The sequence below is a fragment of the Geobacillus lituanicus genome (genome assembly GCF_050994965.1).
Classification (GTDB): domain Bacteria; phylum Bacillota; class Bacilli; order Bacillales; family Anoxybacillaceae; genus Geobacillus; species Geobacillus stearothermophilus.
Genome location: NZ_CP194773.1, coordinates 2717876 through 2775546 on the forward strand (window position 1 = coordinate 2717876; position 57671 = coordinate 2775546).

Consider the following 57671-nt stretch of genomic DNA (forward strand, 5'->3'; position numbering starts at 1 on the left):
CGAAAACTGTTCCAACCAGTCGACCGCTTCGCGAAGCCGATCGCCGTTGCGGACGATGCCGACAAACGTTGACAGCTGTTCGCGGAGCAACGCCCGCTCTGGCAGCCGTGGTACAATCAAACGACGCGGGCTGGATGAATCCGCTCGGTGCACCGTTTCCGGCCACGCTGCTTGACGGCGGATGGCGCAGGCCGCACGGAATCCAAAGACGATCGCTTCAAGCAACGAGTTGCTCGCGAGCCGATTGGCGCCGTGCACGCCGGTGCATGCCGCTTCCCCGACAGCGTATAAACCGGGTACGGTCGTCTGCCCCCACTCATTGACGACGATGCCGCCCATGACAAAGTGGGCGCCCGGCACGACCGGAAGCCGGCCGGCTTCCCAATCGATCCCATGCGCTTCGCACAGCGCGGCAATCGTGGGAAAGCGGCGGCGAAAATGGGGGACAGCGGAAATATTCAAATAGACGCAGCCGCCGCGGTCAATCTCGGCAGCGATGGCGCGCGCGACGATATCGCGCGGCGCCAAATCGCCAAGCGGATGGACGCCGTCCATCACGCGCCGCCCGTCTTCCGTCTCTAACACCGCTCCCTCGCCGCGCACCGCCTCCGATACAAGCCCGACCGCTTTTCCCATGGCGGCCAACATCGTCGGATGAAACTGGATGAACTCCATATCCGCCACCGCCGCACCGGCGCGATACGCCATGGCAATGCCGTCGCCTGTTGCCGTTGGCGCATTCGAAGTAAACGTGTACAACCCCGCGCAGCCGCCGGACGCCAATACGACAGCGGACGCACGCCAGACCGAAACACGGCCGTCTTCCCGCTTCGTTTTCACCCCGACGCAACGGCCGTCTTCGATCAACAAGTCAATCACTTGTTCCCCCTCGACGATCGGCACACGGTCATTCAGCTGCTGAAGCAAAAACGAAACGAGCGCCTTTCCGGTTTGGTCGCCGCCGGCATGCAAAATGCGGCGGAAGCTGTGCCCGCCCTCAAGACCGACAGAAATCCGGCCTGATTCGTCGAGATCAAACGCCATGCCGGCGTTCATCCATTCCTGCAGCCGCTCCGGCCCCTCGCGGACGATGAGCTCAACCATTCGTTCATCGTTATGGAGACAACCGGCGGTCATTGTATCGTGAAAATGGCTGCGCCAGCCATCCCCTTCCGCCAACGCCGCCGCCACCCCGCCTTGCGCCCGCCATGAGTTGCTGTCCGATCGGCCTTTCTTTGTGAAGATCATCACATTTTCATGCCGCGGCAAATAGTAAGCGACCGTTAACGCCGCCAGCCCGCTGCCGACAATCACAACGCCGCCTTCTCCCATGTTTGGACGCCCCTTTCTTTCCACCTGTCTTGACATCTATATTTACACATATTTAAACTAATGGCAAGAGGTTTGCTGAAAAAAATGAAGTGAGGCGGGAAACGATGATTTATTTGGACTATGCAGCGACTACACCGATGTGCCAAGAAGCCATTGCGGCCTACGCCGAAGCAGCAGCTGTTTATTTTGGCAACGAAAGCAGCCTGCATGACATCGGAACGAAAGCAAAACAACTGCTCACCTTATGCCGGCGCGAGTTGGCCGCCATGATCAACGGGGAAGCGGAAGGGGTGTATTTCACAAGCGGCGGCACGGAAGCGAACGTGCTCGCGGTCCGTTCGCTCGTCGCCGCCCGCCGGCAGAACGGAAATCATTTGATTACGACGGAAATCGAGCACGCCTCTCTCCATCATCTGTTCAAACAGTTGGAAACAGAGGGGTACCGTGTCACTTACTTGCCGGTCGACCGTTTTGGACGCATCCGTCTCGAAGATTTGGAGCGGGCGATCACGCCGCAGACGATTCTCGCTTCCATCCAGCACGCCAACTCGGAAATCGGCACCACCCAGCCGCTTGCCGACATCGGCCGCCTGCTGCGGGCGCGCGGCGTCCTTTTCCATAGCGATTGCGTCCAAACTTTTGCTAAAATACAGCTAGACGTCAAAGCCATGGCGATTGACAGCATCTCGGTGTCCGCCCATAAAGTGTACGGGCCGAAAGGCGTCGGAGCGGTGTATATCGATCCGCGCCGCCATTGGAGTCCGGTGTTTCGGGGAGCGACGCATGAATCCGGCTTTCGCCCGGGAACGGTCAACGTGCCGGGCATCGCCGCCTTCATCACAGCCGCAAAGCAGCTGTACGATCGGATGGAAAGCGAGCAAGCGCACTTCGAACGGCTGCGCCGTCGGCTGCTTGACGCCATCACCGTCAAACAGCTGCCGATCACGGTCGAAGGCCATCCCGACTACCGGCTCGCCCACATTGTCGGTTTGACCGTTAACGGGTTGGACGGGCAGCTGGTGATGCTCGAATGCAACCGCGCCGGCATCGCCATTTCCACCGGCAGCGCCTGCCAGGTTGGACAGCAGGCGCCGTCGCGGACGATGATCGCCGTCGGAAAAACGCCGGAAGAAGCGAAGCAGTTCGTCCGCATCTCCTTCGGCATGGCGACGACACAATCTGACATTGACGAACTCGTATCCACGCTCGAACAGATGATCTTGCCGCAAAAGGGGGGATGGACAGGATGAAGGAGGAAAAGAAAATCTTAGGGGAAGCAAGGCGCCAGCTCATTTTGCAGTGGCTGAAAGAAAGCGACACACCGCTTACCGGCGCCGAGTTGGCGGCGAAAACGAACGTCAGCCGCCAGGTGATCGTCCAAGACATTTCGCTGTTAAAGGCGCGCAACGAACCGATTATCGCGACAAGCCAAGGATATCTGTATTTAAAGCCGGCTGAGCCGGCCAAAACGTATACGCGAACGGTCGCCTGCTTCCATACGCCAGAACAGACGAAAGAAGAGTTGTATTTGCTCGTGGACTGCGGCGTGACGGTGAAAGACGTCAAAATCGAACATCCGGTCTACGGCGACTTGACCGCGTCGATCATGGTCAGCAACCGCCTGGAAGTGGACCAGTTTATCGCCAAAATCGAAGCGACGAAATCGTCGTATTTGCTTCAGTTGACGGATGGGACGCATTTGCATACGCTTGAGGCCGACTCACCGCTGAAACTGGATGCCGCCTGCCACGCTTTGAAACAAGCCGGCTTTTTAATTGAAGCCTAAACGGAAACCGCATGCACGTAAAGAAAAAAAACGCGGACAGGAACACACCGTTCGCGTTTTTCACCTGTTTTAGGCAAAATAATATGGATAACTGCCCAACAGCTGCACCGTGCAGCCGAGCGCTTCGATTTCGGCGATCGCTCCCGGAATGAGCACCTCGTCGAGCGGCGCGTCGATATCAATGATGAAAAAGTAGTTTCCGAGACCTGTTTTCGCCGGACGCGACTCAATTTTCGTCAAGTTGAGCCGCCGCCAGGCAAACGCCGACAGCACCTGATGGAGCGCGCCAGGATGGTCTTGCGGCAACATCACAACGACAGTCGTTTTGTCGCCGGCATAAAGCGGCGAGTTGGGCGAAAGCGGCTCATTCCGCCGGCTGACAACGATGAAGCGCGTATGGTTGTAGTCATAGTCGTGAATATTCTCTTGGACGATCACCAGCCCATATTCGTTGGCAGCGAGCCGGTTGGCGATCGCGGCCGCCGGCAAGTGGGGGTGTTCGCTCACAAATTTGGCGGCAGCGCTCGTCGATGTCATCGGCACTTGACTGGCGCCTTTGAGCACCGTATGTAAAAATTTGCGGCATTGGGCGATGGCGTGTGCGTGCGAGTACACCTCTTTCACTTCGCGCCAGTGTGGGGCATGATACGGGTGCACAAGCAAATGCTGCTCGATTGGGACGACAATTTCGCCGATGATCGGCAGCGGCTGTTCATGAATCAAATAATCGAGCGTTAAGTTGACCGACCCTTCCAATGCATTCTCAAGCGGCACAACGGCCGCCTTAATTTCCCCAGCGGCGGCGGCGTCGATGCAGTCGGGAATCGTATTGTACGGCTCGCGCGACTCCGACGGAAACAGCGCCGCGACCGCCGCTTCGGTAAACGTCGCCTTCGGTCCTAAATAGCCGATTTTCATTTCGTTTGCCTCTCCCTTGCTTTAATACACTCCTGAACCGACAATTTCCACTTTTTCGACAAATTCAAGCCTTCTCAACTTCCCCAACAGGTCATCGATGTCTTCATGCATATCGTTCGTACTGACGGAAAGCGTCACGTTCGCCCGCCCTTGCAGCGGGATCGTCTGGTGGATCGTCAACACGTTGCAACCGGCCGCCGCCACGACGCCAAGCAGCTGTGACAGCGTGCCCGAGCGGTCTTCCAAATGGAAAAACAACGTCACGATATTTTCTTTCGTCACCGCCTGAAACGGAAAAATGGCGTCGCGGTATTTGTAAAAGACGCCGCGGCTGATGTTCGCAAGTTGCGCCGCCTCGGCGACCGAGGCGGCTTTTTTCCGCTCAAGCAGCTGCTTAGCCAGCACGACTTTTTTCATCGCTTCCGGCAGGACATCTTCGCGCACCAAGTAAAATTTTTTCTCCACCGCACCTTCCCCCGCTTTTTACCGTTCATCCCAGTCGTCGACAAACTCAAACTCGTAATCGAGCAGCCGGACGGTGTCGCCGTCTTGCGCCCCGCGCTCGCGCAGCGCATCGTCCACCCCCATGGCCCGCAGCTGGCGGGCGAAGCGGCGCACCGATTCTTCACGCGAGAAATCGGTCATTTTCAACAGCTTTTCGATTTTATCGCCAGATAGAATAAACGCTCCGTCGCTGCCGCGGGTGATCGTAAACGGCGGCTTCTCTTTCTCATACTTATAGACGACGCGCTGCACAGCCGGCTCTTCCGGTTCATGGAGCGGGAACTCCGGCGTTGTTTCCAATAAATCCGCAATGGCAAACAAAAGCTCGCGCACCCCTTGCCTTGTCGCGGCTGAAATTGGAAAGACCGGCACCGCCTCGCCGACTTTCTCTTTGAAGCGGCGCAAGTTTTCTTCGGCACCTGGCATGTCCATTTTATTGGCGGCGACAATTTGCGGCCGTTCCGTCAAACGCAAGTTGTATTGCTTCAGCTCCTCGTTGATGACGACGTAATCGTCATACGGGTCGCGTCCTTCCACCGCCGCCATGTCGATGACATGGACGATGACGCGTGTCCGTTCAATATGGCGCAAAAACTGATGCCCAAGCCCCACTCCTTGATGGGCGCCTTCAATCAGCCCCGGCAAGTCGGCCATGACAAAGCTGCGGCCGTCTTCTGTTTCGACAACGCCTAGGTTGGGCACAAGCGTTGTAAAATGATATTCCGCGATTTTCGGCCGCGCGGCGGAAACAACCGACAGCAACGTCGATTTGCCGACGCTTGGGAAGCCAACAAGCCCGACATCGGCAAGCAGCTTCAATTCCAAAATGACGTTTCGCTCTTCGCCCGGTTCGCCGTTTTCGGCGATTTCCGGCGCCGGATTGGCCGCAGTCGCGAACCGGGTGTTGCCGCGCCCGCCGCGCCCGCCTCTGGCGACGACAAACCGCTGTCCGGCTTCCGTCAAATCGGCGAGCACCTCATTTGTATCGGCATCGATAACGACCGTCCCAGGCGGCACTTTGACGAGCAGGTCTTCCGCATTTTTCCCATGCTGGTTTTTCGACATGCCGTTTTCGCCACGCGGCGCTTTAAAATGGCGCTGGTAGCGAAAATCCATTAGCGTTCGCAGCCCTTCGTCCACGACGAAGACGACGTCGCCGCCCTTGCCGCCGTCCCCGCCGGCCGGACCGCCTTTCGGGACGTATTTTTCCCGGCGGAACGCGACCATGCCGTTGCCGCCGTCCCCGCCTTTTACATAAATTTTCACTTGATCGACAAACATGGCTGTTCCTCCGATTCGCTTCCATCATGACAAAATGAGTGTAGCTAATATTTATTATTGTATACAGAGCCAATTCAATGCTGTCAATATGTGCTTACCAATAAGGCGACCCGGAGCCGAGCGGCAGCTCGAGCTCCACCGTCAATTCGTCCGCCCCGACAGCAAACGACACGAGCCGAAGCGGTGCTGATGGCTCACAGCGCTCGAGGCAGGCGCGAATGGCATCACCATCCCGCCATGCGCCGCGGCCGTCAAAAAAGAGCCCCACCCGCCCATCCGCAATCTCAATCGTCACGCATAAATGGTTTTCCGCCTGCTCATCGGCCTGCGCCTCAAGCAGACCAAAAAACCGGCGGCACCATTCGCTCAATTGTTCGTCATACGGCGACAAATCAGCCTCGCCGCCGACAATTTCATACTCAAGAAAAATCGGGTGCGGCTCCCAGTTGTACGTCATCATCAGCTCAGCAAACCGTTCGGCCTTTAAGTTCGTTAACCGCGTTTCCTGCTGCGCGTCGCCGATAATGCCGTTGATGATTTCTTGCACCCGCTCCACTTTATTGAGCGCCAAATGGCCTTTAATGAGCTGGATTTTGTTCAGCCAGTCATGGCGGGCATGGCGCATCACTTCGACGACAGTCCATCGCTTTTCCATGCAACGCTCCCCTATTCAATGCAGCGCAGCTTCCCGCGCCGCCTGTTGTTTCCTTCTCCCTTTTTAGAGAGGACAGTTTACTTTTACTATAGCATTTTCTGACAGCGAACGGGAGCGGTTTTTCGAGGGGAAAAAGAAAAACTCTAACCGCCACGGTTAGAGTTTTTCGAAACAATATTACGCTTCTTGACTGACCGGATAGACGCTCACGCGTTTGCGGTCGCGGCCGAGCCGTTCAAAACGGACGATGCCGTCGATTTTGGCGTACAGCGTGTCATCGCCGCCACGGCCGACGTTCAAGCCCGGATGGACTTTCGTTCCGCGTTGGCGGTACAAAATCGAGCCGCCCGTGACGAATTGGCCGTCAGCGCGTTTCGCGCCAAGGCGTTTCGCGATCGAGTCGCGGCCGTTTTTCGTCGAACCGACCCCTTTTTTCGAAGCGAAAAATTGCAAATCGAGTCTCAGCATGGCAGTCACCTCCTGCTACTTCCATGTTACACGGATGAATTTTCCGTAATCGCGTTCGATCGTCTTCAGCGAGACGACCATCGCTTTGAGCAAAAGCTGCACTTTTTCTGCCGTCGCTGCTTCTTCCAGCTCCGGAAGCTCACAGCGAAGATAGCCGCCGTCTTGGCCGAGCGACACATTCGGGCGGACACCGGTGAGCTCCTCAATGGCGTTGATCGTGCCGAACGAAACCGCCGAAGCACCGGCGCATACAATGTCCTCTCCGCGTTTCGCAAAATGGGCATGCCCTTCCATCGTAAACGCGCGAATGCAACCGTCCGCCTCCCGTTCAATCGTGACGCGAATCATCTTATGCGTTGATTTTTTCGATCACGACTTTGGTGTACGGCTGACGGTGGCCTTGTTTGCGGCGATAGTTCTTTTTCGCTTTATATTTGAAGACGATGATTTTCTTTTGCCGGCCATGTTTTTGCACTTTCGCCGTCACGGTTGCGCCTTCGACCGTCGGGTTTCCGATTTTCACCGTTTCCCCGCCGATGAACAACACTTTGTCAAACGTGACCGTATCGCCTTCATTGGCATCCAATTTTTCAATGTAAATTTCTTGGCCTTCTTCCACCTTCAATTGTTTGCCGCCAGTTTCGATAATTGCGTACATGCATCGCACCTCCTTCATAATACTCAGACTCGCCAGCGTCAAGGCGGTTCCGGATGGAACGCTTCACAACCCGCGCTGAGCGGTTGTAGTACGGGTGCGTCTTTTTGCGACAGCCGCCCTCTTTTGTCCTTTCCGAAAGGGACAAAAAGTCTACAACGTCATTTATAGTAACATAGAAACAGCCCATCGTCAACCACTATTTTCCCCACAAAAGCCAACAAAAAAGCGGCGGTCGCCGCTTTAATAAATGAGTGCACCTAGCGGCGCGTCGGTCCGCTTTTCCGCAAAAAACGCATGCAGCAGCTCATTTTCATCGAGCGTCATCCGCTCGCCGCTCCCGCCAGTGACCACGATCGCATGCTTTTGTCCACGGTAAAAGCGGTGCAGCACGGCCGAGATGCGCTCCTCGGCGGAGGCGGTGATCGTCTGCAGCCTTGTATAGTCGCCTTTTTTTCCGTAATACCGTTCAAGCAAAAAGCGCATCACGATATACGGATGCTGCTTCCACTCCTGCCAGACGGCATGCGCCAAAAAAGTGGCGATCACCCACAACTCCAACTGGCGCGGCGCCGCGACGAGCAAAAGGATCACGCCGGCAACGAGCACCGCCGCTGAGATGGCGACCATATTCCGGTGCGCCTCACTGAACGGGCGGCGATACGAAAGCAGCAAAAACAACAGTTTGCCGCCATCAAGCGGCCAAACCGGCAGCAGGTTCAGCCCGAAAACAGCAACGTTATAACGAAAAAACAATTCCCAGCTCCCGTCATCCATCCAACCGGCCTTCCAGAAAAAAAACGCTGCGGCCCCGAGCCAAAGATGCTGCGCCGGCCCGGCGAGCGTCACGATCCACTCCTCGCGAAACGGCCGGTTTCCATGCTCTTCCACTTCCGCTACCCCGCCAAACGGCAGCAGCAAAATCCGTTTCACCCGCCACGAAAAAAACGCCGCGGCCGCCGCATGGCCGAGCTCATGAACAAGGACGATAAAAAACAGCAAACAAAGCTGCTTAAAATGGGCGGTCAGCACCGCCATGCCGCCGATCAGCCATAACAACGGATGAACGTGCAGTTTGCCAAGCAGCCCGATATACTTATTCAAAGGAGATCACCTGGATGGGGTCAATAAATTTATCTCCCTGCTTAATGGCAAAATAAAACAGCCCTTTTTGGTTATCCGTTTCGCTCGCTTGGACGGTGCCGATCTCTTTTCCCATTTCGACAAAATCGTATAGTTTCACCGATATCGTCCCTAAATGGCCATACCACGTCTCGCTGCCGTCGGCATGCTGAATGACGACTGTTTTCCCGAGATTCTCTTTCATGCCGGCAAAGGTGACGATCCCTTCTTTCATCGCTTCCACACTTTCGCCGTTTGCGGTTTCAATCATCACCCCTTGGCCGTTTTTTTCAAAGCTCTCCAGCACGCGGCCGGATGCGGGCACCGCGTATGATGAGGCAGTTTTTGTTTCTTGTTCTTTTTTCGGTGCAAAAAAGGCGAGCGGCTCGCCAAACGTTTGTTCATACCAAGCCGAGACAGCGGCGAACTGAAATTCCGTCTCCATCGTCCGAGCGACAAACTGCCGGGCCGGCTCGAGCGAAGCGGACGGATGTTTGAACAAAATGGCGGTGACGAGCACAAGGCAAGCGGCGATGAGCGTTTGAAAAAGAAACCACTCTTTGCGGAACAGCGGGTGCGGCCCCGATTCAAACGAATAGCGGTCGTACGTAACGACCGGCAGCCCGTACCGCTCTTCATCCGCCATCCCCCACTCCGGTTCCCTTCGTTCCCGCACCTGGTAACGGCGCTCTTTCCGCCGCTGTTCAATCCGTTTTTTCATCTCCCGAACGCGTCGGTCCATACGTCCCCCCTCCACCTTTCTAACAACGTTTGTACTAGTTTATGAGACAACCCGTTTGAATATGAGCAGGCGTTTTTCGCGGTGCTGAATCTGCCCATCGGTGCAGACGTGATCAGCCGCGGCGGCGAAAAATGATGGTTTGCGACTCAAAAGGCGGTGAAAAGCAGGCTTTTCGCACAGCTTGGCGGCGCTTGGCACAGACGAGGGGCAAAACAAAAAGGGCAATTTCCCTACCGGAATTGCCCTCATTCCTCTATTTCAGGCTAAATATTTTTCGAATCTTTGAGAACAACCCTTTCTCCTCTTCCTCAAGCGGCGGCAGCGGCACCGATTCGCCGAGGATGCGGCGGGCGATGTTGCGGTAAGCGATCGACGCCTTGCTGTTAGGGTCGAGCACGATCGGTTCGCCGCGGTTCGACGCTTTGATCACGTTTTCATCGTCGACGATAATGCCGAGCAGCTCGATCGACAAATGCATGACGATTTCATCGACATCGAGCATATCTCCGTTTTTCACCATATGGCTGCGAATGCGGTTGATGATCAAGCGCGGCGGCTTGACGTGCTCTTCCGCTTCAAGCAAGCCGATGATGCGGTCGGCGTCGCGGACGGCCGACACTTCCGGCGTCGTGACGACGATCGCCTCATCCGCGCCGGCGACGGCGTTGCGGTATCCTTGCTCAATGCCAGCCGGACAGTCGATGAGCACATAGTCGTATTCTTGCTTCAGCTGCTCGATCAGCTCTTTCATCTGCCCCGGATTGACCGCCGATTTATCGCTCGTTTGCGCAGCCGGCAGCAAATACAAGTGGTTCTCGAACCGCTTATCTTTGACAAGCGCCTTTTGCACGGTGCAGCGCCCTTCGACGACATCGACTAAGTCGTAAATAATGCGGTTTTCAAGCCCCAGCACAACATCAAGGTTGCGCAGCCCGATGTCCGTATCGACCAGGCACACCCGCTTCCCCAAAATGGCAAGGGCCGTCCCAAGGTTCGCGGTCGTCGTCGTTTTGCCGACGCCGCCTTTCCCGGAAGTGATGACGATCGCTTCTCCCACGGTCACATTCTCCTTTCTAAGCGCGTCAAATTCGGCCGCAAATGCATGAGCAGCTGCAAGCGGTCGACAACAATCTGGTTATGTTCATCAACATAAGCGCATTCCATTTCATTTCCTTCGTCCGTTTTGTAGTCGGGAGCGCGGTTCATCACATCGCCGATGCGCAGCTGCATCGGCTTCATCACCGACGCGGCGATGACAGCTTCTTTGTTCCCGCTATACCCAGCATGAGCAATGCCGCGCAAAGCGCCGAGGATGAAAATGTTCCCCCCGGCGATGACTGTTCCGCCAGGGTTGACGTCGCCGATCAGCAGCAAATCCCCTTCGACATGAAGCACTTGCCCGGAACGGACGATGCGCGGGACAGCCGAAATTTTCATTTTTTGCACCCATTCGAGCGCTTCCGCTTTCGATATGACATTGCTTTCGATTGAATCGACGACCAAGTTTTTGGAACGGCGGATGAGCGCGCGCAGCTCCTCTTCTTGTTCGGGCGTCAAGTAACGGTTCCCGACTTTGAGATGCACGGAGACGAGCGGACTGTTTGGCGCAACGCCGGCGCGTTTGATGAGCCGCTCTTCGATTTCTTTCAACAAGTCCTCGTACGAACAGCGGTCATCCAACTGCAGCGTCAGCCCGTCTTTCGTCCCTTTAATCGTCACGTACTGCTGCTTTTGCTTTGCCACAACGTTCACCCCAACGAATAATTCTACAAAACGGGCCGTTTTTCCTCTTTTATTCTTCCTGCTCCGACCGGCGAATTTTTGCCATCCACCGTTCAAGCGGGTGCAAAAAGACGAGCAAAAACACGGCGTTTAACAGCAGCGTTGGCCATAAGCGGCGCCCCCAAAAGACGGCAAACGGCCAATCCGTCCGTCCGATCAACAGCTGGATGCCGTACACATAACTGTCAAGCACCGCGACAGCCAACAACGACAACAAAAAAAGAACGAGCCAGTTCTGGTGAAACCATCTCATCACTTTGCCCGCTCCATAGGCGATGAGCGCATAGGCAAACGCGTAAACGCCGAGCAGCTCCGTATAGACGCAATCATACAGAAACCCGAAAACAACCCCGTATCCCATCGCCCGCGTTCCGCCGAAGTGCACAGCCATCAGCACCAAAAAAATGAGAAAAAAGCGGGGAACAAAAAAATACCGGATGTATACATCGCCTTTCGGCCATACATCAACCAAAATGCTTTCACTGACAAAACATAACACCGCAAGGAAAGGGAGACGCCACTTATTCACTTTGCCTCCTCCTCTTCTTGCAGTGTTGCATCGATCGTCCGTTTCACAATCATAACGTCGTCCACATCGTACAAGTTGGCAAACGGCTTGACATAGATGACTTGCGTCAGCCCGTACTGATCCGGTTTGACTTCCGTCACTTCACCGATCGGCAATCCCTTTGGAAACACGCCGCCGAGGCCGGAAGTCAATACTTTTTGCTTCTCCTTCACTTTGGCGTCAATTGGAATTTCGCCAAGGATCAGTTCGCGTCGTTTGCTGTCATATCCTTCAATTAAGCCGAATACATTTTCGTTTCCTTGGACATACGCGGAAATGCGGTTGTTTTGGTCAAGCGCGCTCAACAGCTGGACGGTGGATGTGAATTGGGAAGCATGCTGCACTTTGCCGACAAGTCCAGCCGGGGTAATGACGGCCATATCTTTTTTCACCCCGTGTTGCGCACCTTTGTTGACGATCACCGTCTCCCGCCAACGGTCTGGATTCCGTCCGATCACGGTCGCTTGAATGGGGATAAAATCGCGCAAACTCTCTTTTTTATCGAGAAGCGCCCGCAACCGTTCGTTTTCCTGGCGCAGCGACTCCACTTCGGCCTGCAGCGCCGCATACTCCTCAAGCCTCGCCTTCAGCAATTGATTTTCCTCATATGTATGGCGAAGGTCGCTCACATTTTCAAGGAAGCCCGCGACCACTTGCGCAGGCTTCCCGAACAGAAGCTGGACAAAACCAACCGTGTCTTTCACAAACTGCTCCGGCCACGTCAGTTGCTCGCGGCTGCGCAGCGAAAACCCGATCAACATGACGAGAATGACGATGCTGACAAGCAAAAAAATGAGACGCTTATTTCCGAAAAACTGTGGCATGCGTCACACCTTCTTACCGTCAGCGATGGTCTCTCGCCTTGTTTTTGAACAAGTCGATGTGGTCGAGCGCTTTCCCGGTGCCAATGGCCACGCAATCAAGCGGATTTTCGGCGACGATGACCGGCATGTCCGTCTCTTTGCTGATGACCTTGTCCAAGTTGCGCAACAAAGCGCCGCCGCCTGTCAGCACGATGCCGCGGTCCATAATGTCGGCCGCCAGCTCCGGCGGCGTTTTTTCAAGCGTGTTTTTCACGGATTCCACAATGGCATAAACCGTGTCGCGAAGCGCCTCAGCCACTTCTTCGGCGCTGATTTCGATCGTTTTTGGCAGCCCAGTGAGCAAGTCGCGGCCGCGAATTTCCATGTTTCCGATTCCTTCCGGATTTCCGGCTGAACCGATTTCCATTTTAATCGCCTCGGCTGTCCGTTCGCCGATCATGAGGTTATACGACTTGCGAATGTATTGAATGATCGCCTCATCCATTTCATCACCGGCAATGCGGATCGACTGGCTCGTCACGATGCCGCCGAGCGAAATGACCGCCACTTCGGTCGTGCCGCCGCCGATGTCGACGACCATGCTGCCAGTCGGCTCCCATACCGGCAAGTTAGCGCCGATTGCAGCCGCAAACGGCTCTTCAATCGTATAGGCGTCGCGCGCTCCGGCCTGGCGCGTCGCATCGATGACCGCCCGCTCCTCTACGGCCGTGATGCCGTACGGCACGCATACCATCACATACGGCTTGCTGGCAAACAACCCTTTCGTTTTGACGGCCTTGCGAATGAAATATTTCATCATCGTCGCCGTCGTTTCATAATCGGCGATGACGCCGTCTTTCATCGGACGAAGCGCCACGATGTTGCCCGGCGTGCGCCCGATCATGTTTTTCGCCTCGTTGCCGACCGCAACAATTTGCTTCGTGTCGCGCTGAATGGCGACGACGGACGGCTCGCGCAAGACGATCCCTTTTCCTTTGACATAAACAAGCGTGTTCGCTGTCCCTAAATCGATCCCAAGATCTTTCGTTCCAATCCCAAACATATCGTTGATCTTCCTTTCCGAAACGAAATGCGTATTATCATTTTTCTATTGGCCAAATTGGTCGGATGTCAGTCATTTATAAATTGTACAGCACCGCCTAAACGGATTCGGAAAAACTCATAGTTGATATTATAACTGATTCGACAAAAAATGAGAACCGTTAGACATAGCCTTTTTCTTTCAGACTGATGAATTTTTGATCGCCGATGATAAGATGGTCCAACAGCTCGATGCCGATAATGCGGCCGCATTCCGCGAGCCGTTTGGTGACATCGATGTCTTCGCGGCTTGGGGTTGGATCACCGGAGGGGTGGTTGTGCACGCAAATGACAGAGGCGGCGGATCGTTTGATCGCCTCTTTAAACACTTCGCGCGGGTGGACAATTGAAGCGTTTAAGCTGCCGATGAACACCGTTTTGCGATAAATAACTTGGTTTTTTGTATTCAAATAAATCGCAACAAAATGTTCTTGCGACAAAAACCGCATATCTTCCATCACATATTTGGCTCCGTCCTCCGGGCAGCGGATCACATAGCGGTCGTTATAGCCGGATTGGTGGATGCGGCGGCCGAGTTCCAACGCCGCCAAAATTTGCGCCGCTTTTGTCGGCCCGATTCCTTTAATATTCGTCATTTCTTCCACTGTTGCGTCTTTGAGCAGCCTTAGCCCTTCAAAGTGGCGAAGGAAGCGTTGGGCAAGCTGCACGACCGACTCGTCCTTCGTTCCGGTGCGCAACAAAATCGCCAGCAGTTCATGGTCTGCCAAGCTTTCCGGCCCCGACGACAACAGCCGTTCGCGCGGACGGCTATCTTTCGGCACATCGCGGATCATCCACGCCATTGTATTCCTCCCTTTTCGTATTTTTGTTCGACCAAACGGCTGGCGCGCTGCAGGCGCCCAGCTGCTTGGCCACATCGCGTCCCCATACCGTCTCGCGGCCATGGCGAAGCCCCAGACTGAACATCCTTTGCTGAAACAATCACGTCTCCATTCCGTAAGGCGGCCATCCAAGCCGGCGCAGCTCCCGTACCGTCCGCGACAGCGGCAAGCCGACGACCGTCAAATAATCCCCCTCAATCCGCCTGACAAACAAGGCAGCCCGGCCTTGAATGCCGTACGCCCCCGCCTTGTCCATCGGCTCTCCGGTGGCGATGTAGGATGTGATTTCCTCATCGCTCAACTCCCAAAACGTCACCGCTGTTTTTTCAGCGAATGACACAGTCTTCCCGTGCGGCGCCGCGATCGCGACACCGGTCCAAACATCATGCGTTCGTCCGGACAAAAGCCGCAGCATGTCAAACGCTTCTGTTTCGGTGCGCGGTTTTCCCAACAAGCGTCCGTTGCACACGACGATCGTGTCGGCGCCAAGAACGAAGGCACCGGGCGCAGACGGCGCAACCGCTTCCACTTTCCGGCGGGCCAGCAATTGAACGGCTGCGTCGGGCGGCATTCCGGGGGGGATCGTCTCATCGGCCTGGCTTTCCTGCACGTCAAACGCCCAGCCGGCCAGCTCGAGGATTTGCCTGCGGCGCGGGGAACGAGAGGCAAGCACGAACCGTGGGGGCATCGTCATTCTCCTTTCTTCGTTTCGGTTCGGAAGATTCATTTGTATCGTAGCAAATTTTGCGGTGAAAGGCAATTTCTGCAGGCGGGCGAAAAAACAAAAAACGGAGCCGTTCAGCTCCGCAGGGGAACCAACTCCATGTAAACGGCAAGCGCCTCAAGCAGCAGCTGCTGGGTTTTGTTCAGCAGCTCTTTTTCCTCACCCTCCTTGTAGGCAACAAGCGCCAAATACGCCTGCTTCAGCGACTCGGCATATTTCTTGACCGTGTTGTCGTTGGGTGTTTCGCTTTTTTCAAACGAGCCGTACACCTTGCTCAGCGCCTTCCATTCCCCGTCGCTCACATCCTTGCCGGCGAGCAAAGCGGCGGAAACTGCTGCCATGCTTCCGTATAGCGCCTCTCCTTTTTGGACGATATCCGACCGGCGCGCCTTCGTGTCGGCCGCAAACGACAGCTCCTTCACGTACGTGCTCGGCACCGCTCCTCGGTATTGGTCGTTGACCGCCCGCAGCGCTTCCTTATCCGCGCCAACCGCAATATAGAGAGCCGCCGGCTGTTTTCCAGCCACCACGACCGGCACGTCGGCCTGTCGAATCGATTCGGCTGCCCGCGCCGCCGAATCCGCATTTGAGTAGACGCCGGCCTGAATGACAGCGACCGAAAACGGGGCGGGCAACTCGCTTTCCGCACGTCCTCTGCCCGAAACCGCTCCATCCTCCGTCAGTTCTGTCAACGCTTCCGCCGCCGGCGATGGCTCCGCTTTTTCCTTCGGGACAAGACGAAGCATCACCATGCCAAATGCCATGCCGACCAGCGCCGCGACTGCCGCCGCGAGAAACAGCGGCTTGACGTGCGACGGCAGCCACGGCCGGCGCGTTTTGCCGACTTTCTTCTTGGGGACTGCCTCTGAAACGGAAAAGATCGGTTCATCAGCTTCCATAGCGGCAGCCCCCTCCTTTTCAGCAACGGCCATCACTTCTGTTTTCGTTTCTTGTCCGCCGTTGCGCCCGCGATCCGTTGCATCTCCACCGTCTGGAAGGCTGCCCCCCTGCCGAGGGCTGAGCGAAAGATGTCCGACCGAGGTTCCACCAACGGAAGAAGCGGCCGGCGAAGCCGCTCTGTGCTTCTGTCCGCCGGGTTCATCCTGTTGCTCGTCCGATGGTTGTTCAATGGTAAACGGCCGCGATTGTCCGTTAATGTTCACCGTAATGCCCGGACGCTGCTTGTCCATTTTGCCACCGTCCTTTTTCACACTTCGATTTCTTTCGCCTATCTTACCATAAAGAGAAAAAAAAGAACAAGACATTTGTCGCCTTGTTCCTGCTTCTTTTCTTCATTTTCCGACATTATCGGTCACGAATCATCTCCGTCCCCAGCGCTTCGACAGGAATCGGCTGCTCGCGCCCCTCATAGGCGCAAAGCTGCTTCGTCTCCCCTTTCAAGCAAACGGCGTAATCGATCCCGCCGTCTTCCCGCTTCGTCACAAGCACGTATGATGGGTTTGTTTCCGGCGACAATACATTTCCGGTAAACGGATCTTCGATTGGATCCAGCAAACCGTTGCCCACCAATTCCCCATACGACAATATGGCAGAAGAACGGGCTGGCAAAAACTCCACTTTTTCCGCGCCGACATACAGCCGCGCCGCTTCATATAGTCCATACGCATTGGAAACAAACGCCCGCTCGCGCGCACGGTCGATCACCGTCCACATAGCAAGACCGACGATCATCGCCACCATGCCGATGATCACAAGCACAGCCAAGAGCTCGATGAGGGTCATTCCCCTCTTCATGCGAATGAGCATATCGGACTTCCACCATCCTCTCTATCGGTTCGAAGACGGCGCCACCTCCACGAGCGGATTGTCTTTACCGCTTGGCGGAGGGACATCGCGGATGGGAATGAGCTGCTTCCATTTCTCAAGCTGTGGCGCGTAAAAGGCGCGGACATTGATGGAATAGGCGAGCGGTTGCACGTCGACAGCGGTGGACGTCAACTCCGGCGGGCCGGTAAACGTCAATCCTTCCACCGCCAAAATGCGCTCAGAGTGCTCAAGCACCTCTAAAAACCGTTCAAGCTGGTAATAGGAGGGGGACTGCACTGTCAATTGGGCGATGACAGACTGGATGCTGCTTGGAGGAATCAACGCCTTGTCTCCGGACGCCTTGCTTTCCGCTCCATTCGCGTTCCCTTGCGAAGGAGATTCTCCGGTTCCTTGCCCTTCAGCGAAGCTGACGCTCAATAGCCGGCTGTCAGAAATATATTCCGCTTTTTGAAACGCCAGCAACAGTTGGTCGGCGAACGGGCGCACCGGCACTTTCCTCTGCAAAGCCGCCAGGCTCTCTGCCGTTTCTTCTCGATTCCCCGCCGCCTGCTTTTTCATTGCAGCCAACACGTTTTTCTCGCTTTGTACGACCGCCTCGAGCCGATCCATTTGTTCGTAGCGCGGCATGAGCACAAAAACATAGAAAGCGGCAAACAAAAGAGCGGCAAGAAGAAACACCCCGGTAAACACGAGCGGCCATTTTCCAAAACGGCCCATCATTCGTTGTCCCCCTCTTTTCCTGTCGGCTGAAGTTCCAGCTCATATTGCGCGATATACCGCGGCACGATCGTTTCCCCCTCTGCCCCGCCGCTTTCGCCGCTGGCCGAGATGCCGGTCAATTTGACGGCTTTGACCAAATGAACTTCCTCAAGCCGATCTAAATAATAGGCCGCTTCTTCCGCCGCATCAAACTGCACTGTCATCGTCACCGTCTTTTGGCCGGCATACGAAAAGTTCATGATAAAGCCGCGCTCCGGCAGTTGTTTGGCCAACGCACGCAACAGCGGCACCGTTTTGAGCGGATAACGGTTCGCCCATTCGACCGCTTTAGCAAGCTCTTGCTCAGCTTGCTGCTGCTCCGTCGTTTTTCCCTTCGCCTCCATCGCCGCCTGCTCGGCGCGCACTTGCCGAAGCTCCCCTTCAAGCGCCGCGAGCCGTTGATTCGCACGCTCCATCAGCCAGTAGCCTCCCCCAGCGCCAAGCAGCAGAAGAAAAACCGCGAAGGCCGCCAGCACGGCGCCCGACGCACGGCGCGGCTCTTTGCGCGGCAGCAAGTTGATGTCAACGATCATGGTCAGCCATTCCTTCTTTCAACGCCAATCCCCAGGCGAGATGATAACGGTCCGGCAACGGATCAAGCGAGCGAGAAAGCCGCTCCGGCGGCACATCAAGCCGCTCTGACATAACGGCAAACACATCGTCAAGCCGCGGATGGTCGCCGGTGAGGAAGAGGCGCGTAATTTGCTGTTTTCCTTGCTGGATGGAAAACGAATAAAAGCTCATCATCCGCTCGATTTCTTTATACACGTCAATAAACGGGTCGACGATCGCCGCCGTCGGCTCCCCAGGCGCCTCAAGCGGCACATGGCGCATAAACTGCGGCAAATGGCGGTGGAAGACGCTCAAATTGACAGCCGATTCGTCAAACTGGACAAGCAAAATGTGGTCGTCCGCCGCGGCTTGTCCGGCAACAAAAAACGGGCGATAGGCGCAAAGCGGGGACACATCGGCCGCCACCGGGCGCAGGCCGGCGTCTTCCAAGAGCGCCGCATATTCGGCCACCGCCTCTTCCGGCGCGGCAAACAACAGCACGTTCAGCGCCTCGCTTGTTCTCTCGGCCACGACGTAGTCAAACACCGGATCGGCGAACGGAATCGGAATCGATTCACCAAGCTCCATAAACAAATAGCCGCGGATGTCCTCGTCCGGCAAATGAGCGGGAAGCGGCAAATGGCGGATCATCACAAACGGATCGGGAACGACAAAGCGGACACGCCGCCCGTCAAGTTTCCATTCGTCAACACATTCGTCCAAAATCATCGCCAACGTTTCCCGATCGGCGATTTTTCCATCGCGGATGATGCCGGGCAGCAAGGCTCGCTCGCCCCATCGCCTCGCCTCGGGCGGCTGCCCCGGCTTTGCTTCCACATAGCGCAGGACATGATCTTTGATGATGATGTTCGCCTGTTTCGCCTTTCGCCGCCATAACGCCATCTTCATTCCGCTTCCTTTCTGCCGTCTTTACATCATGAGTGAAATATACGCGCGCACGATCGCTTCTCCGAAGAAAAACGCGGTCAACGCCCCGAGTGCGATCGCCGGCGCAAACGGCATCGGCTTGCCGCGCCGCACGCGGCCCAACGCCATGCCGACAAGCCCGATCACCGTTCCGTACAACGTCGCCAAGAAAAACGCGAGCAACACCATTTTCCAACCGAGCACAAACCCAAGCACGGCAAACAGCTTCACATCGCCGCCCCCCATCCCGCCTTTGGACAAAACGGCGATCAGCCATAAAAGCGAAAATCCGACCGCCGCCCCAAGGAGCATATCGGCCCACGGCAAAAACGGAATCACAAGCCGCTCAACCAAAAACAAACCGGCAAACACCAAAAGCACCCGGTCGGGGATGAGCATGTAGCGAAGATCGGAGACGACAATGATGGCAAACAAGCTGATCAACGTCCACGCCACAACGAGCCGCCCGCTCCAGCCGACCCACATCGGCGCGGCCGTAAACAAGGCAGCGGTGGCCAATTCCATCGCCGGGTAAAGGGGGGAGATGCGCCCCCCGCACCCTTTGCACCGCCCGCGCTGCACGACATACGACACAACCGGAATGAGCTCCCTCGCCGATAGCGTCCGTCCGCACGCCGGACAATGCGACCGCGGGCGGACGATCGACTCCCCGGCCGGCACCCGCAGCCCGACAACGTTAAAGAACGAGGCGAGGAGGAGGGAATAAAGAAAAATGATAAAAAGTATCATTTGTACAACAAATTAACTCCTTATTCCAGATTCACATCCTTACGCGTCAATTCATTTACATCTTTGGAGCCGTCAATGTAAACAAACTTTCCGTCACCATCCACGAGTGTTACTTTGTATAGAATGCCCGTGACGTTGTTATTTTTATCTGTTTCTTTTACAATGTCTACTTTGCTTTTATCTTTATTATACTTCTTTGTCGAATGCTTCCCTGGAGATTTCGGAATGTTTTCCAAATATCCATCATCATATAATTGTTTCAACGTGTAACTCGTTTTCGTGTTATTATCCGCCGCAATGGCTAGCCGCGCCGCGCTCGCAATCTGCTTCGCATTGGCGATGTGGGCGTCTTTTTTCGAGTTGTCCATGATGGCGCCGATCGCCGGAATGGCAATCGCCGCGATAATCCCTAAAATGACGATGACGGCGAGCAGTTCGATGAGCGTCAAGCCGCGCTCGTTTTTCAACATCCGTTTGAACATAGTTCACTCTCCCTTTCTTTCATTTTTAGCCTGTTTTCCCTATTATTCTACAACATAGGAAGAAAAATAGGAATATATTCTTATCTGTAGATGAGCATTTTTCATTACAATAATTTCCATGGTTAGAGAGACAAACAGGGTACCCCTTACGCGATACGGAGCTGTTTTTTGATCACATCAATAGGAATCTCTTGCTTCGCAGCGTCATAAATGAACTCGACGACGCTGTGGTCTTTCCGCGACCGAAGAAGCTCCAGCCCGGTGGAGAGGTTTTGTCGGGATTCGGCGATGCTGTACACGCAGGCCAACAGCACCACCGCCCAATACCGTTTCACCGCCCGAATGTGGCGAACGCGGTATCCATCCAGCTTCAGTTGATCTTTCGCCTGCCGGAAAAAGCACTCGATCGTCCAGCGCTGGGCGTAGTAACGCAAGATGTCTTCGTCCCCGAGTTCCCGGTCGGTGCTCAAGATGCAATGAAGATGTTCCGGCGCCATCGGCTGATCCGCCTTCCAAGCCAGCAGCACCACCGCGTCATCGAGGCCATGGATGGCCCCCTCATAGCGATACACGCGATAACGCTCCTGCCCCACCGTGACGAGGCGGGTGTCTTTGGACTCGATATAGCGGGCGAACTGCTTGGCTTGGATGGCGATGCCTTTCGGGTAGAGAATCCGGTTCGTCTTGAGCATCGCGATGACATGGAATCCCTGTTTCAAGCAGGCTTCAATGAGCTTTTTGGACGGATGCCACGAATCCATGAGCACATACACCGGCTGAGCCCGCTTCACCTTGAGCGAGGAAAGCATCTCGATCGCCAGGTCGATTTTGCTTCTTCCCTCCTTCTTGTCATACAGGCGGAACGCAAATGGGAACGCCTGCGTGAAGGTGTGCACCATCAGCCAAACGAGCGAATGCCCCAGACCGATTGATGATCTTTATGCGAGTAGTGCCAGTCGCACCCTTGAATGGCGTGCACAGCCCGTGACGAAGGCTTTGTTTTTTGGCAAATCGTATCATCAATCGAAACAAAAAGGGGTTGATTCTTCCGTTTGGCCAGTCGTTCGACCTGGGAAAGGATCCACTCTTGAAGCTTCCCAAGCAGCCTTTCCTCGTTCCAAGGGCTTTTCGTGAAAAAGTGACGGAGCGTCGTTCGATGATTCGGATGAAAGCTCCAGTAATGAATATCAGTCAATGTTCCCGAGAATCCCTTGGTGGTCAAGGCATCGACAATATGAATGAGATGCTTGATGACCGGTTTGGAAAGCTGCAGCGTCAACCCCAGCGTGAAGAAAAACTTGTGGATTCCTTGGTGATGTGCTAATCTATTCATGAGACATGAACCTCCTTGTGGATAGTTGGTGGTACATCTATTCTAACCAAGGAATCGGGTTCATGTCTCCTTTTTTGTTTAGTTGTCAATTTATGTCAGTGAATTTACTCATCTACAGTAGAATATCTTTGTGAATTTTACGGCATTGAATTCTTGAAACAGGAAGAATCATATACGTCTCAAGCCAGCTTTTTTGACGGCGATGAGATTCCTGAATATAATGCCGACAATCCAAAAGAATATACGTTCAGCGGCAAACGTATTAAGCGCGGCTTGTATCGAACAAAGTCTGGCAAACTAATTAATGCTGATGTCAATGGCGCATTAAACATCTTAAAGAAAAGTAAAGCTGTAGACCTGAGTGTCTTATGCTCTAGCGGCGAAGTGGACACGCCTCAAAGAATAAGGATTGCTTGAAGCAGTCAAACTTCTTTGGAAGCCCCCACTTCAAATTTTCACTAGAAAATTAAGTGGGGGTAGTTCACTGTTGAATATGGTTGAAAATATCATACATCGGCACGATGATCGAAGTGACGATCGTCCCGACGACGCCGGCGAGCAGCACGATCATGAGCGGCTCGATGAGCGATTTCAATCGGTCGGTGGCCGCATCGACTTCCGCTTCGTAAAAATCGGCGACTTTGCCGAGCATGGCGTCAAGCGCACCGGTCTGTTCGCCGATCGTGATCATTTGCGCAACGAGCGGCGGAAACGCCCAATGGCGGCGAAGCGGCTCCGAGAGCGATTGCCCGCGCTCGAGGGAGGTTCGCGCTTCAGCCAGCACAGATGCGATCACTTCATTTTCCACGACGCGCCCGGCGATAGAAAGCGCCTCTAAAATCGGCACCGAGCTTGCAACAAGCGAGCTGAGCGTCCGCGTCAGGCGGGCGAGCGCCGCTTTTTGCACGAGCGTGCCAAAAATCGGCATCCGCAGGGCGGCATAATCCAAATAGTACTTCGTTGTCTTTTGCCGCCGAAGAACCACAAACGATGCGTACACGCCGGCAAAAAGCAGGACGACGGCCCACCAATACTGCTGCATCACACTGCTTGCCTTGAGCACAAACTTCGTAATCGCCGGCAGCTCGGCGTGAAACTCGGCGAACATTTCGACGAACGTTGGCACAACGGCGACAAGCAAAAAAATAACGACCGCGGTGGCAATGATGGCAACAGCAATCGGATAGGCGAGCGCCGAGGCGATTTTTTGCCGCGTCCGATGCATTTTTTCAAAATGGTCGGCAAGCCGGTCGAGCGTTTCATCGAGCGTGCCGCTCGCTTCACCGGCGCGCACCATATTGACAAACAGCGGCGGAAAGATGCGCGGATGATTCGCCGCTGCCGCTGAGAGCGGGTTCCCGCCGCGCAATGACTGTTCGATGTCAAGAAGCGTCTTAGCGAGCGGCTTGCTTTCCGTTTGCTCCGCCAAAATGCGGATCGAATCGACGATCGTCACTCCGGCGCGCACAAGCGTTGCGAACTGGCGCAAAAAGATGACAAAGTGCTGCAGTTTGACGGCGCGGCCAAACGAAATTTCTTTGTTCCATATGGACGGCGGCACTTCGGCAAGCGCCAGCGGGCGAATTCCTTTTTCCCGAAGCTTTGCCGCCGCCTCGCGCCGCGAAACGGCATTGATCACTCCAGCTTTTTTCCGTCCGTTTCGGTCGCGCCCCTCGTACTTAAACTGCGCCATCGTCCCCACGCTCCCCCGCCAAATACACTTCAGCCGCCAGCGGATCGATGCGCCCATCGGCTGCAAGCTCCTTAACGCTCATTTCCATCGTCTGCATGCCGATGCTGCGGCTCGTTTGCATAATGTTGATGATTTGATGTTCTTTTTCGTTGCGGATTAAGTTGGCGACGGCCGCATTGTTCACTAAAATTTCCAGCGTTGCCGTCCGCCCGGTTTTGTGTCTGTTTGGAAACAAGCGCTGAGCGATGATGGCCACGAGCACGGAAGCAAGCTGCAGCCGGATTTGCGCCTGCTGGGCCGGCGGAAAGACGTCAATCATCCGCTCAATCGCCGCCGGCGCGCTCGCCGTATGAAGCGTGCCAAGCACTAAATGGCCCGTTTCCGCGGCGGTGATTGCCGTTTGGATTGTTTCCAAATCACGCATTTCCCCGACTAAAATGACGTCTGGATCTTGACGAAGCGCAGCGCGCAATCCGGCGGCAAAACTGCCAGTGTCGAATCCCACCTCGCGTTGGTCGATGATCGATTTCCCATGTTTATGCAAATACTCGATTGGATCTTCCAGCGTGATGATATGTTTCGACATCGTTTTGTTCATATAGTCGATCATCGCCGCCAATGTCGTCGATTTGCCGCTGCCGGTCGGTCCGGTGACAAGCACGAGTCCGTGCGGCTTTTCGGCGATGCGCTTTAAGACATCCGGCAGGCCAAGCTCCTCCAGCGTTGGGATGCGCATCGGGATGAGGCGCACGGCGAGCGACACGCATGACCGCTGTTTAAACACGTTTAAGCGAAAGCGGGAAACGCCGGCAATGCCATACGAAAAATCAAGCTCTCCGGTTTCCTGAAACTGCTGCCAAAGCGGCGCCGGAATGACGGCTTTCGCCATTTGCTCTGTTTCCTCCGGATGCAGGCGCTCATGGCCGTAAGCTCTCAACTCCCCGTTCACGCGAAAAATCGGCGGCGCGCCGACGGTTAAATGCACGTCGGAAGCGCGGCATTCAAAGGCCGCGCGCAATAACGCCTCAAGCTTTTCCTTCATCCATCTCACCCATCAATGCAAAATGGCCACTTTCAGCACTTCTTCAAGCGTGGTCAACCCTTGCTTCACTTTCAACAGCCCATCATCCAGCAAAAAAATCATTTTGTTTTGCAGGGCAAGCTCGCGCAATTTCGAAAACGGCTCGTTGTTTAAAATGACGCGCCGCATCTCATCGGTGACAACAAGCAGCTCGTGAATCGCCAGCCGTCCGCGGTAACCGGTCATATTGCACGTCGGGCAGCCGCGGCCGCGGACAAGTTGATGAACCTCAATGCCCCGACGGGCGAAAATGTCCCGCTCCCGCTTCGTCGGCTCATACACCTCCTGGCAGTCGCGGCAGACGCGGCGCACAAGCCGCTGCGAGACAACGCCAGCGAGCGATGTGGCCACTAAAAACGGCTCAATCCCCATATCGATCAGGCGGGTGATCGTGCTTAATGCATCGTTCGTATGGAGCGTGCTCAACACTAAATGACCGGTGAGCGAAGCGCGGATCGCCACTTCCGCCGTCTCGCGGTCGCGAATCTCCCCAACCATGATGATGTTCGGGTCTTGACGCAAAATCGAGCGGAGCCCTTGGGCGAACGTCAAGCCGACATTCGGGTTGACTTGAATTTGGTTGACGCCCTCGATCTGATATTCGACTGGATCTTCAATCGTAATAATGTTCACGTGCTCGCTGTTTAAATGGTTGAGCGCCGCATAGAGCGTCGACGATTTCCCCGAACCGGTCGGTCCGGTGATCAAGACGATGCCGTTCGGCCGCTCGATCAAGCGGATGAACCGATCTAAATTGACCGGGTTGAAACCAAGTTTATGAATATCGTTTAACGCTGCGCCCAAATCGAGGACGCGCATGACGATTTTCTCACCGTATACGGTCGGCAGCGTTGAAACGCGCAAATCGACCGGATGAAAATCGATGTCCATTTTGATCCGCCCGTCTTGCGGCACGCGGTGTTCGGTGATGTCCATATTGGCCAAAATTTTAATTCTCGCCGTCAACATGCTTTGCATATGTTTCGGCAGCGCGCGTTCGGTGCGAAGCAGGCCGTCGATCCGATAGCGGATGAGCACTTTCGTCTCCTGTGGATCGATATGAATGTCGCTCGCCCGCTGTTCAACAGCAAGCTGCAAAATTTGGTTCACCAAACGAACGATGGGAGAATCGTCCTCAGCAGCCCGCTCGTCGTCGCGCACCTCAGGCGGCGGCGTTTGCAAAAAATCCTCAAATGCTTCGTCGATGTCGTAATATTTATTGATCGCCCGCAAAATATCGTCTTTTGAAGCGATCGCCGTTTCAATTTGAAACCCGGTCGATAGGCGCAAATCGTCGATGGCGAAAAAGTCCATTGGGTCGGCCATGGCAACGAACAGCCGATCGCCTTCCACCTTGAGCGGCATGACCATATGGCGGCGGGCAAACTCTTTCGGCACGAGGTTTGTCGCTTTCGGATCGATCGGGTAACGGTACAAACTGACGTGCGGAATGCCGAGCTGAAACTCGAGCGCCTCAATCAGCTGCTGTTCGGTGATGTAGCCGCGCTGCAACAAGGCGTCGCCGAGCTTTTGCCCGGGCGCCTTCTCGCGCAGCGCCTCGGCCAGCTGGCTTTCGGTGATCAACCCCGCTTCGACAAGCAAATCACCAAGCCGTTTCCGTTCCTGCTTTTTGCTCATTTTTCCTTCCCTCCGCCCGCATCCGTCTTCTCTTCACTGCCAGCGGCGGGGGCCGATTCCCCGTTGCCCGCCTCATCGCCTTTCTTTGACCCGGTCCCGCTCTCTATATTCCCGCCGCTGTTTTCCGCAGTCGAATCCGGTTGGTTCGCCGCTCCGTTGTTTTCCGTCACCCCATTCGCCGGCTCCATCGTTCCGCCTTCTCCGTCGCCGCTTTGCCCAACATTGCTTTCCGGCACTTCAAGGCCGCGCACGTGAATCGTATACGTTGGCGGATAAAAATCTTCGCTCACCGTTTCTTTGCGCACGAGCCGAGCGCCGTCGCGCACTTCGCGTTCCACCGTCACAACCAGCCCCGGCCGCCCGATCTGTTCCGTCCTCTTCTCGTCCGGCGCCAGGCGCGCGTCATAGCGGACGATGACACGCGGTTCGATAGACTCCGCCTCGCCTAGGCGAATGATATATTGATAGGCAAACGGCAACCCGATAATGGCAACACGCACCTTTCGTCCATCATGCCGGAGAAGAAGCGTGTAGTCGGTCGTGTTTGGGTTGAACCATTCCAAATCGCGGCCGCCGCTAATGGCCGCCTCAAAACCGGGCGTCACTCCATCCGGCAACATACGGCTCGTATAGCGCTCCACGACAGTGAAATTGGTCGCCAGCACCGCCCGGTACACCGCTGAAGCGATCGCATCGGCCGCTTCATCGGACAAATCGGCCTTCGCCTTTTTCATATAATCGCCAAACGAAAACAGCTGTTTCGCCTTGATCACCGCGCGCCGCTCGCCAGACAGCCAGCGGACGGCCGAAGAGTCAGGCACCGATGCGGCCGCTTCGCTGACGACCGGTTGCCGGCCGTTTGCCAACGATATGTAGCGAGCCAAGTCGATCGGAGATGATGGCTTTTGCAGCTGAGCCGCCTGTCCCTCTAAATCCGCCCCAAGCTTCTTGATGTCAAGCGCCGATAACGCCGCTGGAGGAACGATGGCTGCCGCCGCTTGGAGGCATTTTTCTAAATCAGCGATCACAAACAGCGGCGTGCGCCTCCCGTCGACAAACCGCTTCGTGCTCTCGGCAAGACGAAACGCAAACGCATCCGCCGGCAGGTCAATGCGCTTTTCTTGGTACTGCAAAGAAATGGAAGCGGTCGCCCGCCACTCGTTCACCCGCTCGACAACCGCCTCTCGGGCTCTTTCCGGCGTCATGCCGGAGAGTGACACCGGACCGACCGCCGTGCCCGGGCCAAGGCGGCCGTCATCCGGGGCCAAAACATCATAGGCGAGGGTGCCCAGATGCGAAAAAGCGATAAAATAAACGGTGCAAACAGCCATGACAACAAACAATTTCCACGCGGCAGCCTTTTTCACCGCCGACCCTCCTCCATTACGCCTCCACATTCATCGAGACATCGACGATGACGCTTGGCCCCGCCTCTTGCGCCTTGCGCACATCCTCTTCGCCAAGCAGAGTGCCCGCTTTAAACAGCAGGCGGCCGTCTGCATCATAAATATCTTTTGTCAGCCGTTTTCCAGCCAACAGCGCAACTTGTTTTTCCCTCAGCGACTGCAGCGCTTCAACATTTTCCGCGCTTTCGGCCATCGCCTCCATTTGCGCGGAAACGTCCTCTTCCGCCATAACGCTGGTTGGCTCGATGCTCTCTGCCTTCAACAACTGCGCCGGGTCATCAAGAAGCGATTCGTTTGCTCCGTCGTTGATGATCAAAATATCTTTGCCGTACGTCAACACTTCCGAGGCCGGCAGCACCGCTTCCCCTTTCTCGAGCTGAAGAGCGATGCCGACAATATCCCCTGACTCTTCATCAACGAAAAACTCGCAGGCTTCGCCGAGCAGCTGCCCTTTGCGCGTGATGGCTTTCGTATTTTTAATCCGGATTTGCTTATTGACGAGCTGATTGGCGATCGGAATTTCCGAGAGGTCAATGACATCGTGTCCTTGCTCCACCGTCACAGCAAACTCGCCGATGCCGACGACTTTTTTAAACGGAATCGCCTTTAAACTGAGCTGCACATCGTCTTGTTCCACGGTCAAAAAATCGATCGATCCTTTGTCCGGGTTGATCACCAAACTTTTCACCGTGCCGATTTGTGCACCGTCAGCAATGCTGATGATCGGCAGTCCAATGATTTGCGCGCTAGCTTTCATCTTGTTCACCCCAACTATTTAGTGTTGCGGCAAACTGCCGCCAAAGCGCCAACTCTTCGGCCACAGCCGGATAGGCGCGAAAACGGTCAGCGAGCTCCTCAAGCCACGCTGCGAGCTTGCCGTACTGTTGTTCTACTACATAATGTTCCATTAACAAACGGGCCAATACGTAATAGTCGCGGTCAGAAAGCGGAGCGTCCAAACAGCGGCGGATGCAGCGTTCGTAATCGGCGGCGCCCAAACGACGGCGGTTGAGGCGCAATTCAAGAACGACCGCCTGCACGACTTCCGGACCGATCATTCGCGCTGGCCGTTCGCTCTCTTCCTCCCGCCGGCTTTCCGTTTGCCCATCTTCTTCCGGCTCGCGGCGCTCGGTTGATTGTTCGCCTTCCGACCGGCCATGCTCCGCTCGTTTCCCTTCCTGCCTGTCAGGCTCTGCTTTCATCGCGTCCTCCTGACGGGGCGGTTCGGCAGCCTCGTCCGTTTCCGGCAGCGAACAGTCGACAATACCCGGCATTGCTTCTTCCAAAAGCGCCCCTTCACGCGGCATTGCCTGGCCGGAAGGCAGCCCGTTTTCTACAGCAGAAACGCCCGCCGAGCTAGAAGACATGAACGCGGAAAGTTGCCCCTCCTCTTCTTCATGGCTGAGATCAAGCGCCTGCAACAGGCCGCGGCCGTCGGCAGCCGCTCCCGCCTGCAGCACCGCCGCTTCGATGTCTGGCGTCATCGAGACAGGCAGCTCATCGAGCCAATCGCGCAGACGGCGCGCCGGCTCAACATTCAGCCCGCCACCGTCACCCGTCATGGCGGTCGGCTCTACTGCATCCAAATCCAAGGCGGACAACTTCTCCAGCTCCACACGATCCGAATCCAACGGGAAAAACTCCTCTTGCTCGGCATCGTCTCGGTCCACGGAGCGCATTTTTTGCTCCGCATCGGCCGAATCCAACGAAAGCAGCTCCTCCGGCTCGGTTTGATCCGCTCCGGGATCGGAAGCGGCTTCCTCTATGCCATCTATCGATCGAAGCAAGAAAGCAGTCTGTTCTTCCCAGGGCTCCTCGCTGGATTTCGGCGCCCGCTCCGTCTCTCCCGAAGCTGCTTCCGACTCTGCAGGCGACGCTCCTGAAGCGGTGTTACCGGTTTCCTGCACGTGCGATCGCAACGCCTCCCCACCCGAGTCAGCGCCTTGAAATTCCCTAGAAGCGCCGTTTTGTCCAAAAGCTGCCGGCCAGGCCGAATCGACTAGATTTTCCGTTGCATTCTGGACCATCGTCCCATACCTATCGCCTGCTGCCGTCCGGTCGCCACTCCCTTTCCATCCTCCCTTTCTCCGTTCCCCAGCTTCCTCCGTCTCCACCGACCGGTAAAGAAGCGGACCGAACCAACGATCAAGCAAATACGAGCCCGCCAACAGCAAAAGCCCGACGAGCAGGACGGTTTGCCATAACGGAATCACCGATTCGGCCAACTGCGCCAGCCCCGCAGCCAAAAAGGCAGCCGCCACCACCGCCGCGCCCCCGGCCCTGCTGAAGCCAAGCGGCAGCAGCCAAACGGCCAACAGCGCCACTATGAATGCAACAACGTAAACAACCGCCTCTTTCCACATGCCCACCCGTTCCTTCCCGGCGTATCATTGGCAATAACGCGCCAAATATGCCATTGCTCGTTCTCTTATTCCTAAAATTCTACATGGTTCAACTCGAAAATATTGTATAATAAAGTTACATATTTTGAAAGAAGGTTATGACAAATGGCGGGAAGCAATTTTCCTCTTCCTAGTCGTCAAGCAGGATTTACGTTGATCGAAACGTTGCTGGCCATCACTCTTTTATCGGGCGTCGCGATCGGTTTGTTTTACTTTTTCACGAATGCGATGATGCATACGTCTTACAACCAAGGTCGGACGGTGGCCGTCAACGTCGCCCGCGGCGTCGCTGTCTATTTTGAAAAAAACGCAGATTTCTCCCGGCTAAAAGAGTATATGGAAGACCATCAAACACCGTTTCTTGAGCTAACAAAAGACGATTGCGGCAACGAATCGTTGGCGGCGCTGTTTTTTCCCGGTGAATCTGGCCAACTGCATACGGTATGTGAAGCGCAGTTCGCCCCGAAAATCAACAATGTCCGTTACGAAGCTTCCGTTTACCTTGTCCGATACGACAAGGAGGCATGGGATGCATTCACTTCATCGTCGGAATTCGCTTCCTTGCCTGCGCCGCTGCAGGCGCGCATCCGCGCTGAAACGGAAAAAGCAGCCGAATCAAACGCCGGCGGCTACATGATCAAATTATACACCTCCGTCCGTTGGGACGAGCGCACGAACGAGACGGCGTGGGTCGAAGGAGTGATCACCGATGAAACAATCCGCTAGAAGCGAAGCCGGCATGACGATGATCGAGCTGTTGGCCGCCGTTTCCATTTCTTTGCTCATCATCGGCGCTATCTACACGGTGTTTTTAACCGGCATTCGCGCCTACGAGCGCATCGGCATCGAAAACGACTTGCGCAGCGAAGCGGACTACGCCATGGCCCGAATAATGAACGAGCTGTACACGCTCTCTCCGGATGGAATGGAAAGTCAAGAAGAAAACAAGCCGTTAACGGCCGTCACTTTTGTGAAAAACCAAGAATTCAAAGCCGATGCGGACACCGGGCTTGTCTCCCGTGAAGAGAAAAAGCCGGAAAGCATCGAGCGGATGACGATGTCCATCCAAGACGGCGCGCTCGCGATCAATGGCGAAACGATCACCTCTTCCCGCTTTTTGCTGGACGACTCTTCATCGTTTTCATTCCGTTGCGCACGAAAAGAAGGCAACCTGTGCCGCAGCGGCGTCATGACGATCCGTCTCATTGTCTCCGACCGTCGACACGCCGATCCGAGTGGTTGGCTGTATGTGCCGCCGTTTACATTAACAACAGAATTCGGCTTTTAAGTATTACGTTCCGAAATTTTGTCCTATGAAGGGAGGGGCCGCGATGAACCGACTGCGCTTGAACGCTGCTGGCTACAGCTTGGTGACAACAATGCTCATGATCACCCTCTTTTTTTTGCTCGGCTTGACGATTTTAACAGTCGCCGTCCAGCAAGCGCGATTTACCGCGGTGCGCGTCGAGAACATCGAATCGTTTCATGAAGCCAAAACAGCGCTTAATGAAGCAATTGCTGAACTTAAAGCTGAGCTTTCAGACGACGATTTTTTTGTTCGTCATGACATTTTCACCCCCAGTCAATGGGATGCCTTTCTCGGCATTAACGAGGACACCCCCGGCCCGGATACGATCGCCGGCAAGCTGAAAGCGCGCTACGGCGTGGAGGTGGAAGACGTGTCCTATCGCTTGTACAACATTCCGACGAACAAAGTGTTCCTCCGCGCGCTCGATTTGTCCAAACCGTTTACGGACGGCCATCGCGAGCGGAAAGTCAAACGGCTCGTCTTTTTAACAAATACGCCTAGCTTTCTCAAATACGCGCTCGGATCAAAAGCAACCGTCATCTTAAACGGCGGCGTCTACGTGAAGCAAGGAAACGTATACGCCGGACAAAGCGCTTACATCAGCAACGCGGCAAACTACGTGAAAAAAAGCGGCGAGTTAACGATCGCTCCTATCGATGCCGGACTGCCCGCATCAATGAGCGATTCGATTTGGCACATTCATGACAAGCTGCTGTTTTCATGCACGCAAACGAGCAGTTGCTGGAAGACTGGCGGCCGAGCTTTCCAAATGGAAGAAGGTCTTTTCTTCCCAGGATGGCCGGACGATGGCGGCCCTCTCATTCAACAAGAGACGGACGATTTCATCGATACTGATTTCGAGCGCACCGTGAAAGATAAATTGCTTCAAGCAGCCGGTCTCTCGCCGTTGTCGCCTGAAACCCAACAAGCGTATATCGAGCGCATTGAAAACGATCACCAGGCGCCGCTCGATGTAGCGCGGGAGCTTTATCAAGAAGGGAATTTGGCTCGGGTCGTGACAGACGACGAAACGCCGTATGAACAATCCATCAATCAGATGCCAAAAGACAAGCCGCTTTGGTTGGACGCAGAAGGGAAGGAGATCGCCCTTTATCGCGACATTGACGTGCGGCAAAATGGCCAAAACCAATGGCTCATTGTCAATGGCGATCTCCGCATTGAAGGACCGACAAAATCAACAGCGGCTGTACGCGGCAATTTGATCGTGTTCGGTGATTTGACGCTCACCGGAAACTTGTCGTTGAACGCGAGCATTTACGTCACTGGCAAGACGACCATTTACAACAGCCATATCGACGGAGCGGATGGAAAAGGGCTCGTGTTGTTGTCCAAAGGCACGCTCGATATCGCCCGCATCAATGAATTTCAAGACTCAAGTGAAATCCCGAACTTAAAAGGGTATTTTTATACGGACAGCAGCGCGACGATTTATGCTGTCGGATCGTATTTGTACATTGAAGGCGGGTTGTTCGCCCGCGGGAACGGAGCGGCTGCTCCGGATACAGACATCAACGGGCTCGTCATCAACGCCTTTCGCGGCCGGATCGAGCCGAAAGACGGTGAGCCGGGGAACTTCATTCCAAGCTCTGACATGCAACAATCTCGTCTGATCGTCAAATACAATCCGCGGGTGTTAGTCGAACAAGGAACAGGATTGCCGTTTGTCAATCAAATCTCGCTCGTCGCCGACCGGCTTGAAGTTGAGTGAACGAAGACGGCTAAATTCCCTCTCTCATCCTCTCGATCCCCTGGACAAACGAAAAAAAGCGGATCTCCAATTCAGGAGGCCGCTTTTTTCATCATTACCAACGCCCACCACTGCTGCCGCTTCCTCCCTCATCTTCACGCGGTTGGACAAAGACCCACACTGAGGCTTGAATTGGCCTGCCATCCGGCGTTCTCGCATTGGCGGTCGCCGTCACAACCGCGTAGCCGACATCCACTGCTTCCAAACACCATCGGCCATTTTCTTGGACGACATCGACAAACCGGGAGTCAGACGATGTCACAGAGCGGAGCGTTTTATCCGTCGCATTTTCCGGGATAAAGCGGAGCTGTTCCGCCACTTCGAGCCGATCGCCCGGATTCATATAGATCACCGGGTTGCGGAAAGCCATGCCTGTGAGCGCTACGTACGGATCAATCACACGGATGGACGCCGTCGCAGAGGCATTCCCGCCGTCTGTAGAGCGCACGGTGATGGCAACCGTCCCTGGTTTCAGCGCTGTTACAACTCCATTTTGCACAACAGCCACGGCATTATCGCTTGACGACCATACTAGTGTTTTGTTCGTCGCATCGCTCGGTACAATCGTCACCGGAATGGTCTGCACATCTCCGACGTTCATCGTCGTTTGATATGAACCAAACTTCAGCTCGGTGATCAGCTTCGTATACGCAAACACCGCGCTCCCTATTCCCGTTCCTCTCGTCAATCCTCCTGACGACTGCACGTTCACTGTGTACGATCCATCGTTTGAGATCGGAATTTCATACGGAGAACTGAGCGCCGTCCAAGCGGACGCCACGCCATTGCGCACAATCTGATACTGATACGACACCCCTTCACCGGCCACCGGTCCCATCAATTTGACGGTAGGCGCCTCGTACGTCATCGCTCCATTCGCCACTGTGCCTTTTGATGTTGTCACCAAAAGATGCGGCTTAATATACACAGGCACCGTTTGGCCATTGCTGTAGGTGACAAGCAACACGCCGTCATCAGTTGGGTCATATTGAAGCGCCTTGACAGGGAGCTGCAGCAATCCATACGAGTTAGGATGTTTGCTCGTTCCAATTAGAGAGGAAGAAGCGCTGAACGTTTGCCATTTGCTGATTAGTCCACTCTCATCGCCTTCATAGTAAAAGTTCGGAAAATCATCTAAACGAACCCTCATGCCGATCCGTTCTGCCGGCGGCGAAAGCGTCGACGTCCTCACCCCATAGCGGCTGTCGGCGAACGTCACAACGGCAGGGGGCAATTGGACATTGCTCATGGCAAAATCCGCCTGCATCACCCACTGCGCTGAGAGCGTCAGCTTATTCAATTGGCTGTAGTCGAACGTCTGGTCGGCAAACGACCATTGTGCGTAACGCTTCCCATTTTCCTCGTACGTCACCACTTTGCCATCGGGGACGACAGAGATGCCGTCAGGAAGCTCCTGAACGATTTTTACATTGCTGATCGTCCCTGTCGCATTGCCGACATACCCGACAAGCGACAGCGAATACGTGGCCCGGAAGCGGTTGTCGTCGCCATCGGTTGCCCCCCGTTTGATTAAGCTTGTGACATCATTGGTCAGCCCTTGCAGCTTCACCGTTCCAGTAAACGACGGCGGCGCTTCGTCTTTGACCGTGACGGTCACCGTTTTCGTCACAGCCGGCTGTGGTTGGCCATACACATCGCGATACGTCAGTTCAGCAGTGAACGTATATGTCCCTTTTGCTTTAAATGACACGGCAATCGGAATCGTCACCGGCGCCGGAGTGCCTTGACCAACTTGGTATGGGATGGAAAACGAAATATACGCGTTTTGCTTCGTTTCATCCAGCCACACTTGGCCGTTTTCCTCAATGGTGACATTGCCGCCGAATGACGAAAGCGGGATGCGCACCGTGCCTGTAAGCGCCGGCGTCGTAGCGAGCTGGGAAAAGCGCTGGAACAAAGAGGCCAAATTTTGCGTCGTTCCTTGCCGCGCTTCGCCGCCGGCAGTCGCAGACAGCGTTTGCAAAAAGCTCATATCGACTTCATCGTTGCTGCCAAAACCGATCGAATAAAGCGTAATATTGTTCATTCCGAGCGCCTTAGCCACGTTGATAACATGATCACGAATTTTCTTCTCTATGCTGCTGTAACTAAATGGATAGCCGCTTCGACCTAGAGGGATATCAGCACCGTTTACATAGTCCCATCCGTCGCTTGTAAACAAGCGGGAAAAGCCACGCTTGTCAGTAAAACAAATGCCGGCCGTCCCGTTTGTATATAGTTCATACGTCAGCGGCAACGGCGCCGTGATTTTTTCTCCTGTATAGTAGTAGAACCCAAGAATCCGTTCGACTTCCCGATAGGTGATTGTTTCTGTTGCGTTAAGGGTGGTCGGCATCCCGTCTGTCAAGAAAATTACATACTTTTTGCGCACCGGGTCGTTAAAATAGGACTGTGCAAGAGACAACGCTGCTGAGTAATTGGTTCCGCCGCCGGCGGTCAAGCTGTTGCCGGTATTGAGAATGGCATCAAGCTGACTTGCAACATTCGAGTACTTCCCAAACGGAACCACACTTGCTTCCCGCACTCCATCGGAAAACGGAATAAGAGCAAAGCGGTCATTTTGGTTGTAATTGGACTTAAAGTAGTTGACCGCCGCTTGCAGAGCAGATTTGGCGCTTTGCAGCTTCATTGCCGTCATCGACCCCGACACGTCCATGACAAACACGACGTCGATTGGAGGGCGGATGATGGTGGACACCGCTCCTTGCGGATTGAGCGTCACATCAAGCCTCCCTCTTGCATCGGCATTCGGAGGTTTAACATACTCTGGTTGCAACGCAGACAATTGAAATTGGAGCGACGGCAGAGAGGAAGAGGCTGCTTGCACCGTTCCCCCCTTTCCTCCTGGGCCAAACATGAGCAAAAATGCCCATATCGCTACGATCAACCATTGGAAAAGCTTCCTTTTCCCCATTTTCCTCTCCCCATTCGAGACAAAATTCCTATTTACATTATATCATTCTACTATTGCAGTTGATAGTAAAATTTTCCTTATCTCATTCCTTTTTTTACTTCAGAAATAAAGTACAAGGATCCTGTAATCAAAAGCAGATCCCGCTCAGTCAACCGCGAGGCCTGCTCACGAATCCATTTTTCCCACTGAAGAACAGCTGCCTTTTGTTGATGAGTCGAAAGCTCTGTCAGCTGTTCCGCCGCTGCCGCGCGCGGAAAATCAAACGTCGTAAATGTGATCGTATCCGCGAGCTCATCAAGCAGCTGAATCATCCGCTCAAGCGGCTTGTCGGTCAGCGCGGCGAACAAGACATGGACGCGTTTGTCAGGATAATGGGCGCGCACCGTCTCCACGAGCGAGCGAATCCCAGCTTCGTTATGGGCGCCGTCAAGGATGATGAGTGGACTATCACTCACCCGCTCAAACCGGCCGGGCCAAGCGGCTGTGGCCAGCCCATCGGCGATATGCTCCGGATCGATCAAAAACGAATAGCCAAGGCGCAACAACTCTGCCGCCATCACCGCCACCGCCGCGTTTTCGACTTGATGGGCGCCGGGCATTTGAATGCGCAAATCGCGATATTCGGCAAACGGCGTGACAAGCGAAAACTGCTCCCCTTCCACCGTCGCCTGCCGGTCGGAAACGGTGAAATCGACGCCGAGACGATATGTTTTCGCCTTCCGCTCCGCCGCCGTTTTGGCGATCACTTCCCACGCCTCCGGTTCCTTCACCGCCGTCACAAGCGGTACGCCCGATTTAATGATTCCGGCTTTCTCCGCGGCGATTTGCCCAAGCGTATCGCCTAAAATGTTCATATGATCGTAGCTGACGTTTGTAATGACGGAAACGAGCGGATAAATGATGTTGGTTGAGTCCAAGCGGCCGCCAAGCCCGACTTCGACGAGCACGATGTCTTGAATGTTCCGTTTTCCAAAATAATACAGCATCATCGCCGTGATCACTTCAAACTCGGTCGGTCCGCCAAACTCTGTTTGTTCCAACTCATCGGCAAGCGGCTGAATGACTCGCACGAGCTCGACGATCTCTTGATCGGAAATCGGTTCGCCGTTGATGCTGATTCGTTCGTTAAACTGCTCGACATACGGCGAGGTGAACGTGCCGACCGAATAGCCCGCCGCCTGCAAAATCGAGCGCAAATAGGCGACCGTTGACCCTTTGCCGTTCGTTCCCCCGATATGGACGGCGCGGACGCGGCGTTCCGGGTGGCCGAGTTGTTCCATCATCCATTCCATCCGTTTCAATCCCGGTTTCATGCCGAGCCGCAGCCGCCCGTGAATCCAAGCGACTGCTTCTTCATACGTTCGAACCATGTTCATCGTCCTCCTTTTTCCATTGGTGTCTTGCCGCCCCCTGCCGGCTTCATGCGGCAGATGCGCCCCACATCGAGAAGCGTGGCGAAAGCGAGTATATGTTGACAACAAACCTCTTCTCAGAATATGACAAACCTTCTATCATGATCCATCGAAAAAGACGAATCCACAGGAAAGCGGATTCGTCTTCATCATAATCAACCGCAAGATCGTTTGTCTACCGTTTGAGCTCGGCGAGGCGCGCCTTGACGGCTTCGCGTTTTTCGATGTAATCTTGCCGCTTGCGCCGCTCTTCTTCGACGACATGAGCCGGCGCTTTCGCCAAAAAGCCTTCATTCGCCAGTTTCTTTTCGACGCGCTCGACTTCTTTGTTCCATTTGTCAAGCTCTTTTTCAAGCCGCTTCATTTCTTCCTCAATATTGATCAATCCTTCAAGCGGCATGATGAGCTCGGCGCCGGTGACGACCGCCGTCATCGCTTTGTCCGGCGCGGGAACGTTTGTATCAATCAAGAGCTCGCTCGGGTTGCAGAACCGCTCAAGATAGGCGCGGTTTTTCATGAGCGCCGCCCGCACTTGTTCATCTTTCACCTTAATATAGAGCGCAATCGGCTTGCTCGGCGGCGTGTTCACTTCGGCGCGGACGTTGCGGACGGCGCGGATGATGTCGACGAGCATCCGCATTTCTTCCGCGGCTTCTTCGTTCGACAGCTCAGGGCGCACTTGCGGCCACGGAGCGACGGTGATCGATTCGCCTTCATGCGGCAAGTTTTGCCAAATTTCCTCGGTAATGAACGGCATGAACGGGTGAAGCAGGCGCATCGTGTTGTCGAGCACATACGCCAACACGGAGCGCGTCGTCTTTTTCGCCGCTTCGTCGTCACCGTAAAGCGGCAATTTCGCCATTTCAATGTACCAGTCGCACAAGTCGTCCCAAATAAAGTTGTACAGCGTACGCCCCGCTTCGCCGAATTCGTATTTCTCAGCGAGCTTCGTCACCGTCTCGATCGTTTCGTTGAGACGCGTTAAAATCCAATGGTCGGCGACCGTTTTTTCGCCGCTCAAATCAAGCTCCTCGTACGTCATGCCGCCCATGTTCATCAAGGCAAAGCGCGAGGCGTTCCAAATTTTGTTAGCAAAATTCCACGTCGCTTCGACTTTTTCTGTGCTGAAGCGCAAGTCTTGCCCCGGCGAGCTGCCGGTCGCCAAGAAGTAACGGAGCGCATCGGCGCCGTACTGGTCGATCACATCCATCGGATCGACGCCGTTGCCGAGCGATTTGCTCATTTTCCGCCCTTGGGCGTCGCGGACGAGGCCGTGGATGAGCACGTCTTTGAACGGACGCTTGCCGGTGAATTCAAGCCCTTGGAAAATCATGCGCGACACCCAGAAGAAAATGATGTCATAGCCGGTGACCAGCACATCGGTCGGGTAGTAGCGCTTGTAATCCGGCGATTCTGTATCCGGCCAGCCCATGGTCGAGAACGGCCAGAGCGCCGAGCTGAACCATGTATCAAGCACATCCGGGTCTTGTTCCCAGTTTTCGATGTCTTTGGGCGGCTCATGGTCGACGTACACTTCACCCGTTTCTTTATGGTACCAAGCTGGAATCCGGTGCCCCCACCAAAGCTGGCGCGAGATGCACCAGTCGCGGATGTTCTCAAGCCAATGCAAATACGTTTTTTCAAACCGTTCCGGCACGAACTGCACTTTGCCGTCCGTTTGCTGGAGCTTGATGGCGGCTTCGGCGAGCGGCTTCATTTTCACGAACCATTGCGTCGACAAATACGGTTCAATAACCGCGCCGCTTCGTTCGCTATGGCCGACCGAGTGAACATGCTCTTCAATCTTAAAGAGAACGCCTTGTTCTTGCAAATCGCGGACGATCTGCTTCCGGCATTCAAACCGGTCAAGCCCTTGGTATTGCATGGCGTTTTCATTCATCGTGCCGTCTTCGTTCATGACGAGAATGCGCGGCAAGTTGTGGCGATTGCCGATTTCAAAGTCGTTCGGGTCGTGCGCCGGCGTAATTTTGACCGCTCCGGAGCCGAACTCCATATCGACATATTCGTCGGCAATGATCGGAATTTCGCGGCCAACGATCGGCAGTTTCACCATTTTGCCGATCAAGTGCTTGTACCGCTCGTCATCCGGATGCACGGCAACGGCCGTATCGCCGAGCATCGTCTCCGGACGGGTCGTCGCCACTTCGATGAAGCCGGAGCCGTCGGCGAGCGGATAGCGCATATGGTAGAGCGCGCCTTTCACTTCTTTATAAACAACCTCAATGTCCGACAACGCGGTTTTCGTCACCGGATCCCAGTTGATGATGTATTCGCCGCGGTAAATGAGCCCTTTCCGGTAGAGCGAGACGAACACTTCGCGCACCGCTTTGGAAAGCCCTTCGTCAAGCGTAAACCGCTCGCGCGTGTAATCAAGCCCAAGCCCTAACTTCGCCCATTGACTGCGAATATGGCCGGCGTATTCTTCCTTCCACTTCCACGTTTCTTCTAAAAATTTTTCCCGGCCTAAATCGTAGCGCGACAGCCCTTGCTGGCGCAATTTTTCCTCGACTTTCGCCTGGGTGGCGATGCCGGCGTGATCCATTCCCGGAAGCCACAAAACGTCATACCCTTGCATCCGCTTCATGCGGGTAATGATGTCCTGCAGCGTCGTATCCCACGCATGCCCTAAGTGCAATTTGCCGGTGACGTTGGGCGGCGGGATGACGATCGTAAACGGTCGTTTGTTCGGATCACCGGTCGCTTCAAAAAATTTTCCTTTCAGCCACCATTCGTAGCGCCCGGCTTCAACGGCGCGATGGTCGTATTTCGGCGGCATCGACACTTCGTGCTGTGCCATGTTTCATTTCCCTCCTTCAACATGATGGACAATGCGGCCGACGGCGGCTTCCCACTAAGCAATGCCGCACAGCCGGCAAGCAAAAAAGCCCCTTTCATCCAAAAAGGACGAAAGGAGCTGCTTTCGCGGTACCACCTTTTTTCTTAAGCCTAGAAGGCTGGTGATGAAGAGAACCGCAACACGGCCAACCCACCGGTGAAACATCGGCTGGCGAGCCCACAATCAGTTTGGTTGACCGGCCTTCTAGAAGCTTAAGCGCTTCATTGGCATAACGGCATGATGCCGGCTTCCTCTACTCGGCAGCAGCGCCTTTCAAAGAAGCAGCTCAAGGGCGACCTTCCAGCAACCGTCATCCTAGGAAATCTCGCAGCTTCCGATTTCCCTCTCTGCAGGCGCGGACCGCTGTACTCCTCCCCGTCTTCGCTTTTGTCATCATTGTTCGATTATTATACTACCATTGTCCATCATCTTTGCCAAGTTTTTATTTATTTATTCCATTGGCCGGCGGTTGGTGACAAACATTTTGTTGTTTCATATTGTATAGTAAACCCGGGAAGGAGGGAACACCGATGCGGCGATTCAACCCGTATTCATGGCCGCCTTGGCTGAGGCAAGTGCGCGCCGTCTGCGCCCAAGTGATCATCCCGCTCACCATTTTTCAAGCCATTCGCACCATTTTTTTGCCGACGACATTTGACGTCATTTTGCTGGCTGTTTTTGTTTTGCTCGCTGTGGCGCTCCACTTGGAATGGATTTAACCGCTGCCGTCCTCTTCCGCTGGCGTTTCAGAGCCGGCCGTTTCATCCTGCGGCTGCGCAGCATCGCGTTGGACAAGATGCATGACAACGGCCTCCATGTTTTTAAAAGCCATATAGCAGCGCAGCAGGGCAGCAACGTGCTCACGCTCGTTCCGTTCCTTATGTGAAACGGCCTCATAGCGTTCGAGGCAGCGGACAAACCCACACGGTTCGGCCAAATGGCTGTAGAGAAACGCCCGTTCTGCGGCGGACAACGGCAGTTCCGTTTCATACTCAGCAAGCCCATCGAACCATTCCCGTTCAAGCGGTGAAATTGTGCGCACATGGTTGCGAAAAATAGAAACTAAATCGTATACCGGAGAATTCCAATGCGCCCGCTCCCAGCTGATCCAATACGGCGCCACGTAATGAGAAAGGCGCGCCTTTCCGTGCACCCAGACGATTCGCCATTGCTTCGTTTCCTTCACCGCTTCCTCCCAAGCAGCAAGCTGCTCCTCGGCAAACCAATACGCGCGCATCACTTCATGGAAATACGTACAGCATTGCAGCTGAAACGGCGACATGTACCACGCTGTCTCGTACCGTTCGACCCGCTCCTCCCAAACGGCCCGCGCCCGTTGCCATTCGTCTTTTTTTTGTTTTTGGTAGGCGTCGATCTCCTCTTCACTCGCTTGCACGGTGCGGACCGTCGTGCGGTGAAGGCGGGCGAGTTCGCGAAAAAAAGGGCGAACAGCGGTCTCTCTCGACCCCGCTTCATCTTCACGCCATGCTTGCAAGTAATAAAGGCGCCCTCCCTCCGCTGCAAACAACGACCGCTGCCTCGTCCCATAAAGCGGGGGGCAGTGGCGGCCATAATAATGGAGCGACTGCCAAATGGCGGCTGCCTCTTGTTCGCTCTCAAGCGGCTTTAAAGCAAACAGCCCGCTGTCGGTGTATACTTTAACCGCTTTGCCCCACTGCTCGATATGCCGCGGCCGAAGCCCATATTGCCTGAGCACAGCGCGGTACGTTTCAGACCGTATGGCCATCGTTACGCCCCCTCACCGGCAAAAGAAACGGAAAGCGTTCCTTTCAGGCGAAAGGACGGCTTCCCGCCATGGCCGGAATATATAACAGCTGCCCTTCGTGCACATCATCCGGGCTTTCCAAATCGTTGGCGCGCAAAAGTTGGGAAACGGTGACATCATATCGTTCGGCAATCTTGTCCAACGAGTCCCCTTGCTGGACGATGCAAATTTTGACTTGTGTAAACTCTTCCGCCTCGCTTTTCGCAAACAGCTTTGTTAAATACAGGGCGTTTTCGCTTTTCGTTTCCGTTGCTTGCTCTTCCTTGTCTTCCTCGGCGGTTTTTTTCGCGGCGCCGATCGACACTTTCGCCTCGGTCGGCGGCAGCAAAGTCGCCATGTCTTCTTCCGCTTCCGCACTCACCGCTTTCGTTTCCGTCTCGATTGGCAAAAACGGCTCTTTTACACCCGCCTCTTCATCAGGCGGCGTTTCTTCATGACGCACAGCCGTCGGTTCAAAGGCGGAAGCCGGCAGTTCCTCGCCTGCAGCGGCGGGACGATCCTCGGGTATGAACGCTTCGTCGCCGGCTGCCTCCTTGCGGGCGATCGACTCAAACGGGGCCAAAAGCAGCTCTTCCTCTTCGTCATCAGCAGGCAAGTCATCGACAAGCGGCGCTTCGCTAATGCCGCTGATCGAAATGTCGGCGGTCACAAGCAGCCTGCCGTTGTCGCCAAGATCATAGTCAAACGATTCCACTGTGACATATACATCGTCAAGGTCGCGAATGCGGTTTCGCGGAATGGTAATATCGATCGGAAACCGGTGCGACAGCTCGCTAATGCCATCCTCGCGCACGGAAATATGCTGGATGTAGCGGTAGCTGGCAAATTCGAACGCATCACTGTCTGCTTCCGTGGCCTCTCCCCCGTCCCCCGGACGAAACTCTCCGTTTAATTCCAGCGCCCCGCGAATCGTAATATATTGATCGTACTCGTCGACAGAGATCACAGGATCAAGAGAAATCGACAAAAATTCGGCGACTTCCTGTCCGTTTTTAAACCAGACCGATTCTTCCAATGAAAACCGCAAATACGATTGCTCCAACCGGGCCTCCTCCTTCCGTCCCTTCGCCTAATGGATTCTATGACATTATCCATTGTATGAGTGAAAAAGAGACGGTATGATAAAAAAATCAGGCTGCCGTCGATCAGCAGCCTGATTTGGTTCACTCCTTGCGCAGACGGGCAAACACCCGCTCCGCTGCGGCAATCGTGTACTCGATATCCTCATCGCTGTGCGCCGTCGACAAAAACAGCCCTTCAAATTGCGACGGGGGCAAGAAAATGCCTTCATTCGCCATTTCCCGGTAATAAGCGGCAAACAGCTCCAAGTCGGACGTTTTCGCCGTTTCGTAATTGACCACCGGTTCGTTCGTGAAGAACAAGCCGATCATCGACCCGGCGCGGTTGATCGTATGCGGAATGTCATATTTTTCGGCGGCCTGGCGCAACCCTTCTTCAAGGCGCGCCGCTTTGCGCTTGAACTCTTCATACGTTTCCGGCGTCAACTGGCGAAGCGTCTCGTAACCGGCGATCATGGCAAGCGGGTTGCCGGACAGCGTGCCTGCTTGGTACACCGGCCCGCTCGGTGCGACGAGCTCCATAATTTCTGCTTTTCCCCCATACGCTCCAACCGGCAGACCGCCGCCGATCACTTTGCCGAGACACGTCAAATCCGGCTCAACGCCATAATACCCTTGGGCGCAATGGTAGTCCACGCGGAAGCCGGTCATGACCTCGTCAAAAATGAGCAGGGCGCCATACTGTTTCGTCACGTCCCGCAGCCCTTCCAAAAAACCAGGCACCGGCGGCACGACACCCATGTTGCCGGCGACCGGTTCGACGATCACCGCGGCGATGTCTTCGCCAAACCGCTCAAACGCGTAGCGAACGCTGTCTAAATCGTTATACGGAACGGTGATCGTATGCTGGGCGACCGACTCCGGCACGCCCGGGCTGTCCGGCAGGCCGAGCGTCGCCACGCCGGAGCCGGCTTTAATGAGCAGCGAATCGCCATGGCCATGGTAGCTGCCTTCGAATTTGATAATTTTGTTGCGCTTCGTGTAGCCGCGCGCGAGACGAAGCGCGCTCATCGTCGCCTCCGTTCCGGAGTTGACCATGCGCACGATTTCAACCGACGGCACCCGCTCGATGACGAGTTTGGCCAACTCATTTTCGAGCAACGTCGGGGCGCCAAAGCTCGTCCCTTGTTCCGCCACGCGCTTTAGCGCTTCCACAACGTGCGGATGGGCATGCCCTAAAATGAGCGGCCCCCACGACAACACATAGTCGATATATTCGTTGCCGTCAATATCATAAATTTTCGAACCTTGGCCGCGCGCCATAAAGATCGGCGTCATGCCGACCGACTTGAAGGCGCGCACCGGGCTGTTCACCCCGCCCGGCATCAGCTTGAGCGCCTCGCTGTAGGCGCCTTTTGACCGTTCATAGCTTCGCACCGTTCCGCCTCCTCTCTTTATTCTGCCAACCAACGGGCGACGTCTTTCGCAAAATACGTGATGATCAAATCGGCGCCGGCCCGCTTCATGCCGGTCAGCATTTCCATGACGACCGCTTTTTCATCAATCCAGCCGTTTTGCGCCGCCGCCTTGACCATCGCATACTCGCCGCTGACGTTATAAGCGGCAAGCGGCAGCGGAAAGCGGTTTTTGATGTCGCGGATGATGTCCATGTAGGCAAGCGCCGGTTTGACCATCAAGAAATCGGCGCCTTCTTTCACATCCGACTCCGCTTCGCGAAACGCCTCAAGGCGGTTGGCCGGATCCATTTGATACGTTTTCCGGTCGCCAAACTGCGGCGCGCTGTTGGCCGCATCGCGGAACGGGCCGTAAAACGCCGAAGCGTATTTAATGGCGTACGACATGATCGGTACGTACTCGAATCCGGCTTCATCCAATCCTTGACGGATGGCAGCGACAAAGCCGTCCATCATGTTCGACGGCGCAATGATGTCAGCGCCCGCTTGCGCCTGGCTGACCGCTGTTTTGACGAGCAGCTCAAGCGACAGGTCGTTCAGCACTTGTTCGTTCTCGACGACGCCGCAATGGCCGTGGCTTGTGTATTCGCATAAACATGTGTCGGCGATGACGACGATCTCCGGATGCTTCGCTTTGATTTCGCGGATCGCTCGTTGGACAATCCCGGTTTCGCAATACGCCTGTGAGCCGGCTTCATCTTTGTCATCCGGCACGCCAAACAACATGATGGCCGGAATGCCAAGCCCGGCGATTTCATCCATTTCTTCCGCCAGGCGGTCGAGCGACAAATGGTGCACCCCTGGCATCGACGGCACTTCGCGGCGAATACCGCTTCCTTCCACGACAAACAGCGGATAAATGAGATCATCGACGCGAAGATGCGTCTCGCGCACCATCGCCCGCAAGGCAGCCGTTTGTCGCAGGCGGCGGTGACGGTCAAATGTCAACGGCATTTTATCGTCCCTCCACTGAAAAATATTGTTCCATCGCTTTTATCATACCATCAGTTGTATAATCGGTTGGACAAATATGTACGGTGATCCCTTCCTGCACAGCTGCTCTTTTCGTCACCGGCCCGATGCAGGCAATGGTGACGCCTTCAAGAAGAGTCGGCGCGTTGCTGCCGAGAAGACGGACAAGACTATGGACGGCCGAAGGGCTCATCAACGTGATCACATCGATTTTCCGCTCGCATAGCAGCGCCAACAGCCGCTCACGTCCGCTTGCATCAGGCACCGTGCGGTACACCGTCAGCTCATCGACCAACGCCCCCGCTTCCCTTAGCGCTTCAGGCAACGTCGGGCGGGCCAAATCCCCTTTGACAAACAACACCCGGTCTCCATGGCGGAGGCGGGGCGCAAGGGCGGCTGCCAGCTGTTCGGCAGTGAAATCGTCCGGCATGAGCGCAGGCGAAAAGCCGAACTCAGCAAGCGCCGCCGCCGTCTTCCGACCGACAACAGCGATGTCCGGCACGGGCGCCGGCGAAGCGATATGCGGGCAAAAGAAGCGAACCGCATTGGCACTTGTAAAAATAAGCCAACGGTAACAATCGAGCCGTTCGGCTGCAGCGGCGATGTCTTCCGGCGCGGCGGCCGGCCTGATGGCAATGAACGGAATCTCCACCGGCACAGCGCCGGCAGCGCGCAGCTTGGCGGAAAACGGCGCTGCCTGCTCCTGCCCGCGGGTCACGAGCACGGTTTTGCCGGCAAGCGGGCTCTCAGGCATTATGGTCCAACCCCTTTTTCACTCGCTCGATGAGCGCCTTCGCCCCTTTCTCGCTCAACATGGCGGCCGCCTGCCGGCCGACCGCCTCCGGATCAACGCCGGCCACGATTTCTTTGTATATTTCGTTGCCATCCGGCGAGGCAACAAGCGCGGTGAGACGCACCGTTTCCCCTTCCACTTCCGCATAGCCGGCAATCGGCACTTGGCAGCCGCCTTCCATTTGCTGCAAAAAGGCGCGCTCCGCCCGCACCGCCCGTTCGGTTCGCTCATCGTTCAGGCGGTGTAACCATTCGCGCAGCTCCTCATCGTCTTCACGGCATTCCACAGCGAGCGCCCCTTGGCCGACCGCCGGGACGCAAATGTCCGGCGACAAGTAGTCGCTGATCACCTCATCGCTCCAGCCCATGCGCGCCAGGCCGGCGGCCGCCAGCACGATCGCGTCGTAATCTTCGTTCTCCAGCTTCGCCAGCCTCGTATCAATATTGCCGCGAATCCACTTGACCGTCAAATCCGGACGATAGGCAAGCAGCTGCGCCGAACGGCGCAGACTGCTCGTGCCGACGACCGCTCCCGGGGGCAAGTCAGACAGCGTCCGCTTTCCCTTGCTCACGAGCACGTCGCGCGCATCTTCGCGGCGCGGCACCGAGCCGATCACCAATCCGTCCGGCAGCACCGCCGGCATGTCTTTCATGCTGTGAACCGCCATATCGATGCCGCCGGTGAGCAGTTCATGCTCGATCTCTTTCACAAACAGCCCTTTTCCGCCCACTTTGGAAAGCGTGATATCAAGGACGCGGTCCCCTTTTGTGACGATTTCTTTCACCTCAAACGTAAACGGCGCCCCGAGACGCTTCAATTCGGCGATGACCCAGTTTGTCTGGGTCAAGGCGAGCTTGCTGCGCCGCGAGCCAACGACAATGTTCCGCATTTCGTTCCTCCCCAGTTACGCATACCAAAAATGAAATTTTGACAAACTGCCAAACAAGAAAAAGTTGACAAGCAAAAATAAAAACGAGCCGATGTTCCATAACGCGATCGCCTTTCCTTGCATCTGCCGGACGACCCGTTTGTAAAAGTAGATGCCATAAACAAGAAGAACGACAAACGATCCGAGCACTTTCGCGTCATACCAATGGAAGTGGTCAATTTGGATGTACGCCCAGATGACGCCGAGAATCAGCCCTAGTAACAACATAGGCAAACCGAGCAAATTTAAAACATACGACAAAAAATCGAGCTTCGCCAAATCGGCCATCCGCCATAGGCGCGCCCCCCATTTTTTTCTTTTCAGCAAACTGTATTGCAACATGTACAGCACCGAAAAAATAAAGGACAACGAAAACGCGGCGTATGCTCCGAGCGCGAGCGTAATATGGATGATCAAGAGCTCCGAGACGAGCCGTTCGGCGATGGCCGGCGACTGCGACGACGGCACGAACGTGTGAATGGCCAAAATAAAAAAGGCAAGAACATTCGTGAAAAAAACGATAAAATCAACGCGCAGCAGCCGATTGATCACGAGCGACAGCGTGATGAGAAGCCAAGCGTAAAAATAAAGCCCTTCCGACATCGTCAAAATCGGAAAGCGCTTCGTTTCGATGATACGAAAGGCGAACACCAGCGTTTGCAGCAGCCAGACAACAGAAAGCAACCAGAAGGCGGTTTCGTTCGCCTTCCGGTTTTGCTGCAAAAAATCAATGAAGTATAGCAGGATGGACGCAATGTAAAGCAAAATCGACAGTTCGTACAACGGCGCCACAACCATCCCACCTTACAGCTGCCACGATGGGCGGGCCGCTTCCGCTTGCTGCCGGTCGTTCCGCACGGTTTCTTCCCGTTTCATCCCTTGCTGCTGCGCTTTCACCGCATCTTCGATATTAAAAATTTTCATAAACAGCTCGAGTGCTTCCCCGGCATTCGGGCCGGCGGCAAGCTCTTTCGCCTGCAAAATCGGGTCGCGGAGCAGCTGATTGATGATGCTTTTCGTATGCTTGTTCAACACTTTCCGGTCGCGCTCCGACAAGTGCGGCAATTTCCGCTCCAAACTTTTCATCGTTTCCGCCTGAATGGCGAGCGCTTTTTCACGCAGCGCCGCAATAACCGGCACGACTCCGAGCGTCTGCAGCCATTGGCTGAACGCAACGAGTTCGGCCTCCATCATCGTTTCAATGCGGGCCGCTGCCTTTTGCCGCTCGGCCAAATTGGCGGCCACCACATCTTGCAAATCGTCAATATCATACAAAAAGACCGTCTCCAACTCGGCCAACGCCGGATCCAAATCGCGCGGCACCGCAATATCAACCATAAAAAGTGGACGGCTTTTGCGCATTTTCTCAAGCGGCGCCACCATTTCCTTCGTCAATATATAGCCTTTTGATCCAGTCGAGCTGATGACGATATCAGCTTCCAGAAGCGCACACGACAGCTCGCTGAGCGGCTTTGCTTCGCCGGCGAACTGCTTGGCGAGCTGCTTCGCTTTTTCGAGCGTCCGGTTGACGACTGTGACTTTGCCAACGCCGCTGCCATACAAGTTTTGCGCCGCCAACGCACCCATTTTGCCGGCGCCGATGATCAACACATGCTTATCCGCCAGACGGCCGAAAATTTTCTTTGCCAGCTCAACGGCTGCATAGCTGACCGATACCGCATGCGCGCCGATGCCTGTTTCTGAATGGGCGCGCTTGGCGAACGTCACCGCCTGTTTAAACAGATGGTTGAAAATCGTGCCAGTCGTCCCAATCTCTTGGGCGAGCAAATAGCTGTCTTTCACTTGTCCTAAAATTTGCGTTTCCCCGAGCACCATCGAATCTAAGCCGGCGGCGACGCGGAACAAATGGCCAACGGCCGCCTCCCCTTCAAAGACAAGCAAATACGGAGCGATCGCTTCCGCCTCAAGGCCAAACCATTCAGCCAAAAACGCCTTAATATAGTAACGGCCGGTATGCGGTTGATCGACGACCGCGTAAATTTCCGTCCGGTTGCATGTCGACACGATGACGTTTTCGAGCACACTTTTTTGCTTGGCGAGCCGCCGCATCGCCTCTCCAAGCTCTGCCTCGCCAAACGCCAGCTTTTCACGAATTTCTACAGGGGCGGTTTTGTAATTCACGCCGACAACGATGACTTGCACAATGCCATCCCCCCTTTTAGCCAAATCCCTTCTACTATTATATCATGGCTGTCAGTCATTCCAGTTTGAAAAAATTGTGAACATCCGTCGAAAGCTATGATAAACTGTATACAGTGACCATTCTACCATAAACATGTCTATATGGGAAACGGGGGACATATGACCATGAAACAAAAAGCCGCTTTCTCCGGCATTCTGTTCATCGGCCTTGGGCTGTATTTCCTCGCCGGGCAACTGTCAATCCCGTTTTTGCGCCTTTTTCAAGGCTGGCCGGCTTTGCTTGCCATTTGCGGCGCCGCCCTGCTCGGCCAAGCGTATTCCGCGCGCGAATACCAGTATGTCTTCCCTGGCTTCCTTTTGCTCGGCTTCGGCGTCGAACTGCTGCTCGTTGAGGCGTTTCCGTCCTGGCCGCACGGGATGAACGTGTTTTTTTTCATTACGGCACTTGCCTTTTTGGCCAGCAGCCGCAAGCAAAAAGGCGGGGCCGGCTTCGGCGTCTTTTTTTTCTTTCTCGCCGTTGTACTGACGTTTTCCGGCCGCGGCCAGCCGCTCTTTCAACTGTTGCAGACCGGGCTTTCTTCAGTCTGGACATTTTGGCCGCTCGGGCTGATCGCCGTTGGAGTGTATGTGCTATGGGCCAAACGGAAGTAAGCAGGCGAAAAAGCGGTTTCCGCCAACAGAACGGCCAGCCCGCGGGCGGAAAAGGCTGGTGAAGAACAATAGACTCGCTGAATTTGTCAACATCGCACGAAAATGACGTTATAGCGCCGCCAAGCGGTTCAACCCGAAAAAACCGTTTGGGGAGACCGTGTCTCCCCTCCGTCATCAGCCTTCTAAAAAGGCGTCCCGCTCCAAAAAACGGGACGCCTTTTTTCCATCATCCAGCTAAAAACGGCATGATCGCTGCCCATGCTTCCTCTTTTCCTTGTCCGGTCTCGGCGGAGAACAAAATGAGCGGGTCGCCGTCTGCTATGTTCAGCGTTTCACGCGCGATTTTCGCATGCTTTGCCTGCTTGCCGCGCGGCACTTTGTCCGCTTTCGTGGCGATGACGACGACCGGAATGTCATAATGCTTCAAAAACTCGTACATCATCACATCGTCTTTTGTCGGCGGGTGGCGCAAGTCAACGAGTAAGAGCGCCGCCCGGAGCGTCTGGCGCGTCGTAAAATATGTTTCCATCATCTTCCCCCATTTTTGCCGCTCCTGCTTTGAAACGCGGGCAAAGCCGTAGCCGGGCACGTCGACAAAGTAAAACGAATCGTTAATCAAATAAAAGTTCAACGTCTGCGTTTTGCCCGGCTTCGATGAGGTGCGTGCCAAGTTTTTCCGGTTGATCATTTTGTTGATGAACGACGATTTTCCGACGTTCGAACGGCCGGCGAGCGCCACTTCCGGCCGCCCGCCGTCCGGATATTGCTCCGGCTTGACAGCGCTGATGACGAGCTCCGCTTTTGTTACGTTCATCGCTTCCACCCCACGAGCGCATGCGGCAGCACCTCATCGAGATGGGAGACGAGTACAAAGCGCAAGTCGCGCTTCACCGTTTCCGGAATGTCCGCTAAATCTTTTTCATTGTCTTTTGGCAAAATGACCGTTTTCAGCCCGGCGCGGTGGGCACTTAACGTTTTCTCTTTCAAGCCTCCGATCGCAAGCACCCTGCCGCGCAGCGTAATTTCGCCGGTCATGCCAACAAAGCGGCTCACCGGCTTGCCCGTCAGCGCGGAAATGAGTGCGGTGGCGATCGTAATGCCTGCAGACGGCCCGTCTTTTGGCACCGCACCCTCCGGGACATGGATATGGATATCGTACATTTCATGGAATTTCGGATCGATGCCGAGTTCCTCAGCGCGCGATCGAACATAACTGAACGCCGCCTGCGCCGATTCTTTCATCACATCGCCGAGTTTTCCGGTCAACACAAGTTTGCCGTTACCTTTCGCGAGCGACACCTCAATGGCGAGCGTATCGCCGCCAAACGCGGTGTACGCAAGACCGGTCGCCACGCCGATCTGGTCCTCCGCTTCCGCCTGTCCATAGCGGTATTTTCGTTTTCCTAAAAATTCTTCGAGATTGTTTTCTGTGATGACGACCCGTTTTTTCTCACCGGAGACAATGAGGCGGGCCGCCTTCCGGCAAATCGCCGCCAACTGTCGCTCCAGCTCCCGCACTCCAGCTTCGCGCGTATAATGGCGGATGATGGCAAGCATCGCATCATCGCGCACTTGCAGCGCCGCTTTTTTCAAGCCGTGCTCATCGAGCTGCTTCGGCAGCAAATGCCGCTTCGCAATATGGAGCTTTTCAACTTCGGTATAGCCCGGAATCTCGATCACTTCCATCCGGTCCAACAGCGGCTGCGGAATCGCCGCCAAATAGTTGGCAGTCGCAATAAACATTACCTTCGACAAATCGTACGGCTCTTCAATATAATGGTCGCTGAACGCATGGTTTTGTTCGGGATCGAGCACCTCGAGCATAGCGGCCGACGGATCGCCGCGAAAATCGCTTGACATTTTATCGATTTCATCGAGCAAAAAAACCGGGTTGATCGTGCCCGCCTTTCTCATTCCTTGAATGATGCGGCCCGGCATCGCCCCCACGTATGTGCGGCGATGGCCGCGAATTTCCGATTCGTCGCGCACGCCGCCGAGCGACATGCGGACAAAGCGACGGCCGAGCGCTTTGGCGATCGAGCGGGCAAGCGACGTTTTGCCGACCCCCGGCGGTCCGGCAAGGCAAAGAATCGGACCTTTTAACGATTTCGTCAGCTGTTGCACCGACAAAAACTCGAGCACCCGCTCTTTCACCTTATCGAGTCCGTAATGTTCCTCATTTAAAATGGCTTCCGCCCGCTTAATATCGTGAATGTCTTCTGTCTCCTTCGACCACGGCAAGGCGAGAAGCCAATCCAAGTAGTTGCGGATGACCGCGCTTTCCGCTGAGGTCGCCGGAATTTTTTCATACCGGTCAAGCTCTTTGAGAGCCGTTTCTTTCACATGTTCAGGCATGCCGGCCGCCTCAATTTTTTCTTTCAACTCTTCCACTTCGCCCGTTTTTCCTTCTTTTTCGCCGAGCTCTTTTTGGATGGCTTTCATTTGTTCGCGCAAATAATATTCTTTTTGCGTCCGCTCCATCGATTGCTTGACGCGGGCGCTGATCTTTTTCTCGAGCTGAAGCACTTCTTTTTCGTTGTGCAAAATTTGAATGATTTTATTGAGGCGCTCTTTCACGTCGATCGTTTCCAAAATGCGCTGCTTTTCCTCGAGTTTGAGCGGCAAATGCGAGGCGATGATGTCGGCCATGCGCCCCGGCTCGTCAATGTCGACGATCGACGCGTAAATATCGGCCGACAGCCGTTTCGACAAGTTTATGTACTGCTCAAAGTATTCGAGCATCGTCCGCTTGAGCGCCTCATCTTCCAAGTCTTTCGCCGACCGGTCGGCAAACTTCTCAAACTTGACCGAAAAATACGGCTCCTCGCTGACGACTTCAGTGATAAGCGCCCGCGCGATGCCTTCCACAAGCACGCGGAACGTGCCGTTCGGCAATTTGAGCAGCTGCTTGACGCGCGCGATCGTCCCCATTTTATACAAGTCGTCCATGTCTGGATCGTCGACGGCGACATCTTTTTGCGACGTCAGCAAAATCATATGATCCTCCACCATCGCCTGTTCGAGCGCCTTGACCGATTTCTCGCGCCCGACGTCCAAATGGAGCACCATCGTCGGAAACACGAGCAGCCCCCGCAGCGGCAAAAGCGGAACGACCGTCTCCTTTTTCTTTCCGTTCACGCCGAACACCTCCATCTCTCGCTTCTATTCGTTTATTGTATAGTACGGCAGCGGGGTTTGTAAAATTTGACGTTTGCAGGCAAACAAAAACCGACTTCGGCGGCGATTCGCCGGCGCCGAAGCCGTCCATGGACCACCTAAAAAACAGCCGCTTTCTATTCGCCATCAACCCTCCGTTGGCGCGTTGCCTTTATACAAGCTTTTTCCCTGTACGGTCGGCCGCCGCCGGCAAAAAGGCAGGCCCGCGGCGAAGCGCCTCCTCGCCGAACACGTGCATCAGCGCTTCTTCAAGACGGCGGACAGCAATAATTTGAATGCCGCTCACTTCCCGCAGCAGCGACTGCATGTTCTCAAGCGGAATTATCACCTTTTTCGCCCCCGCTTGTTTTGCCGCTTTGATTTTGGCAAATACACCGCCGACCGGTTTGACATAACCGCGGATGCTGATTTCCCCCGTCATCGCGATCGTATGATCAACCGGCAGCTGGTAAATGGCTGAATAAATGCCAACGGCGATCGCCACCCCGGCTGACGGCCCGTCGACCGGCGCGCCGCCCGGGAAGTTGACATGAATGTCGTAACGGTCGGCCGGCACCCCCATCGCCCGCAGCACGGTGATGACGTTTTCTGCTGAACCGCGCGCCATGCTTTTGCGGCGCACCGATTTTTCGGCGCTGCCGATGCTCTCTTCCTCAATAATGCCCGTGACGTTGATCGTCCCTTTTCCTTTCGCCGGCAAGGCGGTCACTTCAATTTCAAGAAGCGCGCCGGTGTTCGGGCCGTACACGGCAAGGCCATTGACGACGCCGACCGCCGGGGCGGACGCAATTTTCTTTTCATAGCGCGGAGCCATTTGGCTTGAATGAATGACCCATTCAATGTCTTTATCCAAAATTTTGTCACGGTTTTCCGTAATGGCAAGACCGGCGGCGATTTGCATCATGTTCACCGCCTCCCGCCCATTGCGCGCATAGGCGGCAAGCAGGCGAATTCCGCTTTCTGACACGTTCAGGCGGATTTTTTCCGCCGCCTTTTTGGCGATTAAGGCGATCTCGTCTTGATCGAGTTCACGGAAAAACACTTCCAAACAACGGGAGCGGATAGCCGGGGGAATTTCGTTCGGCGTGCGCGTCGTCGCCCCGACAAGACGGAAATCGGCTGGCAGCCCGTTTTGAAAAATATCGTGAATATGGCTTGGAATTTGCGGGTTTTCTTTGCTGTAATAGGCGCTTTCAAAAAACACCTTCCGATCCTCGAGCACTTTTAGCAGCTTGTTCATTTGGATCGGGTGAAGTTCGCCGATTTCGTCGATAAACAACACGCCGCCATGGGCGTTCGTCACCGCCCCTTGCTTCGGCTGGGGAATGCCCGCTTGGCCCATCGCCCCGGCCCCTTGGTAAATCGGATCGTGCACCGAACCGATGAGCGGATCGGCAATGCCGCGCTCGTCAAAACGCGCCGTCGTCGCATCGAGCTCGACGAACACCGCATTTTTTTTGAACGGAGAAAGCGGGTTTTTTTTCGCTTCTTCCAACACGAGCCGGGCGGCTGCCGTTTTGCCGACGCCAGGCGGGCCGTAAATGATGACATGCTGCGGATTCGGCCCACATAGCGCGGCTTTCAGCGCCTTAATGCCGTCTTCCTGGCCGACGATATCGTCAAAACTTTTCGGCCTCACCTTTTCAGCAAGCGGTTCGGTAAGAGAAATGGACCGCAGTTTACGGAGCTGCTCCATCTCTTTGCGCGACTCTTTATCGATCGATACCTTTTGTACGCGCTGTCCTTTTAACAAGTTCCAAAAGTAAAGGCCGATAATGACGCCGAAAAACAGCTGAATGACAAGCACGATGTTCGTCCAGTCCATGCCCCGACATCCTCCTGACTTCGATTTAGTATGTAGTATGATAGTATCCCCGCGAACTGGCGGGAATAAACAAAAAAGCGCCGGCCGGCGCCCGGGGCATGGCGCCGGCCAAAAAAGAAACCGCCGTTTATGGCGGTTTCTTGATTAAGCGGATGTTTTCCGTTCATGCTCAATGACCGTGCCGTCGTGGCGGACGAGTTTCGGCGGTTTTGTGCCGCGCACGGTATCGAGCGTAATGATGCATTTTTGCACATCTTCGCGCGATGGAAGCTCAAACATGACATCGAGCATAATTCCTTCGATGATCGAACGGAGGCCGCGCGCACCCGTTTTCCGTTCGATCGCTCTTTTCGCGATTTCCCGGAGCGCCGCTTCTTCAAACTCGAGTTCAACGCCGTCAAGCTCCAGCATTTTTTGGTATTGTTTCACGATCGCGTTTTTCGGCTTCGTCAAAATATCGATCAACGCCTGTTCGTCAAGCGGCTCAAGCGTCGTAATGACCGGCAGACGGCCGATGAACTCCGGAATAAGCCCGAACTTGAGCAAGTCTTCCGGCAGCACTTTCGACAGCAAGTTTTTCTCATCAACATCGGCTTGGTTCATTTCCGCACCGAATCCGATCACTTTTTTGCCGAGGCGGCGCTTAATGATCGGCTCGATGCCATCAAACGCCCCGCCGCAAATGAACAAAATGTTCGTTGTGTCGATTTGGATGAACTCCTGATGCGGATGTTTGCGGCCGCCCTGCGGTGGAACGCTGGCGATCGTTCCCTCCAAAATTTTGAGCAGCGCCTGTTGCACCCCTTCACCGGAAACATCGCGGGTGATGGAAGGGTTTTCCGATTTACGGGCGATTTTATCGATTTCATCGATATAAATAATGCCTTTTTCTGCCCGTTCCACATCATAATCGGCCGCTTGGATGAGCTTCAGCAAAATGTTTTCGACGTCCTCGCCGACATAGCCTGCCTCCGTGAGCGATGTCGCATCGGCGATGGCAAACGGCACGTTTAAAATGCGCGCCAATGTTTGCGCCAACAGCGTTTTCCCGCTCCCGGTCGGCCCGATCATCAAAATGTTGCTTTTCGACAGCTCGACATCATCGATTTTGCTGCCGGAATTGATCCGTTTATAATGGTTGTAAACCGCAACGGCGAGCGATTTTTTCGCCTCATCTTGGCCGATGACGTATTCATCTAAAATTTCCCTGATCTCCATCGGCTTCGGCACGTCTTTAAATTCAAATTCTTCCTCGTTTCCAAGCTCTTCCTCGACGATCTCCGTGCACAATTCAATGCATTCATCACAAATGTAAACGCCCGGGCCGGCGACGAGCTTGCGCACTTGGTCTTGCGTTTTGCCGCAAAACGAACACTTTAGCTGCCCTTTTTCATCATTAAATTTAAACATGTCATTCACCCCTTGCTAACAAAATCGCACCTGCGTTATGTATCATGTCTCGCCATCCCATGTTGCAAAAAACTTATGTATTCGCTATTTTACCATACATGCGTCAAAAAAAGCGAATGAAAAACCTGTAATGTGTTAGAAAAGTTTGAAAAATTACCTCCAGGCGCCAATGACTGAGATAAAGAACAAGGCACGAACGTCTCGCGCCTTGTTCCTTCTACCTTTATTATTATGCCGCAACCGTGCTGTGCTCCACAAGAAAATCGATCGTTTTCCGCCATTTTAAATCTTCTTTGACGCCATCCAAGCTGCCGAGCAGCTCTTTTAACTTGTCCACGCTCAAGTTGTAGGCTTCCGCCATTTTTTGGAGTTCTTCCTCCACCTCTTCATCGGTTACCTCGATGTTTTCTGCTTTGGCGATCGCTTCGAGCGTCAAGGCCGCACGCACCCGTTTTTCGGCGTCTTCTTTCATTTGCTCACGCAGCGCCGCTTCATCCTGACCTGAGAATTGATAGTACAGCTGCAAGTTCAGCCCTTGCATTTGCAGTCGTTGATCAAATTCGCGAAGCATCCGGTCCGTCTCGTTTTGCACCATGACAGCCGGAATATCGATTTCCGCATTGGCTGCCGCTTTTTCGACGACCGCATTGCGCAACGCCGTTTCCGCTTCATTCTTTTTCGCTTCTTCCAGACGGGCGCGGATTTTCGCTTTCAGTTCGTCAAGCGTTTCAACTTCTTCATCGACGTCTTTCGCAAACTCGTCGTCCAAAGCCGGCAATTGCTTCGCTTTCACTTCATGCACTTTCACTTTGAACGTCGCCGGTTTGCCGGCCAGCTGCTCAGCGTGGTATTCTTCCGGGAACGTCACTTGAATTTCTTTTTCTTCGCCGGCTTTCATACCGACAAGCTGTTCTTCAAACCCCGGGATAAAGGTGCCTGAACCGATTTCGAGCGAATAGTTTTCCGCCTTGCCGCCTTCAAACGGCTCGCCGTCGACAAACCCTTCGAAATCGATGACGACCGTATCGCCGTTTTCCACCGTCCCGTCTTCTTTCACGACGAGTTCGGCGTAATTTTCTTGCAAACGTTTCAATTCG

General features: G+C 54.9%; 53 protein-coding genes, 2 pseudogenes and 2 other annotated features (2 of these 57 running past the window's edge). Of the genes and pseudogenes, 8 read left to right on the plus strand and 47 right to left on the minus strand.

Going from position 1 to position 57671, the window contains the following annotated elements; genetic code table 11:
* Positions 1–1332, minus strand: the 5' portion of a protein-coding gene (gene nadB, locus ACR1UW_RS13945; RefSeq protein ID WP_044744808.1) for an L-aspartate oxidase. 225 nt of this gene lie to the left of the window's left edge; 1332 of the gene's 1557 nt are visible here — the first part of the coding sequence; it begins with the start codon at positions 1330–1332; the stop codon falls past the left edge of the window.
* Between the two features lie 104 nt (positions 1333–1436).
* Between nadB and ACR1UW_RS13950 the strand changes: the two genes are divergently transcribed.
* Together ACR1UW_RS13950 and ACR1UW_RS13955 are read left to right on the plus strand one after the other, a co-directional pair.
* Positions 1437–2582, plus strand: coding sequence for an IscS subfamily cysteine desulfurase (locus tag ACR1UW_RS13950; RefSeq protein WP_498933767.1), 1146 nt, complete (start codon positions 1437–1439; stop codon positions 2580–2582).
* Positions 2579–3118 (plus strand): transcription repressor NadR, encoded by a 540-nt coding sequence (locus ACR1UW_RS13955; protein WP_237420631.1) that lies wholly within the window; start codon positions 2579–2581, stop codon positions 3116–3118. Before ACR1UW_RS13950 ends, ACR1UW_RS13955 begins: the two co-directional genes overlap by 4 nt.
* Positions 3119–3187: 69 nt before the next feature.
* On the opposite strand, the gene pheA is transcribed toward ACR1UW_RS13955, so the two are convergent.
* From pheA to ACR1UW_RS14075, 24 genes and pseudogenes are all read right to left on the minus strand, one after another.
* Positions 3188–4036, minus strand: coding sequence for a prephenate dehydratase (gene pheA, locus ACR1UW_RS13960; protein WP_498933769.1), 849 nt, complete (start codon positions 4034–4036; stop codon positions 3188–3190).
* A 21-nt stretch (positions 4037–4057) separates the two neighbouring features.
* A complete protein-coding gene (locus ACR1UW_RS13965) occupies positions 4058–4501 on the minus strand; it encodes a transcriptional regulator ThrR (RefSeq protein ID WP_033010955.1) in 444 nt (147 codons plus the stop codon).
* Between the two features lie 18 nt (positions 4502–4519).
* Positions 4520–5821, minus strand: coding sequence for a GTPase ObgE (gene obgE, locus ACR1UW_RS13970; RefSeq protein ID WP_033014266.1), 1302 nt, complete (start codon positions 5819–5821; stop codon positions 4520–4522).
* A 94-nt stretch (positions 5822–5915) separates the two neighbouring features.
* The gene (locus tag ACR1UW_RS13975; RefSeq protein ID WP_498933772.1) at positions 5916–6476 is read right to left on the minus strand and encodes a Spo0B C-terminal domain-containing protein; all 561 of its coding nucleotides are present in this window, start codon (positions 6474–6476) and stop codon (positions 5916–5918) included.
* Between the two features lie 177 nt (positions 6477–6653).
* The gene (rpmA, locus tag ACR1UW_RS13980) at positions 6654–6944 is read right to left on the minus strand and encodes a 50S ribosomal protein L27 (RefSeq protein ID WP_008881065.1); all 291 of its coding nucleotides are present in this window, start codon (positions 6942–6944) and stop codon (positions 6654–6656) included.
* A gap of 15 nt (positions 6945–6959) precedes the next feature.
* The gene (locus ACR1UW_RS13985) at positions 6960–7292 is read right to left on the minus strand and encodes a ribosomal-processing cysteine protease Prp (RefSeq protein WP_033010951.1); all 333 of its coding nucleotides are present in this window, start codon (positions 7290–7292) and stop codon (positions 6960–6962) included.
* A 1-nt stretch (position 7293) separates the two neighbouring features.
* Complete coding sequence (gene rplU / locus ACR1UW_RS13990) at positions 7294–7602, minus strand: 50S ribosomal protein L21 (RefSeq protein WP_033010949.1); 309 nt, start codon at positions 7600–7602, stop codon at positions 7294–7296.
* A 15-nt stretch (positions 7603–7617) separates the two neighbouring features.
* Positions 7618–7697 (minus strand) — a sequence feature (ribosomal protein L21 leader region).
* Between the two features lie 145 nt (positions 7698–7842).
* Positions 7843–8703: a M50 family metallopeptidase gene (locus tag ACR1UW_RS13995; protein ID WP_100658942.1), complete on the minus strand. Its 861-nt coding sequence runs from the start codon at positions 8701–8703 to the stop codon at positions 7843–7845.
* The gene (locus ACR1UW_RS14000) at positions 8696–9463 is read right to left on the minus strand and encodes a M23 family metallopeptidase (protein WP_047818802.1); all 768 of its coding nucleotides are present in this window, start codon (positions 9461–9463) and stop codon (positions 8696–8698) included. Before ACR1UW_RS14000 ends, ACR1UW_RS13995 begins: the two co-directional genes overlap by 8 nt.
* A 253-nt stretch (positions 9464–9716) precedes the next feature.
* The gene (gene minD, locus ACR1UW_RS14005) at positions 9717–10520 is read right to left on the minus strand and encodes a septum site-determining protein MinD (RefSeq protein ID WP_033010585.1); all 804 of its coding nucleotides are present in this window, start codon (positions 10518–10520) and stop codon (positions 9717–9719) included.
* Positions 10521–10522: 2 nt separating this feature from the next.
* Positions 10523–11206 carry a septum site-determining protein MinC gene (gene minC, locus ACR1UW_RS14010; protein WP_162839632.1) on the minus strand — a complete coding sequence of 228 codons (684 nt, stop codon included), beginning with the start codon at positions 11204–11206 and terminating at the stop codon, positions 10523–10525.
* A 49-nt stretch (positions 11207–11255) separates the two neighbouring features.
* Positions 11256–11774 carry a rod shape-determining protein MreD gene (gene mreD / locus ACR1UW_RS14015; protein WP_049624755.1) on the minus strand — a complete coding sequence of 173 codons (519 nt, stop codon included), beginning with the start codon at positions 11772–11774 and terminating at the stop codon, positions 11256–11258.
* Positions 11771–12637, minus strand: coding sequence for a rod shape-determining protein MreC (gene mreC, locus ACR1UW_RS14020; RefSeq protein WP_033010591.1), 867 nt, complete (start codon positions 12635–12637; stop codon positions 11771–11773). Before mreC ends, mreD begins: the two co-directional genes overlap by 4 nt.
* A 19-nt stretch (positions 12638–12656) precedes the next feature.
* Positions 12657–13679 carry a rod shape-determining protein gene (locus ACR1UW_RS14025; RefSeq protein WP_498933777.1) on the minus strand — a complete coding sequence of 341 codons (1023 nt, stop codon included), beginning with the start codon at positions 13677–13679 and terminating at the stop codon, positions 12657–12659.
* A gap of 160 nt (positions 13680–13839) precedes the next feature.
* A complete protein-coding gene (radC, locus tag ACR1UW_RS14030; RefSeq protein ID WP_050367613.1) occupies positions 13840–14520 on the minus strand; it encodes a RadC family protein in 681 nt (226 codons plus the stop codon).
* Between the two features lie 139 nt (positions 14521–14659).
* A complete protein-coding gene (locus ACR1UW_RS14035; RefSeq protein ID WP_033010594.1) occupies positions 14660–15247 on the minus strand; it encodes a Maf family protein in 588 nt (195 codons plus the stop codon).
* A 110-nt stretch (positions 15248–15357) separates the two neighbouring features.
* Positions 15358–16473: a hypothetical protein gene (locus ACR1UW_RS14040; protein ID WP_047819373.1), complete on the minus strand. Its 1116-nt coding sequence runs from the start codon at positions 16471–16473 to the stop codon at positions 15358–15360.
* Between the two features lie 115 nt (positions 16474–16588).
* Positions 16589–17050, minus strand: coding sequence for a type II secretion system protein (locus tag ACR1UW_RS14045; protein WP_498933781.1), 462 nt, complete (start codon positions 17048–17050; stop codon positions 16589–16591).
* A 21-nt stretch (positions 17051–17071) separates the two neighbouring features.
* Positions 17072–17791, minus strand: coding sequence for a pilus assembly protein PilO (locus tag ACR1UW_RS14050; RefSeq protein ID WP_498933783.1), 720 nt, complete (start codon positions 17789–17791; stop codon positions 17072–17074).
* Positions 17788–18363, minus strand: a complete 576-nt coding sequence (locus ACR1UW_RS14055) for a PilN domain-containing protein (RefSeq protein WP_498933785.1) — start codon at positions 18361–18363, stop codon at positions 17788–17790. Before ACR1UW_RS14055 ends, ACR1UW_RS14050 begins: the two co-directional genes overlap by 4 nt.
* Positions 18353–19291 carry a type IV pilus biogenesis protein PilM gene (gene pilM / locus ACR1UW_RS14060; RefSeq protein ID WP_498933787.1) on the minus strand — a complete coding sequence of 313 codons (939 nt, stop codon included), beginning with the start codon at positions 19289–19291 and terminating at the stop codon, positions 18353–18355. Before pilM ends, ACR1UW_RS14055 begins: the two co-directional genes overlap by 11 nt.
* A 21-nt stretch (positions 19292–19312) precedes the next feature.
* Entirely contained in the window at positions 19313–20059 is a 747-nt protein-coding gene (locus ACR1UW_RS14065; RefSeq protein WP_498933789.1) for a prepilin peptidase, read from the minus strand.
* Positions 20060–20079: 20 nt separating this feature from the next.
* Entirely contained in the window at positions 20080–20541 is a 462-nt protein-coding gene (locus ACR1UW_RS14070; RefSeq protein ID WP_095859729.1) for a prepilin-type N-terminal cleavage/methylation domain-containing protein, read from the minus strand.
* A gap of 146 nt (positions 20542–20687) precedes the next feature.
* Positions 20688–21874, minus strand: a pseudogene (locus ACR1UW_RS14075) (IS701 family transposase).
* A gap of 117 nt (positions 21875–21991) precedes the next feature.
* Between ACR1UW_RS14075 and ACR1UW_RS14080 the strand changes: the two are divergent.
* Positions 21992–22291: pseudogene (locus ACR1UW_RS14080) on the plus strand (zinc ribbon domain-containing protein); the annotation flags it as partial.
* 64 nt (positions 22292–22355) lie between these two features.
* Here the strand turns inward: ACR1UW_RS14080 and ACR1UW_RS14085 are convergent.
* The 6 genes from ACR1UW_RS14085 to ACR1UW_RS14110 are packed head-to-tail and all read right to left on the minus strand — an operon-like array spanning position 22356 to position 30055.
* On the minus strand, positions 22356–23567 hold the full coding sequence (locus tag ACR1UW_RS14085; RefSeq protein ID WP_498935318.1) for a type II secretion system F family protein: 1212 nt from the start codon (positions 23565–23567) through the stop codon (positions 22356–22358).
* Complete coding sequence (locus ACR1UW_RS14090; protein WP_498933792.1) at positions 23554–24609, minus strand: type IV pilus twitching motility protein PilT; 1056 nt, start codon at positions 24607–24609, stop codon at positions 23554–23556. The genes ACR1UW_RS14085 and ACR1UW_RS14090 overlap by 14 nt, the downstream gene beginning before the upstream one ends.
* Before the next feature lie 12 nt (positions 24610–24621).
* Positions 24622–26286 carry a GspE/PulE family protein gene (locus tag ACR1UW_RS14095; protein WP_171698035.1) on the minus strand — a complete coding sequence of 555 codons (1665 nt, stop codon included), beginning with the start codon at positions 26284–26286 and terminating at the stop codon, positions 24622–24624.
* Positions 26283–27653 carry a G5 domain-containing protein gene (locus ACR1UW_RS14100; protein ID WP_498933794.1) on the minus strand — a complete coding sequence of 457 codons (1371 nt, stop codon included), beginning with the start codon at positions 27651–27653 and terminating at the stop codon, positions 26283–26285. Before ACR1UW_RS14100 ends, ACR1UW_RS14095 begins: the two co-directional genes overlap by 4 nt.
* Before the next feature lie 16 nt (positions 27654–27669).
* Positions 27670–28449 (minus strand): PRC-barrel domain-containing protein, encoded by a 780-nt coding sequence (locus tag ACR1UW_RS14105; RefSeq protein WP_498933796.1) that lies wholly within the window; start codon positions 28447–28449, stop codon positions 27670–27672.
* Positions 28439–30055, minus strand: coding sequence for a hypothetical protein (locus ACR1UW_RS14110; protein WP_498935320.1), 1617 nt, complete (start codon positions 30053–30055; stop codon positions 28439–28441). Before ACR1UW_RS14110 ends, ACR1UW_RS14105 begins: the two co-directional genes overlap by 11 nt.
* Before the next feature lie 144 nt (positions 30056–30199).
* Here ACR1UW_RS14110 and ACR1UW_RS14115 point away from each other — a divergent pair, with 144 nt between their 5' ends.
* From ACR1UW_RS14115 to ACR1UW_RS14125, 3 genes are read left to right on the plus strand one after another with little or no spacing between them, the layout of a single operon-like run.
* Entirely contained in the window at positions 30200–30820 is a 621-nt protein-coding gene (locus ACR1UW_RS14115) for a type IV pilus modification PilV family protein (protein WP_328058687.1), read from the plus strand.
* Complete coding sequence (locus ACR1UW_RS14120; RefSeq protein WP_044744827.1) at positions 30804–31382, plus strand: PilW family protein; 579 nt, start codon at positions 30804–30806, stop codon at positions 31380–31382. Before ACR1UW_RS14115 ends, ACR1UW_RS14120 begins: the two co-directional genes overlap by 17 nt.
* Positions 31383–31425: 43 nt before the next feature.
* Positions 31426–33132 (plus strand): hypothetical protein, encoded by a 1707-nt coding sequence (locus ACR1UW_RS14125; RefSeq protein ID WP_498933798.1) that lies wholly within the window; start codon positions 31426–31428, stop codon positions 33130–33132.
* A 94-nt stretch (positions 33133–33226) separates the two neighbouring features.
* Here ACR1UW_RS14125 and ACR1UW_RS14130 read toward each other — a convergent pair whose 3' ends face one another.
* The 3 genes from ACR1UW_RS14130 to ACR1UW_RS14140 all read right to left on the minus strand — a co-directional run bounded on the left by ACR1UW_RS14130 (position 33227) and on the right by ACR1UW_RS14140 (position 40336).
* Complete coding sequence (locus tag ACR1UW_RS14130; protein ID WP_498933800.1) at positions 33227–36106, minus strand: VWA domain-containing protein; 2880 nt, start codon at positions 36104–36106, stop codon at positions 33227–33229.
* 77 nt (positions 36107–36183) lie between these two features.
* On the minus strand, positions 36184–37476 hold the full coding sequence (locus tag ACR1UW_RS14135) for a bifunctional folylpolyglutamate synthase/dihydrofolate synthase (protein WP_498933802.1): 1293 nt from the start codon (positions 37474–37476) through the stop codon (positions 36184–36186).
* A gap of 217 nt (positions 37477–37693) precedes the next feature.
* Entirely contained in the window at positions 37694–40336 is a 2643-nt protein-coding gene (locus ACR1UW_RS14140; protein ID WP_498933804.1) for a valine--tRNA ligase, read from the minus strand.
* Between the two features lie 100 nt (positions 40337–40436).
* Positions 40437–40766: a binding site (T-box leader), on the minus strand.
* A 139-nt stretch (positions 40767–40905) separates the two neighbouring features.
* On the opposite strand from ACR1UW_RS14140, the gene ACR1UW_RS14145 reads away from it, so the two are divergent.
* A complete protein-coding gene (locus ACR1UW_RS14145; protein ID WP_020960766.1) occupies positions 40906–41094 on the plus strand; it encodes a YszA family small membrane protein in 189 nt (62 codons plus the stop codon).
* Here ACR1UW_RS14145 and ysxE read toward each other — a convergent pair.
* From ysxE to hemA, 8 genes are all read right to left on the minus strand, one after another.
* Positions 41091–42122, minus strand: a complete 1032-nt coding sequence (gene ysxE / locus ACR1UW_RS14150; RefSeq protein WP_498933807.1) for a spore coat protein YsxE — start codon at positions 42120–42122, stop codon at positions 41091–41093. The two genes, ACR1UW_RS14145 and ysxE, sit on opposite strands and share 4 nt — an antisense overlap.
* Positions 42123–42165: 43 nt before the next feature.
* Complete coding sequence (gene spoVID / locus ACR1UW_RS14155) at positions 42166–43203, minus strand: stage VI sporulation protein D (protein WP_100658955.1); 1038 nt, start codon at positions 43201–43203, stop codon at positions 42166–42168.
* Between the two features lie 121 nt (positions 43204–43324).
* The gene (gene hemL, locus ACR1UW_RS14160) at positions 43325–44617 is read right to left on the minus strand and encodes a glutamate-1-semialdehyde 2,1-aminomutase (RefSeq protein WP_033010614.1); all 1293 of its coding nucleotides are present in this window, start codon (positions 44615–44617) and stop codon (positions 43325–43327) included.
* A 17-nt stretch (positions 44618–44634) separates the two neighbouring features.
* Positions 44635–45609 (minus strand): porphobilinogen synthase, encoded by a 975-nt coding sequence (hemB, locus tag ACR1UW_RS14165; RefSeq protein ID WP_100663757.1) that lies wholly within the window; start codon positions 45607–45609, stop codon positions 44635–44637.
* A gap of 1 nt (position 45610) precedes the next feature.
* A complete protein-coding gene (locus ACR1UW_RS14170) occupies positions 45611–46381 on the minus strand; it encodes a uroporphyrinogen-III synthase (protein WP_033010616.1) in 771 nt (256 codons plus the stop codon).
* Complete coding sequence (gene hemC, locus ACR1UW_RS14175; RefSeq protein WP_498933811.1) at positions 46374–47309, minus strand: hydroxymethylbilane synthase; 936 nt, start codon at positions 47307–47309, stop codon at positions 46374–46376. Before hemC ends, ACR1UW_RS14170 begins: the two co-directional genes overlap by 8 nt.
* Before the next feature lie 15 nt (positions 47310–47324).
* Complete coding sequence (ccsA, locus tag ACR1UW_RS14180) at positions 47325–48146, minus strand: cytochrome c biogenesis protein (protein WP_044744836.1); 822 nt, start codon at positions 48144–48146, stop codon at positions 47325–47327.
* A gap of 6 nt (positions 48147–48152) precedes the next feature.
* A complete protein-coding gene (gene hemA / locus ACR1UW_RS14185; protein ID WP_498933814.1) occupies positions 48153–49511 on the minus strand; it encodes a glutamyl-tRNA reductase in 1359 nt (452 codons plus the stop codon).
* Positions 49512–49676: 165 nt separating this feature from the next.
* On the opposite strand from hemA, the gene ACR1UW_RS14190 reads away from it, so the two are divergent.
* Positions 49677–50162, plus strand: coding sequence for a LiaI-LiaF-like domain-containing protein (locus ACR1UW_RS14190; protein ID WP_033010625.1), 486 nt, complete (start codon positions 49677–49679; stop codon positions 50160–50162).
* Positions 50163–50388: 226 nt separating this feature from the next.
* Here ACR1UW_RS14190 and yihA read toward each other — a convergent pair whose 3' ends face one another.
* The 5 genes from yihA to tig all read right to left on the minus strand — a co-directional run.
* Positions 50389–50976: a ribosome biogenesis GTP-binding protein YihA/YsxC gene (gene yihA / locus ACR1UW_RS14195; protein WP_063330741.1), complete on the minus strand. Its 588-nt coding sequence runs from the start codon at positions 50974–50976 to the stop codon at positions 50389–50391.
* Positions 50973–53315 carry an endopeptidase La gene (lon, locus tag ACR1UW_RS14200; protein WP_094239046.1) on the minus strand — a complete coding sequence of 781 codons (2343 nt, stop codon included), beginning with the start codon at positions 53313–53315 and terminating at the stop codon, positions 50973–50975. The genes yihA and lon overlap by 4 nt, the downstream gene beginning before the upstream one ends.
* Positions 53316–53490: 175 nt before the next feature.
* A complete protein-coding gene (gene lonB, locus ACR1UW_RS14205; RefSeq protein WP_498933817.1) occupies positions 53491–55164 on the minus strand; it encodes an ATP-dependent protease LonB in 1674 nt (557 codons plus the stop codon).
* 144 nt (positions 55165–55308) lie between these two features.
* Entirely contained in the window at positions 55309–56574 is a 1266-nt protein-coding gene (gene clpX, locus ACR1UW_RS14210) for an ATP-dependent protease ATP-binding subunit ClpX (RefSeq protein ID WP_047758126.1), read from the minus strand.
* A 229-nt stretch (positions 56575–56803) separates the two neighbouring features.
* Positions 56804–57671 carry the 3' portion of a trigger factor gene (gene tig, locus ACR1UW_RS14215; protein WP_047758127.1) on the minus strand. It continues 419 nt past the right edge of the window, so only the last 868 of its 1287 coding nucleotides appear in the window; its start codon lies beyond the right edge, outside the window; the stop codon is at positions 56804–56806.

What these genes read in the sequence shown, in the direction of transcription:
- ACR1UW_RS13950 (WP_498933767.1), top strand. Translation starts at nt 1,437, where the DNA reads ATGATTTATTTGGACTATGCAGCGACTACACCGATGTGCCAAGAAGCC.
- ACR1UW_RS13955 (WP_237420631.1), top strand. Translation starts at nt 2,579, where the DNA reads ATGAAGGAGGAAAAGAAAATCTTAGGGGAAGCAAGGCGCCAGCTCATT.
- pheA (WP_498933769.1), bottom strand. Translation starts at nt 4,036, where the DNA reads ATGAAAATCGGCTATTTAGGACCGAAGGCGACGTTTACCGAAGCGGCG.
- obgE (WP_033014266.1), bottom strand. Translation starts at nt 5,821, where the DNA reads ATGTTTGTCGATCAAGTGAAAATTTATGTAAAAGGCGGGGACGGCGGC.
- ACR1UW_RS13975 (WP_498933772.1), bottom strand. Translation starts at nt 6,476, where the DNA reads ATGGAAAAGCGATGGACTGTCGTCGAAGTGATGCGCCATGCCCGCCAT.
- rpmA (WP_008881065.1), bottom strand. Translation starts at nt 6,944, where the DNA reads ATGCTGAGACTCGATTTGCAATTTTTCGCTTCGAAAAAAGGGGTCGGT.
- ACR1UW_RS13985 (WP_033010951.1), bottom strand. Translation starts at nt 7,292, where the DNA reads ATGATTCGCGTCACGATTGAACGGGAGGCGGACGGTTGCATTCGCGCG.
- rplU (WP_033010949.1), bottom strand. Translation starts at nt 7,602, where the DNA reads ATGTACGCAATTATCGAAACTGGCGGCAAACAATTGAAGGTGGAAGAA.
- ACR1UW_RS14000 (WP_047818802.1), bottom strand. Translation starts at nt 9,463, where the DNA reads ATGGACCGACGCGTTCGGGAGATGAAAAAACGGATTGAACAGCGGCGG.
- mreC (WP_033010591.1), bottom strand. Translation starts at nt 12,637, where the DNA reads ATGCCACAGTTTTTCGGAAATAAGCGTCTCATTTTTTTGCTTGTCAGC.
- ACR1UW_RS14025 (WP_498933777.1), bottom strand. Translation starts at nt 13,679, where the DNA reads ATGTTTGGGATTGGAACGAAAGATCTTGGGATCGATTTAGGGACAGCG.
- radC (WP_050367613.1), bottom strand. Translation starts at nt 14,520, where the DNA reads ATGGCGTGGATGATCCGCGATGTGCCGAAAGATAGCCGTCCGCGCGAA.
- ACR1UW_RS14035 (WP_033010594.1), bottom strand. Translation starts at nt 15,247, where the DNA reads ATGCCCCCACGGTTCGTGCTTGCCTCTCGTTCCCCGCGCCGCAGGCAA.
- ACR1UW_RS14040 (WP_047819373.1), bottom strand. Translation starts at nt 16,473, where the DNA reads ATGGACAAGCAGCGTCCGGGCATTACGGTGAACATTAACGGACAATCG.
- ACR1UW_RS14045 (WP_498933781.1), bottom strand. Translation starts at nt 17,050, where the DNA reads ATGCTCATTCGCATGAAGAGGGGAATGACCCTCATCGAGCTCTTGGCT.
- ACR1UW_RS14050 (WP_498933783.1), bottom strand. Translation starts at nt 17,791, where the DNA reads ATGATGGGCCGTTTTGGAAAATGGCCGCTCGTGTTTACCGGGGTGTTT.
- ACR1UW_RS14055 (WP_498933785.1), bottom strand. Translation starts at nt 18,363, where the DNA reads ATGATCGTTGACATCAACTTGCTGCCGCGCAAAGAGCCGCGCCGTGCG.
- pilM (WP_498933787.1), bottom strand. Translation starts at nt 19,291, where the DNA reads ATGAAGATGGCGTTATGGCGGCGAAAGGCGAAACAGGCGAACATCATC.
- ACR1UW_RS14065 (WP_498933789.1), bottom strand. Translation starts at nt 20,059, where the DNA reads ATGATACTTTTTATCATTTTTCTTTATTCCCTCCTCCTCGCCTCGTTC.
- ACR1UW_RS14070 (WP_095859729.1), bottom strand. Translation starts at nt 20,541, where the DNA reads ATGTTCAAACGGATGTTGAAAAACGAGCGCGGCTTGACGCTCATCGAA.
- ACR1UW_RS14085 (WP_498935318.1), bottom strand. Translation starts at nt 23,567, where the DNA reads ATGGCGCAGTTTAAGTACGAGGGGCGCGACCGAAACGGACGGAAAAAA.
- ACR1UW_RS14090 (WP_498933792.1), bottom strand. Translation starts at nt 24,609, where the DNA reads ATGAAGGAAAAGCTTGAGGCGTTATTGCGCGCGGCCTTTGAATGCCGC.
- ACR1UW_RS14095 (WP_171698035.1), bottom strand. Translation starts at nt 26,286, where the DNA reads ATGAGCAAAAAGCAGGAACGGAAACGGCTTGGTGATTTGCTTGTCGAA.
- ACR1UW_RS14105 (WP_498933796.1), bottom strand. Translation starts at nt 28,449, where the DNA reads ATGAAAGCTAGCGCGCAAATCATTGGACTGCCGATCATCAGCATTGCT.
- ACR1UW_RS14110 (WP_498935320.1), bottom strand. Translation starts at nt 30,055, where the DNA reads ATGTGGAAAGAGGCGGTTGTTTACGTTGTTGCATTCATAGTGGCGCTG.
- ACR1UW_RS14115 (WP_328058687.1), top strand. Translation starts at nt 30,200, where the DNA reads ATGGCGGGAAGCAATTTTCCTCTTCCTAGTCGTCAAGCAGGATTTACG.
- ACR1UW_RS14120 (WP_044744827.1), top strand. Translation starts at nt 30,804, where the DNA reads ATGAAACAATCCGCTAGAAGCGAAGCCGGCATGACGATGATCGAGCTG.
- ACR1UW_RS14125 (WP_498933798.1), top strand. Translation starts at nt 31,426, where the DNA reads ATGAACCGACTGCGCTTGAACGCTGCTGGCTACAGCTTGGTGACAACA.
- ACR1UW_RS14130 (WP_498933800.1), bottom strand. Translation starts at nt 36,106, where the DNA reads ATGGGGAAAAGGAAGCTTTTCCAATGGTTGATCGTAGCGATATGGGCA.
- ACR1UW_RS14135 (WP_498933802.1), bottom strand. Translation starts at nt 37,476, where the DNA reads ATGGTTCGAACGTATGAAGAAGCAGTCGCTTGGATTCACGGGCGGCTG.
- ACR1UW_RS14140 (WP_498933804.1), bottom strand. Translation starts at nt 40,336, where the DNA reads ATGGCACAGCACGAAGTGTCGATGCCGCCGAAATACGACCATCGCGCC.
- ACR1UW_RS14145 (WP_020960766.1), top strand. Translation starts at nt 40,906, where the DNA reads ATGCGGCGATTCAACCCGTATTCATGGCCGCCTTGGCTGAGGCAAGTG.
- ysxE (WP_498933807.1), bottom strand. Translation starts at nt 42,122, where the DNA reads ATGGCCATACGGTCTGAAACGTACCGCGCTGTGCTCAGGCAATATGGG.
- hemB (WP_100663757.1), bottom strand. Translation starts at nt 45,609, where the DNA reads ATGCCGTTGACATTTGACCGTCACCGCCGCCTGCGACAAACGGCTGCC.
- ACR1UW_RS14170 (WP_033010616.1), bottom strand. Translation starts at nt 46,381, where the DNA reads ATGCCTGAGAGCCCGCTTGCCGGCAAAACCGTGCTCGTGACCCGCGGG.
- hemC (WP_498933811.1), bottom strand. Translation starts at nt 47,309, where the DNA reads ATGCGGAACATTGTCGTTGGCTCGCGGCGCAGCAAGCTCGCCTTGACC.
- ccsA (WP_044744836.1), bottom strand. Translation starts at nt 48,146, where the DNA reads ATGGTTGTGGCGCCGTTGTACGAACTGTCGATTTTGCTTTACATTGCG.
- ACR1UW_RS14190 (WP_033010625.1), top strand. Translation starts at nt 49,677, where the DNA reads ATGAAACAAAAAGCCGCTTTCTCCGGCATTCTGTTCATCGGCCTTGGG.
- yihA (WP_063330741.1), bottom strand. Translation starts at nt 50,976, where the DNA reads ATGAACGTAACAAAAGCGGAGCTCGTCATCAGCGCTGTCAAGCCGGAG.
- lon (WP_094239046.1), bottom strand. Translation starts at nt 53,315, where the DNA reads ATGGAGGTGTTCGGCGTGAACGGAAAGAAAAAGGAGACGGTCGTTCCG.
- lonB (WP_498933817.1), bottom strand. Translation starts at nt 55,164, where the DNA reads ATGGACTGGACGAACATCGTGCTTGTCATTCAGCTGTTTTTCGGCGTC.
- clpX (WP_047758126.1), bottom strand. Translation starts at nt 56,574, where the DNA reads ATGTTTAAATTTAATGATGAAAAAGGGCAGCTAAAGTGTTCGTTTTGC.